The organism is Rhodococcus zopfii NBRC 100606 = JCM 9919 (assembly GCF_001895025.1).
Classification (GTDB): Bacteria; Actinomycetota; Actinomycetes; order Mycobacteriales; family Mycobacteriaceae; genus Rhodococcus; species Rhodococcus zopfii.
In genome coordinates, this window is sequence record NZ_BCXI01000036.1 from 1 (window position 1) to 56,884 (window position 56,884).

Sequence of the window (56,884 nt, forward strand, 5' to 3'; positions counted from 1 at the left end):
GTAGTTACCTGAAGGTGCGTAACTACCGCAAGGACGGAGTGCCCGGATGGCCACCATGACTGCTGCACAGATGCGCGAGCGTGCCAAGCGCGAGTACAACGCGTTCGTCGCCGCGTGCCCGAGCCAGCAACTGCTGAGCCGCATCTCCGACAAGTGAGCGACGCTGGTGCTGGCGGCGCTCGGCGGTGGGCCGGACTGCACGGGCGAGCCGGCCGCGATGCGCTACTCGGAGCTCTCCCGCGTGCTCGCCGGGGTGAGCCCGAAGATGCTGACGCAGACCTTGCGCAACCTCGAGCGTGACGGGCTGATCTCACGCACGGTCACCGCCACCGTGCCGGTGACCGTCTCGTACGAACTGACGGCTCTCTGCCTGTCGCTTTACGAGACCGTGCGACAGCTGAAACTCTGGGCGGAAGACCATATGGGAGAGGTGCTCGCGCACCGAGCCGCCAGCGAGGAGGCGACCAGCGGGCCTCTGTGAGCTGGCGCGACACAAGGAGAACTGGCGTTCTCGGACGTGCGTACAGTGTTGTGCGTGAACGACGAGATCCGCACCCGCGTCGTCGCGGCCGCCGATGCACTCTTCTACACCCGCGGCTCGGTCGGGTCGGCATTGACGCTGTGCGCGAATGCCGCCGGGGTGTCGCAGCGCGTCCTCTACAGGGGGATCCCCGTTGAAGGACGAAAGAGTCACCGCGGTCCTCGCCTGCCGCCACGAGATGTGGACGAAAGGGCGTCCACGGGCGGACGCCGTCCTCCGCTATAGCAGTTTCGCCACGTACACGACAGTCTGTTCACTCCCAATTGCGTCGACGACGACAAGGCGGTCCGGATCGCTTACGCATGGAATGCGTCTGGCGACAGCCCGTGAAGCGACTGGATGTACCGTTCGCTCGGTCAGGGGGGCTATCTCGTCCGGTCTCGGGCAGGATCGTAGAGGTGTGAGCACGCGACGTCCGGCTGTGCGCGGATTCCGAGCGCCCGCCCGACGAGAATGACCGCGGTGTGTTTCAGTTCCGCCGCCTCGACCTTGTCCGCGATGTCGGCGAGGGTACCGCGCAGCACCACCTGGTTCGGCCGGGACGCGAACGCCACGACCGCGGCCGGGCAGTCCGCTCCGTATTCCACGCTCAACTCCTCGGCCAGCGGGCGGATTCGCGTGATCGCCAGGTGCAGAACGAGACTCGCGCGCAGACCCGCGACCTTCGCGAGCGCCTCGGTCGCGGGCATCGCGGTGGACCGCGCCTGGGTGCGGGTGAGCACGACGGTCTGCGCGAGTTCGGGCACCGTCAGTTCGGCACCGAGGGTCGCGGCGGCCGCGGCATACGCGGGCACACCCGGCGTGACGTCCCACGACACCCCCGCGGCGTCGAGCCGACGGGTCTGTTCGGTCAGGGCCGAATACAGCGACGGGTCCCCGGAACACAGCCGTACGGCGTCGAGACCGCGCCGATGCGCATCGACGAGATGTGCGGTGATCTCGTCCAGGTTGAGGTGCTGGGTGTCGATCAGTTCGGTGCCGGCCGCGCAGTGCGACAGCACCTCCTCGTCGAGGTAGGTGCCGGCGTACAGCACGACCTGAGCTTGGCGCAGCAGCGTCACCGCCCGCAACGTCAGCAGGTCCGCCGCACCCGGACCGGATCCCACGAAATGTACTGTCATTTTTCACCTTTCACGACACTCCACTGCACCACCGGTCGCAGCGCCTGCCATCCGGTGAACGTCCCGATCGCGGCGGCATGTTCGATCGCCAACCGCGTGAGCTCTCCACCATGGCGCTTCCACCACTCGACGAGCATCGCCTCGGTCTCCAACGTCACCGCGTGCGCGACGAGGCGACCACCGGGACGCAGCGCATCCCAACAGGTCTCGAGCACCCCGGGCCGGCTGCCCCCGCCGCCGACGAAGATCGCGTCGGGCGTGTCGAGTCCGGCCAGCGCGTCCGGGGCGGCACCGCGCACGACCCGCACCGCGGTCGGGACGCCGAGCCGGGCGGCGTTGCGTTCGATCGCGTCGGCACGGGCGGAGTGCTGCTCGAGCGCCAGGGTGCGGCAGCGCGGGTCGGTGCGCGCCCATTCGATCCCGACCGAGCCGGCGCCCGCCCCGACGTCCCACAACAGCTGACCCGGCTTCGGGGACAGCGCACACACCGCCGCCACGCGGATCGGGCGCTTACTGAGCTGCCCGTCGTGGTCGAAGCAGTCGTCGGGCAGGCCCGGAGCGGTCGAAAGCCCTTCGGCTCCAGCACATTCGATACACAGCAGGTTCAGGTCCGCGGCGGACGCATCGACGAGATCGGCGGCCCGGTCGTCGCGGCGCGTTTCGTCCGCCGGGTGTCCGAGGTTCTCGAACACGGTCACGCGGGCGTCCGCGAAGCCGGCGTCGACGAGGAGCCGCGCGACCTCCGCCGGGCCGGCGGCGTCGGACGTCAGCACGACGAGCCGACGGTCACGGGTCAGATAGCGCCGCAACGCGCCGACGTGGCGACCCACCAGGGTGACGGTTTCGCAATCGTCGGCTGCCCAGCCCATCCGGGCGCGGGCGAGTGCAACGGAGGACACCGACGGGATCACCCGCACCGCGTCCGGCCCGAGCCGGCGGACGAGGGTCGAGCCGATGCCCGACACCATCGGATCGCCCGACGCGACCACGACGACGCTGCGCCCCGCGTGCAGCGCCAGCAGCTCGTCGAGACCGGCGAGCAGCGGCGACGGCCACGGCTCGCGTACGGCGGGCGTGTCGGGCAGCAGCGCCAGGTGCCGGCGGCCCCCGAGAAGCACGTCGGCCTGCAGCACCTGCGCCTGCCCGGCGGGAGAGATGCTGTCCCAGCCGTCCGCACCCATGCCGACGACGGTGATCGAGGAACCCATGGCGGTGAACCCTAACCGAGACCCTCCGGCTACACTCGGGCGCGGCAGTGACAATCGAGGTGCCCCTCACGGGGATAATCGGGAAGCCGGTGTGAATCCGGCACAGGCCCGCTGCGGTGACCCGGGAGTCGTCGATCATGCGCGCACGCGCAGCCACTGGACCGACGGTCCGGGAAGGCGATCGCACGACGTTCGACCGGGGAGTCCGAATACCGGCCTCGGTTCGGCTGCCGACAGAACATCCCAGCGGGAGCCTGTGGAGGATCTTGTGCACGTGTATCCGTTCAGCGCGGTCGTCGGCTCCGACGACCTCGCGCTGGCCCTGACGCTGTGTGCCGTTTCGCCCGCCATCGGCGGTGTGTTGGTGCGCGGCGAGAAGGGCACCGCCAAATCGACGATGGTGCGGGCGCAGGCAGCCCTGTTGCCGCAGGTCACCGTGGTTGCGGACTGCCGCTTCGGGTGCGATCCGGAAGCCCCGGATCCGGCGTGCCCCGACGGGCCGCACCCCGTCGGCTCGCCGGTACGCATCCGCCCGGCGCGGCTCGTGGAACTTCCGGTCGGAGCCACCGAGGACCGTGTCACCGGGTCGCTGCACCTGGGCAAGGCCCTGGCCGAGGGGGCCGCCGAGTACGAGCCCGGTCTGCTCGCGCTCGCGCACCGCGGGGTGCTGTACGTCGACGAGGTGAATCTGCTGCACGATCACCTCGTCGATCTGCTGCTCGACGCCGCCGCGATGGGCCGCTCGACCGTCGAGCGCGACGGCGTCTCGGTCACCCATGCGGCACGGTTCGTGCTGGTCGGCACCATGAACCCCGAGGAAGGTGAGCTGCGGCCGCAACTGCTGGACCGGTTCGGTCTCACCGTCGAGGTCGCGGCGCCCCGCGACCCGCACCAACGCGCGGAGATCGTCCGGCGCCGGCTGGCGTTCGACGCGGATCCCGCGGGCTTCGTCGCACGGTGGTCCGACGCGGAGGCCGAGCTGTCCCGCCGGATCGCCGATGCCCGCACCCGTCTGCCGCATGTCCGGTTGCCGGATGCCGCGCTCGTCGCGATCGCCGAGGTGTGCGCGGCGTTCGACGTCGACGGGATGCGCGCCGACCTGGTCACCGCGAAGACCGCGGTCGCGCACGCCGCGTGGTGCGGGCGCGACGAGGTCACCCGCGAGGACATCGCGGTCGCGGCGAAACTCGCGCTGCCGCATCGACGTCGCCGCAATCCGTTCGACTCCCCCGGCATGGACGAGGATCTCCTCGACGACCTCCTGCGCGACGACGGGGACGAACCCGAGGACCCCGACGACGATCCGGACGGCGGCCCGGACGGCGGCCCGGAGCCCGGCGACGAGGCGCCCGGTGCGGAGTCGGCGGCTTCGCCCGCGCCGGCGACCGTGACCGCCCCCGGCGAGCCCTATCGTGCCCGGCTGCTGGCCGCGGACCGCACCGGCCGCGGCGCGGCGGGCCGCAGATCGCGGGCGCGCACCACGATCGGTCGCACGGTCGGCGAGCACAGCGGCGATGCCGGTCCGATCCACCTGCCCGCGACCATCCGCGCCACCGCCGCCTCCCGCCCGTGCGCGGTTTCGGTAGCGGGCGCTACCGAAACCGCGCACGGGTGGGAGCTGCGGCGCAAGGTGATCGAAGGCAAGGAGGCCAACCTGGTGTTACTGTGCGTCGACGCGTCCGGATCGATGGCCGCGAAGGCACGGATGACGCAGGTGAAGACCGCGATCCTGTCGTTGCTGCTCGACGCCTACCGCCGACGCGACACCGTCGGCCTCGTGACCTTCCGCGGCGACCGCGCTCAGCTGCTGCTGCCGCCGACCAACTCCGTCGACGTCGCCGCGGCCCGGTTGCGGGAACTGCCCGCCGGGGGCCGCACGCCGCTGGCCGAGGGACTGACCGAGGCCGCCGAGACGATCCGTCGACACCGCCTGCGCGACCCCGATCGGCGGGCACTGCTCGTCGTCGTCACCGATGGTCGCGCCACCGCCGGCGCCGATGCCGTGAACCGCTCGCTCGACGCCGCGGACCACGTTGCCGCCCAGGGCATCCCGTCGGTCGTGCTGGACTCGGAGACCGGCCGGTTCCGGATGGGACTCGCACGACAACTCGCCGAACGCCTCGGCGCCGAGTACGTCCCGGTCGGGGACGTGCAGGCCGACGCCATCACCACAGCCGTACGAGGAAGGGCCGCCTGATGCCCCAGGGACAACCGACCGTGGTACCGGACGACGGGCTCACCACGCGGCAGCGCCGGAACCGGCCGCTGCTCATGGTCAACACCGGTGACGGCAAGGGAAAGTCGACGGCGGCATTCGGTCTCGCGCTGCGAGGCTGGAATCAGGGCTGGTCGGTCGCGGTGTTCCAGTTCGTGAAGTCCGCGAAGTGGCGACTCGGCGAGCAGACCGCATTCGAGACGCTCGGCGCGCTGCACGACGAGCGCGGCACCGGCGGCGCCATCGAATGGCACAAGATGGGTTCGGGTTGGTCGTGGTCGCGCAAGGAGGGCACCGAGGAGGACCACGCCGCCGACGCCCTCGCCGGATGGCGCGAGATCCAGCGCCGGCTCGCGGCCGAACAGCACGGGCTGTATGTGCTCGACGAGTTCACCTACCCGATCAACTGGGGCTGGGTGGACGTCGACGAGGTCGTCGACACGCTCGTGAACCGCACCGGTCGTCAGCACGTGATGATCACCGGTCGCCGTGCCCATCCCAAGCTCGTCGATGCTGCCGACCTGGTCACCGAGATGACGAAGATCAAGCACCCGATGGACGCCGGACAGAAGGGCCAGAGGGGCATCGAGTGGTAGGGACAGCATGGTAGCCATTCCGCGGTTGGTGATCGCCGCGCCCGCATCCGGGCACGGAAAGACCACCGTCGCCTCGGGTCTCATGGCAGCACTCGGCGCGAAGGGACACGTCGTGTCCGGCCACAAGGTCGGCCCCGACTACATCGATCCCGGCTATCACGCGCTCGCCACCGGCAGGCCGGGCCGCAACCTCGACCCGCACCTCGCCGGCACGGAACTGATCGCACCGCTGTTCGCCCACGGTGCGGCGGGCGCCGATCTGGCGGTCGTCGAAGGCGTCATGGGCCTGCACGACGGCATGCTGGGCACCGACGGGTTCGCCTCCACCGCCCACGTCGCCGCCCTCCTGCAGGCTCCGGTCGTGCTCGTCGTCGACGTCTCGCACGCGTCGCGGTCGATCGCCGCGGTCGTGCACGGCATGGCGTCGTACGACCGCGGAGTCCGCATCGCCGGGGTGATCCTCAACAAAGCGGGCTCGAGGCGGCATTCCGACGAGGTGACCGCCGCCCTCGAACCGACCGGTATCCCGGTGCTCGGGGTGCTGCACCGCGACGACGGGATCAGCGCGCCGTCACGGCATCTGGGCCTGGTGCCGGTCCAGGAACGCGCCGAGGCCGCCGGTCAACTCGACCGGCTCGCCGCCCGTATCGCCGCGCACGTCGATCTCGCCGAGATCGTGCGGATCGCCCGCAGCGCCCCGGACCTGCCGACGGTTCCGTGGTCGCCCGGCGGCGGCTCCGGAGGCGACGGCCCAGTCGTCGCGGTCGCCGGCGGGCGCGCATTCACGTTCCGCTACAGCGAAACCGAGGAGATGCTGCGGGCCGCGGGATGCCGGACCGTCGTCTTCGACCCCCTGCGCGACGAGCGACTGCCCGACGACACCGCGGGGATCTATCTCGGTGGCGGTTTCCCCGAGGTGCATGCCGCGGACCTGTCCGCGAATACCCCTCTGCGCGAACATCTTCGGATCGCAATCACGGGCGGCGTCCCGACGGTCGCCGAGTGCGCGGGGCTGCTGTACCTGTGCCGCGACGTCGACGGCGCCGACATGGTCGGCGTACTCGATGCACCCGGCCGGATGACGCCGCGCCTGACCCTCGGCTACCGCACCGCGATCGCCCCCGCCGACAACCTTCTCGCCGTCGCCGGCACCCGCGTAACCGGCCACGAATTCCACCGCACCGCAGTCGATCCCGGCGGCGAACCGGGGTGGCTGCTCGGCGGGCGACCGGACGGGTACGCGACCGCGACGCTGCACGCGTCGTACCTGCACACGCACTGGGCCGGGCACCCGTCGATGGTGCAGCGGTTCGTCGCCGCCGTGCGCGGCGCGTCGCCGGTACCTGCACCGCCACGCCGACGCCGTGCCCCCACCCCCGATCTGCGTCACCACGGCGACCGGGAAGCCACCCCGGGCCTGGTGGACCTGGCGGTGAACGTATCGCGGCGACCGCGTCCCGCCTGGCTCGACGCGGCCTTGCGCGCCTCCCTCGACGACGTCGCACGCTACCCGGACCCGGCCGCGGCACGGGCAGCGCTGGCCGCCCGGCACGGTCGCGACGCCGCCGAGGTGCTGCCCACCGCCGGGGGCGCCGAGGCATTCACCCTGATCGCGCGGGCGCGGCCCTGGCGTAGGCCGGTGGTGGTGCACCCCCAGTTCACCGAGCCCGAGGCCGCGCTGATCGCCGCCGGGCACACCGTGCACCGGGTTCTGCTGCGGCCGGAGGACGGTTTCGTGCTCGACCCTGCCCTCGTTCCCGAGGATGCGGATCTGGTGATGGTCGGCAATCCCACCAATCCCACGTCGGTGCTGCATCCGGCCGGGGCGTTGCGGTCGCTGACGCGGCCGGGACGGGTGGTCGTCGTCGACGAGGCGTTCATGGATGCGGTGCCGGACGAACCGGAAACACTGTCCGGCCGGTCCGTTCCGGGGCTCGTCGTGGTGCGGTCGCTGACCAAGACGTGGGCGATCCCCGGGATCCGCGCCGGCTACGTCGTGGGTGATGCGGCGGTGCTCGCCGATCTCGCGGTGCACCAGCCGCCGTGGTCGGTGTCGACGCCCGCCGCGGCGGCGATGATCGCGTGCGCGTCACCGCAGGCATCCGCCGAAGCCACTGCGCTTGCCCTCGAAATCGCCGCGGACCGAGAGGTTCTCACCACCGAGCTGGCCGCACTGGGAATTCCCGTCGCCGGCACCCCGACCGGCCCGTTCGTGCTGGTACGGGTCGCCGGGGGAACTCGGGAGAAGCTGCGCGGCACCGGATTCGCGGTGCGCCGCGGCGACACCTTTCCCGGTCTGGGCGACGACTGGGTGCGCATCGCCGTGCGCGACCCGCAGACGACCGCGGCGCTGCTCGACGCGTGGCGGTCGATCCGGTGAGGGCGGCCGGACTGGCCCTCGGATACGTGGCCGACCAGATGTTCGGTGATCCGCGGCGCGGGCATCCGGTGAGTGGGTTCGGGGCGATCGCCCGCGCAGCCGAACGCACACTGTATGCCGATACCCGCCGTGCCGGAGTGCTGTTCACGACGGTGCTCGTCGGCGGCGCCGCGACACTCGGCTACGCCGCCGAGCGCGCCACACGCCGGCACGCCGTGCTGAACACGATCGTCACCGCGGCAGCGACCTGGACGGTGCTCGGCGGACGGTCGCTCGGTCACGAGGCCCGCACCCTCGACGACCAGCTGCGCCGCGGCGACCTCGACGCGGCCCGCATCCAGGTGACGCACCTCGTCGGGCGCGACCCGTCGCAACTCGACGCCGACGGAATCGCCCGCGCCACCATCGAATCCGTCGCGGAGAACACCTCCGATGCGGTCGTCGCGCCGCTCGTGTGGGGAGCGTTGCTCGGGCCCGCCGGGCTGCTCGGCTACCGGGCCGCGAACACCCTCGACGCGCGGGTCGGTCACCACACCCCGCGGTTCGAGCGATTCGGTTGGGCTTCGGCCCGTTTCGACGACGTGCTCAATCTCGCGCCGGCACGGCTCACCGCACTGCTGGCCGCCAGGCTCGGGGACGATTCCCGTGCCGCGCTGCGGATCTGGCGGCGCGATGCGCACAAACACCCGAGTCCCAACGCGGGGCCGGTGGAGTCGGCGTTCGCGGGGGCGCTCGGCGTCACGCTCGGAGGCATCAACGTCTATCACGGACGTGTCGAGGACCGCGGCACCCTGGGCGACGGCCCGCATCCGGTGCCCGTCGACATCGGCCGCACCGCCCGGCTGGCAGCGAGGGTCGGGGCGGGAGCGCTCGCCGTGGCCGTCGTCGTGGCGCTCGCCACCGGCTGACACCGCCGATGGACGCCTGCTACGGGCGGTGCTCCACCGTGGTCATGTGTGCGTACCCGACGCGGACGCGTCCGGCCGGAACGCCGAGGTCGACGTCGGCGAGCGTCGTGGTGTACGTCGTGGTGTACAGGTACGCCGCTCCGGGCTTGTGCCTGCCGACGGTTGCCGCGGCCTCCGGCGCGATCGTCAGTCCGTAGAGGAGCACCACGCGGCCGGCACGACCCTGTGCGCGCGGGCGCCGACCGTAATTCTGCGAAAAGGCGTAACGTTGTAATCAGTGCAACACGCACCCGCCGATCGGTCCCTGGGAGGACCACCATGAACACTTACAGGCGATTCGGCCGCCCGGGCGGCTGGCAGCAAGCCGACATTCCCGACGCTTCCGACGCAGCCGACTGGTTCGCCGGACGACTCCCCGACGACTGGTTCACCGGTCCCGCCGACGTCGAGGTGGACCGGGAGGAGATCGTCGTCGTGGGCGCGCTTCCCCCGCCCGACGAGAGCACCGACGCGACCGCCGACGGGCGCATCGCCCGGTTCCGGGAAACCACCCGCGGCGAGCGCATGCGCATCGCCGACGAGGCCGAGGCCCGCTACGGGCGGAAGGTCGCGTGGGGTGTCACCCTCGGCGATCGTCGAGTTCTGTTCACCCACTTGGCTGTTCCGGTGATGACCCGACTGCGTCAGCCGGAGCGCAAGGTCCTCGACACGCTGGTCGACGCCGGCGTGGCCCGCTCCCGCGCCGACGCCCTGAGCTGGGCCGTCAAGCTGGCCGGGCAGCACAGTGAACAGTGGCTCGCCGAACTGCGGGAGGCGATGCGCAAGGTCGACGACCTGCGCGCCGAAGGGCCGCAACTCTGACGGTTCAGCGCCGCTGCGACCACTCTGCCGCGGCGGTGACGGACCCGACCGTGTCGGTCCCGGTCGGCGCGACGGGCCGGCGCACCACGATCACCCGCACTCCGAGCTCGGCGGCCGCGTCGAGCTTGGCGCGGGTGTAGGAGCCGCCCGAATCCTTCGTGACCAGGGTGTCGATGCCGTGCTCCCGCATCAGGTCCCGCTCGCCGTCGAGCGTGTAGGGGCCGCGGGCGTGCAGCACCGTCCACCGCTCGGGTATCTCGATGTCCAGCGGCTCGACGACCCGTACCAGGGTCGCGTGCCGGGCGAGCGGACCGACGAAACGGTCCAGGGTCTGGCGGCCCGTGCTCAGGAAGATGCGGCGGCCGGTCGCCGCGGCCGTTGCCGCCTCGTCGTGCCCGTCCACCCAGGTCCACGCGCCGGACCCGGCTGTGCCGTGCCAGCCCGGGCGCGCGAGGCGCAACAGCGGTACACCCGTCGCCGCGCACGCCGCGGCCGCATTCGCGCTGATTCCGGCGGCGAAGGGATGGGTGGCGTCGACCACCGCGCGGATCCGGTGGTCGCGCAGGAATTTCGCCAATCCGTCGGCGCCGCCGAAGCCCCCGACGCGGACCTCCCCCACCGGCAGGCGTGGGTTTCGGACCCGCCCGGCGAGCGAGGACACGAACTCGGTGCCGCCGGACTGCAGGCGTTCAGCGAGTGCGCGGGCCTCCCCGGTGCCGCCCAGGATCAGGACCGTCATGTCAGGATCCCGGTCAATGTCGGCAATTCCGGCCGGTCGGTGAGCATGCCCAAGAGGCGATCGACGTCGAGATGCTCCTCGACCAGATCCGCCAGCAACTCGAGTCTGGTCTCCCGCTCGGCAGGGAAACTCACTGCGCCCGTGCGCACCTCACGGCCGGTCGACCCGGCGACCTCCCGCAGCCACGCCGCGCGCAGGGCGTCCCCTTCGAGGCTGCCGTGCCACATCGTGCCGAACACCGATCCTGCGCGGGCGCCGCCGAGGAACTCCTCCCCGCTGCCGACGGTGATCCGGCCGTGGTGGATCTCGTAACCGGACGCGGGCACACCGAGCGCCGAACCGGTGGGCAATCGCAACGCCTTCTCACGCGCGAAAACCGTGCGCACATCGAGCAGTCCGAGCCCCGGAGCGGACGCCCCGGCGACGCCCTCCACACCGTCGGGGTCGTCGATCACCGCGCCGAGCATCTGGAACCCTCCACAGATCCCCAGAATCGCGCCGCCGCGGCGGGCGTGGTCGAGCAGCGCGACGTCGAGCCCCCGCGACCGCAGCCACGCCAGGTCCGCGAGGGTCGCGCGGGTGCCGGGCAAGATCACCGCGTCGGCGCCGGCGAGGGCACGCGGGTCGTCGACGAACCGCACCCGCACGTCGGGTTCGAGGCACAGCGCGTCGACGTCGGTGAAATTGCTGATGCGCGGCAGCATCACGACCGCCACCGTCAGCACCCCGGCCCCGTCGTGCGCCGGTCGCGACGTCAGCGCCAGCGAATCCTCCGAATCGAGCCACAGGTCGCGCTGCCACGGCAGCACCCCCAGCACCGGCCGGCCGGTGAGTCCCGCGAGGGCGTCCAGGCCCGGCCGGAGCAGTCCGACGTCGCCACGGAACTTGTTGATCACGAAACCGCGGATCAGCGCCTGATCGGCGGCATCGAGCAAGGCCAGCGTGCCGTACATGGAGGCGAACACGCCGCCGCGGTCGATGTCACCGACCAGAATCGTCGGCATGTCCCCGTGCCGGGCGAGCCCCATGTTCACGTAGTCGTGTGCGCGCAGGTTGATCTCGGCGGCGCTGCCCGCTCCCTCACAGACCACGACGTCGAACCGGGACTGCAGGTCGTCCAGCGCCGCGAACGCCGCGTCAGCGAGATGCTTTCTGCCACCGGCGAATTCACCGGCCTCGAGCCGGCCCGCCGGGGCGCCCATGACGACGACGTGGCTGGTGCGGTCGCTGCCCGGTTTGAGCAGCACCGGATTCATCGCAGGTTCGGGGGTCGCGCGGGCGGCGACCGCCTGGATCCACTGCGCCCGGCCGATTTCGGATCCGAGCCCGGTGACCGGATCAACGGTGACCATGGAGTTGTTGGACATGTTCTGCGCCTTGAACGGCGCGACCGTGAGTCCGCGGCGGGACAGGGCCCGGCAGATCCCGGTGGTCACCACGGACTTTCCGGCGTCCGAGGTGGTCCCGGCTACGAGCAGGCCCTGTCCCATGCGGTCAGGCGGCCACTGTGCGTCGATCGGCGCGTTCGGTCAGGAACGCGAAGGCGGCGCCCAGCCCGCTCCACAGCGTGGCCTGCACGGTGAAGGACGAGATCCGGAACTCCCACAGCAGCGTCGCCGGGAAATCGTCGGACACCTCGTCGATCGCCGGGAGCACCAGATAGCCGAGAATCACGACGGCCAGGAAGGCGAGCACGGGCGCGACAAGGCGGACCGTGCGAAGTTCCTGTCCGGCAAGGGCCCTCCGGACGACGACCGCGACCGCGACCGCCACGAGCCCGAGGACCACCGTCGCCAGCCACAACCAGGTGCGCTGGTCGACCGTCTCCGGATCGCCGACGGCGGGTGGATTGGCCGGGTACTTGAAGAACGGAACCGCCTCGATCACGACCCAGGCAAGCCCCGCGGTCGCCAACGCCAACGACCACCCGGACCGGGCGGAGTGCCGGCGGGCGAAATGCAGCACCGACGCGTAGATCGCGCCGAATGCGAGGCCGGCGAGGGTCGTCGCGAGGAACAGGCCTGCCTTCTGCCCGGATCGGCTGACGAGAGCGTCTTCACCGTGGCTGTGGCCCTCGGTCTCGGCAGCGCCGTGCGTGTGCCCGTGGTCTCCGGCGGCTTCCTCGAGCGCGATGGCCGCTTCGACGTGCGGCTCGCCGATGACGAACGCGACGGTTCCGGCGAGCACACCCGCGATCAGGCCGGCCAGCAGGCCGCGCAGCAGAAGCTGCAGGAACCCGCCGGCCAGCGGAACAGACGGTGCTTCAGTTGTGTCGGGATACATAGGCGTGCCCGTGCTCAGTGGCACGGAAGGCCCAGCAGGTGCCGGCCGTCGTGCATCAGTTCGTGCATGAACATGCCGCTGCGGGAGATCGCCCCCTGGTCGAACCCGACCAGGTAGAGCACCACGAATGCGAGCAGAACCGTCGCGGCGATTGCTACGGCCAGCGCAGCATTGCCCAGCGACTCGTCGGGAAGATGAACAACAGCCATGAGGAGCCTCCTCGGGATTGACGCGTCCCATCGAAAAGGTCACGCGCCGAGGGAGTTTTCTGACTCCCGGACCAACGGCCCGGTCACAGTGGCGCGACCGCTCCGGTTTCCCACCGGATTGCCTGCACCTCGACGCATGCGTACGCCGAACAATCGCACTGCGTCACCACACATGTCAAGCGACGGGCCGTTGTGGTCGAATGTCGCTCGTGTTGCGCCTGCTGCTGTTTGCCCACGCGTCCACCGACGCGCTCGCGGTCGCGCGCTTCCCCAGCGACGACCCGCTGTCGGACCGGGGCCGGCGCGAACTCCGGCGCGTGCACCCGCCCGTCGTCGACCACGCGCTGACCGCACCGGAGCGCCGGGCCGTCGAAACCGCGGCAGCGCTGGGGGCGCGCGCCGAACCCGACACGGCGCTGCGGGAGGTCGACTACGGCAACTGGACGGGCCGGTCGATGTCGGAGGTGCCCGAGGCCGACCTCGCGGCGTGGCTGACCGATCCGCACGCGGCACCGCACGGCGGCGAATCGATCGCGGCGCTGCTCGACCGAACCCGGTGCTGGCTCGACACGATGGCGGACCGGTCGGGCCGGTGGCTGGCGGTGACGCATCCGTCGGTGGTGCGGGCCGCGACGGTGTGTGCGCTGGGGGCTCCGGCGTCGGCGTTCTGGCGTGTCGACGTGCGGCCGGTGAGCGCCACGCGGCTGCACGCCCGTGACGGCAGGTGGACGCTGCGGCTGACGTGACCGGCTACCAGGTGACGTCCTGCTCACACCGTCGTCCGTCGACGGTGGATTCGATCTGCACGGTCGCGTGGTCGAGCCCGTGGGTGGACAGAACGGTACGGGCGGCATCGAGGACCCAACGCGAGTCGTGGTCGCTGACCAGATGCACGGTCGCGACGTCCATGCCGGTCGTCAGTGTCCAGACGTGCAGGTCGTGGACGCCGGTGACGCCGGGCAGCGCGGCGAGGTCGGCGCGGACCGCGTCGACGTCGAGGTGTGCCGGTGACGCCTGCGTGAGGATGCGCAGCGAGGCTGCCGCAAGGCGCACTGCGCGTGGCACGACCCACAGGGAGATGAGCACACCGACGACGACGTCCGCGAAGTTCCACCCGAAGCCGAGGATCAACGCGCCGGCGACGAGGACCCCGACACTGCCGACCGCGTCGGCGAGCACTTCGAGATAGGCACCGCGGACGGCGAGGCTGCCCTTCGCGTCGGCGCGCAGCATCGACATCACGACGAGGTTCGCGACGAGTCCGGCGGCCGCGGTGAGGATCATCGCCAGGCCGGGCAGTTCCGGGGTGTCGCCGATGCGCGCGATCGCCTCGTAGAACACCCAGGCCGCGACGCCGAGCAGCAGTACGGCGTTGGCCATCGCGGTGAGCACTTCGGCGCGGTGCCAGCCGAAGGTGCGCGCAGCGGCGCTGCTGCCGCGGCGGGCCAGCAGCAGCGCGATCAGCCCCATCGACATGCCGACGACGTCGGTGAGCATGTGCCCGGCGTCGGCGAGCAGCGACAGCGACCCGATCCACAGGCCGACGGTGGCCTCGAGGACCAGGAAGGCGACGAGGATTCCGAGCGACACCGCCATCCGGCGGATCGTCGCCGTGGACGGGCCGGCACCATCGCCCTGCCCGTGCCCCACTCCGTGTGAATGTCCGTGACCGGCCCCCATGGCCCTCCCTCCGAATCCCGGCCATCATATGCACACATGCGCATGTATTCAACACTCACCGCGGGCGCTGGAACCTGCACCCGGTCAGGCCCAACATCGGTTCCCGTCACGGCCGGGGCAGGCCGGTGTCGCTGTCGGTGTCGTGATCGCTGTGGAGATCGGGGCGGTAGGCGGGGGTGTCCGTGGTCGGCGGCAGGGTCGCAATTGCCGAGACCCGCGCCAGGCCCGCGGCCTGCATGAGGTCGACGATCAGCGAACGCAGCTGCGCGAACACCACCGTCGCCGACAGGCCGGCACCCTCCACCAGTTCCGGCGTCATTCTGCGGGCAACGCTGCGCAGCACCCGCGCGGCCTCGGCCTGATCGGGCTGGTCCCCCGGCTCGGCGAGGATCATCTCGCGCAGCACATCGACGGCATCCGCGAGTTCCTCGATGCGTTGGACGAGCCGCGGGTCGAGAATCTCGTCGTCGCGCACCAGCGTCAGCGAACGCCGCGCGAGAACCCGGATGTTGCGCATCGCGTTGTCGATCGGATCGGCCGCGGCGGTCAGCCGTTCCAGACGGGGTTTGGTGTTCCAGTACAACGGGGAGAGCCTGCTGACCTCCCGCCCACCCTTGAGGTGGGTGCGCATTCCGTCGATCGCCGGCTGCGTCGCGCGAGCCTGTTGCAGCGCCGTGTCGATGGGCTTCGGATTGTTCTCCACCAGTCCGGCCTCGACCTTCCGCAAGACATCCGCTGCGGTCGCGAGGATGCCCGCCGCGTCGCGGCGCGCGCGTCGCACCGGATGGGTCGGCACCATCGCGACGACCGCGATCCCGACGAGACCACCGATCAGTGCGTCGACCATGCGGTCGGTACCCCCGGTGCCCCCGGGCGGGATCAGGGTCGCCACCAGCACCGCCGAGTTGCCGGCCTGCATCGAGAAGACGGGGCCGCTGTTGATCAGAACGGCCGTGGACATGGCCATCGCGACGACCAGCGCGATCTGCCACGGACCGCTGCCGATCATCGAGATGATCAGGTCGCCGACACCGATGCCGATCGTGACGCCACAGACGAGCTCCACCGACCGCCGCAGCCGCGCGCCCAGCGACAGGCCGAGGGACACCACGGCGGCGATCGGAGCGAAGAACGGACCCACGTGCCCGACCGGACCGCTCGCCACCCACCAGGCCAGTCCGGCGGCGAGCGCGCACTGGACGATCGGCAGCGCCGACCCGCGCAGTCTCGTCGCCGGCCCCCGCAGTCGCCGGCGAATCTCGGTCCGGTCGAGCAGGTGCCTACTCGACGCCGAGTTCACGAGCGGCGCGCGGATCGCAGTCCTCGAGCAGGTCGAGGCAGCGGGCGTGCTCGTCGGTCTCGCCGATCGTCTTCGCGGCCTGGGCGAGGGCGGCGACGCACCGCAGGAATCCGCGGTTCGGTTCGTGCTCGAACGGGACCGGACCGAAGCCCTTCCAGCCGTTGCGGCGCAACTGGTCGAGGCCGCGGTGGTACCCGGTGCGGGCGTAGGCGTAGGCGGTGATCGTCTCGCCGCGTTCGAGTGCGGCCTCCGCCAGGTACGCCCACGCGATGGACGCCGTCGGATGGTCCGCCGCGACCTTTGCGGGGTCCTCGTGGTTGAGCAGTGCCGATTCCGCGTCGTCGTCGCCGGGAAGCAGGGTGGGCTGGGGTCCGAGGAGATCACCGAAGGAGGTCATGGCGACCATTCTGCCCGCCCCCGCTCGACGCTGGATAGGCTGCCCGGGAAACCGTAGGCCGTCGAACGAGGTGTATTCGTGCCGGATCCGAAGAAGGAAGACGCTTCCACTCCCCCGGATGCCGGGACACCCGCGCCGCAGCAGGACGCACCGGTGGACGAGCCCGCGACCGCAGCTGCAGGCACCACAGGCGACGGACCCGCGCAGGACGACGAGAAGCCGGCCGCCGGAACCGGGTCCGAGGCCACCGGCGAGTCCCCCGCGTCGACCGACTCGGACGGCAGCACCGACGAGACCGCCGAGGTACCCGCGGCAAGCGATACGCCGGACGGCGCCGACGTCGACGCGGACGCTGCGACCGTCGCGATCGCACGGTCGAAGCCGGACGCCGATGCCGATGCGGGGACCGATTCCGCTGCCGACGCCCGAACCGTGGCGATTCCCGTCGTCGGTGCCGGCGCATCCGAGACCTCTGCGCCGGCAACCCCCGAGCCCGAGACCAAGTCCGCTTCCGCGTCCGACGAGAAGACCGCGTCCGACGAGAAGACCGATTCCCCCGAAGCCGGAGATACCGACGACACCGGGACCCCGACCGCGGTGGGAAGCCCGGCGGACAACTCGCCGACCGTCGCCATCGCTGCCGCCGATGCCGAAACCGTGGCGATCCCCGTCGCCCGAGTTCGCGCATCCGGGTCTCCCGGGCCCGAAGCTACCGGGCCCGAAACATCCGAGCCCGAGGAGTCAGCCCGGAAGCCCGACGGGCCATCCCCGAATCCTGCCGATGCTGCGACCGTGCAGATCCCGGTGCGGGCGCATGTGCCCCACAATCGGCAGCCGCAGCGCATCGAACCGCGCGCAGCCGAACCCGCGCGTCCCCAGCCGCAGCGCTTCCAACCGCAGCCGACGCCGCAGCGCATCGAAGCGGGGTCTCCCGGCCGCGGCGGCAAGCGCTGGGCGCTCGCGGCGACCGTTGCGGGATTGCTGGTGGTTGTCGCGATTGTCGTCGCGGCGCTGCTGGTGTTTCTCGATCATCGGTCCGAGAACTCTCCCGAGACGCGGATCCGCGCGAGTGTCGACACGTTTGTGAATGCGCTCGCGGCCGGCGACCTCGCGACGTTGCGGACGTCGACGTGCGGGGGCCTGGCCGATTTCTACGCGACGGTGGATCCGGCGAAGTTCACGGAGATCCACAACCTGGCGGAGCAGCAGGGTTCGGTGCCGGTGGTAACGAGCATCGACAAGGTTCAGATCACCGAAAACCAGGCGATCGTGCAGGTCACCGCACATCCGTCGGGAACACCGACCGATGTCACCGAGCGGACGTTCGACCTGTCCGACGTGGGCGGGGAATGGAAGGTCTGCGGCGAATAAGAGGCGAATAAGAGTCGTGCGTGTTTCCGGTAGTCGGAACTACCGGAAACACGCACGGGGGTGATCAGCCTGCGGACACCGAGCGTCCGGCCGACTTCAGGTCGTTGCAGGCCTCGATAACGCGGGCGGTCATCGACGCCTCGGCCTTCTTGAGGTAGCTGCGCGGATCGTAGGCCTTCTTGTTGCCGACCTCGCCGTCCACCTTGAGCACACCGTCGTAGTTCTCGAACATGTGGCCCGCGACGGGACGGGTGAACGCGTACTGGGTGTCGGTGTCGACGTTCATCTTCACGACGCCGTAGCTCAGCGACTCCTCGATCTCGGACTTCAGCGAGCCGGAGCCGCCGTGGAAGACCAGGTCGAACGGCTTCGAACCGGCCGGAAGACCCAGCTTCTTCGACGCGGCGGCCTGGCCGTCGGCGAGGACGGACGGCTTGAGCTTGACGTTGCCCGGCTTGTAGACACCGTGGACGTTGCCGAAGGTCGCGGCGAGCAGGTACTGGCCCTTGTCACCGGCGCCGAGCGCATCGACGGTCTTCTCGAAGTCCTCGACCGTGGTGTAGAGCTTGTCGTTGATGGCGTTCTCGACGCCGTCCTCTTCACCGCCGACGACGCCGATCTCGATCTCGAGGATGATCTTCGCGGCCTGCGCGGCGGCGAGGAGTTCCTGGGCGATCTCGAGGTTCTCGTCGATCGGAACGGCCGAGCCGTCCCACATGTGGGACTGGAACAAAGGGTTGCGGCCGGCGTTCACGCGCTCCTGGGAGATCGCGATGAGCGGGCGCACGAAGGTGTCGAGCTTGTCCTTCGGGCAGTGGTCGGTGTGCAGGGCGATGGTGACGTCGTACTTCTCGGCGACGACGTGCGCGAACTCGGCGAGGGCGACCGCGCCCGTCACCATGTCCTTCACGCCCAGACCGGAGCCGAACTCGGCGCCACCGGTCGAGAACTGGATGATGCCGTCGCTACCGGCGTCCGCGAAGCCCTTGATGGCGGCATTGATGGTTTCGGACGAGGTGCAGTTGATCGCGGGGAACGCGAAGGAGTGCTCCTTCGCGCGAGCGATCATCTCGGCGTAGACCTCGGGAGTCGCGATAGGCACAGCGGCTGTCCTCCAGATGAGATGTCGTCGCCTACCTGGGGTAGCGGTAGGCGCAAGGGTTGTCCCTGCAGTATGTCAACAGTCCCGCGAACTGCACAGTTGGGTCCGGTTGCACACCCTCGCGCAACCCGACGGCGAGGCACCGGGCCTCGTCCGCAGGTACACCGCCGGTACTCTGGTGGCCGTGACTTTCGTGGAAGCCTCGGAATCTGTGACCAATCTGGCTCTGTTACCGGGATTCCTGGATCCGGTCAATCTGCTCAATTCGTTCGGCACCTGGGTGCTGGTCGGCCTGCTGCTGGTCGTGTTCATCGAGTCGGGTCTGCTGTTTCCGCTGCTGCCGGGCGACTCGCTGTTGTTCACCGCCGGTCTCGTCGTCGCAGGCAAGTCCGCGGAGGTCGAGGCGTTCGCCCCGCTGTGGGTGCTGCTGGTGACGATTCCGATCGCCGCGATCCTCGGCGACCAGGTCGGGTTCTTGATCGGCACGAAGGGCGGCACCGCCCTGTTCAAGAGCAACGACGCGAGGTTCTTCAAGAAGAAGTACATCGACGAGTCGCACGCGTTCTTCCTGCGGCACGGGCCGGTCACGATCGTGCTGGCCCGGTTCGTCCCGATCGTCCGTACGTTCGCGCCGCTCGTGGCCGGCGCCGCGAAGATGCCCTACCGCGTGTTCATCGCCTACAACATCGTCGGTGGCGTCCTGTGGGGTGCGGGCATCACATTGCTCGGCTATCTGCTCGGGCAGATCGGTTTCATCCGCGACAACGTCGACCTGATCTTCCTGCTCATCGTGTTCGTCTCCGTCGTGCCGATCCTCATCGAGGTCGGCAAGCGTTTCCTCGCGTCCCGTAACGGCGCCGCGCACGCCGACGGCGCCGCATCCGAGGGCACCCCGGCGTCGATGGACTCGGCGGCCGCAATCTCCGACAACGAGAAGACCCTGGTCATCGACTCCTCGGCGTTCGCCGACGAGCGCCGGCGCACCGACGACGCGACCGCCGACACCACTCCGATCCCGACTCCGGGCCACCCGACGAACTGACTCGGAAACGCACGAGGCCCCTTCCGCTGTGGAAGGGGCCTCGTGCGTTTCCAGGCTCCGTCTCTATATCGAGACGGTCGCGAACTGGCTGACCGGTCGCGGCAACCCGAAGTGGTCGCGCAGCGTGCGCCCGGTGTACTCGGTGCGGAACAGGCCGCGTTGCTGCAGGATCGGCACGACCTGTGCGGTGAACGCCTCGAGTCCCTGCGGGTATTGCGGCGGCATCACGTTGAAGCCGTCCGCACCGCCCTTCGTGAACCATTCCTCGATGGTGTCGGCGACCTGTTCGGCGGTGCCGGCGAACACGCGGTGTCCACGCGCGCCGGCGAGCCGGTGCAGCAGGCCGCGCAGCGTCGGCCGGTCCCGTTCGACGATGTTCGCGACGACCTGTTTGCGGCTGGCGGTGTTGTCGGTGACGGTGCCGGCGTCGCCGAACACGTCGAGCGGCACCGGCTCGTCCAGCCGCAGGTGGCGCAGCGACACCTGTGTGATGTTCTCGAGCTGGGTGAGCCCGTACTCGACGACCGTCAGCTCGTTGAATTCGCGTTCGAGGGCGTGCGCCTCGGCCTCGGTGTCGCCGATGAACGGGCTGATGCCCGGCAGGACCTTCACGTGATCGGGGTTGCGGCCGAACTCTGCCGCCCGCTTCTTGATGTCCGCGTAGAACGCCTGCGCATCGGACAACCGCTGGTGGGCGGTGAAGATCGCCTCCGCGTACCGGCCCGCGAAGTCACGGCCGTCGTTGGACGACCCGGCCTGCACGAGCACCGGATGCCCCTGCGGCGAGCGTGCCGCGCCGAACGGACCGGCGACCTTCAGGTGTTTGCCTTCGAAGTTGATCGGGTGGATCTTCCGGGTGTCCGCGTAGATTCCGCGCTCCTTGTCGATGACGAGCGCGTCGTCCTCCCAGCTGTCCCACAGTTTGACGACGGCGTCGACGAACTCGCGGGCCCGCTCGTACCGGGTGGCGTGGTCGGGGTGCACGTCGAGACCGAAGTTGCCGGCGGCCTTGTCGGGGCCGGTGGTGACGATGTTCCAGCCGGCGCGGCCCCCGGAGATGTGGTCGAGCGAGGAGAACAGGCGAGCCAGGTTGTAGGGCTCGTAGTAGGTGGTCGACGCGGTCGCGATCAGACCCAGGTGGGTGGTGACCGACGCGATCGCGGTGAGCAGCGTGATGGGCTCGAAGCTGTAGGTGGCGTTGTGGCGCACGTCGGTGCGCAGCGCCGGGCCGTCGGCGAGAAACACCGCGTCGAGCTTCGCGGCCTCCGCGGTCCGCCCGATGTCCTGGTAGTACGTGACGTCGTAGAGCCGCTCCGGGGTGCTGCCCGGATGCCGCCACGATGCCTCGTGGTGGCCGGTCGGATAGATGAAGGCGTTGAGAGTGAGCTGACGTGGTTGTTCGGTCATGTTCCTACAACTAGACCGGCACCTGCGTCGCAACCAGGGTTAGGGTTGCGACGATCGTAAAGCCCGCTCGGCCGCGACCGCGTGCGCCGCTTCCATGAGCATCCATCCGCCGAGTTGCACCGACAGATCCCGTTCGGCGACCTCGGATTCGTGGACGGTGCCGCCCGAGAACCGGGCGATGGCATGACCGGTCCCGGGCAACCGCGCCTGCACCGACCAGTCCCGGCCGAACAACGGCAGTTCCTCGATCTGCAGGCGGTTGTCCCATGCCGCGTCCGCCGACATCAGCACCAGGCGGGCGGCGGTGTTGCGGGCACGTTCGTCGTCGACGTCGTGGACCGGCAGGCTCGTCGCGACCGTCGCGAGATACCGGGCCAGGATGCCGTTGAACAGTCCACCGTCACCCCCACCGCCGCCGGTGATGACGCTGGCGTCGGCCAGTTCGAGGTCGACGGCGTCGACGAGCGCGTGCACCCGCTTGCGGTGCCGGTCGTCGCCGATGCGGATGGCCAGGTCGGTTTCGAGTCCGAGCACCACGCCCTGGCAGTAGCTGTAGATCGCGCGTTCGATCTCCCCGTTCCGGATGCCGTCGAAGATCAGTCCGGTGTCGGGGTCCTTGAGGGTCTCGTCGATCCAGTCCGCGATCTCCTGCGCGCGCCACATCTTGCCCGTGCGGGCCAGCAGGATCCCGGCGGGGCCGTTGGCGGGGGTGTTGAAGAAGTTGTCACGTCGGCGCCACGGCAGCCCGCCGCCGCGGTCGGGTTGCCACGCCGCGAACAGCGCGGCCTCGAGATCCGCGATGCCGCCGCGGTGATCGACGAACAGGTGCCGTTGCGCGCGTTCGAGCGCGAGACCGAGCCACGCCATGTCGTCGTAGTAGTTGTTCGTCCACCCGCTGAGGTTGCGGATGCGGTGGGTGCGGGTCAGCCGGACCACGCGGCGCCGGCGTCGCGGCGTCGCTTCCCGTTCGGCGGCGTCGACCGCGAGATCGATCAGATGCGCCTGCCACCAGTAGTGCCATGTGAAGAACATCCGTTCGCGGCGGACCGCGGGCCATCCGACGACACCCATCGCCGTGCCGGGCAGCGCCCACAATCGGCGTATGTGCCGGGAGTCGACGGCAGCTTCGGCGGCATCGGCCCGCTCGGTCCACAGTTCCGACATGACGTCGATCATCCTCACTTCACGATGGGTGTGCTACCGGTAGCAGCACCACCACGAGACTGTGCGTGCGTCACCACGCGCGTGTCGGGTCCGCATGCTGACGTATCCAGGCGTGCATCGCGATTCCCGCGGCGACACCGGCGTTGATGCTGCGGGTCGAACCGAACTGGGCGATGGACACCGTCGTCGACGCGACCTGCCGGGCCCGCTCGGTGACACCGGGGCCCTCCTGCCCGAACAGCAGCAGGCAGTGGTACGGCAGCCTGGTGGTTTCCAGCGGCACCGAACCCGGTGTGTTGTCGACCGCGACGATCTCGAGATTCCGGTCGGCCGCCCAATCGATCAACGCATCCACATCCGGATGGTGCATCAGATGCTGGTAGCGGTCGGTTACCATGGCGCCCCGCCGATTCCAGCGCCGACGGCCGACGATGTGCACGGTGGCCGCGGCGAACGCGTTGGCGGTCCGCACGACCGTGCCGATGTTCGCGTCGTGCCCGAAGTTCTCGATGGCCACGTGCAGCGGATGCCGCCGCGTGTCGATGTCCGCGACGATCGCCTCCCGCGTCCAGTAGCGGTAGGCGTCGACCACGTTGCGGCGGTCGCCGTGCGCGAGCAGTTCCGGGTCGTAACGCGGATCCTGTGGGGGCTCGGTGCCGAATTCGTCGACCCACGGGCCGACGCCGTTCGGGTGCTCGCCCCACTCGGTCGGGCCGGCACCCTCGTCGTTGCCGGTCACGGTCAGAACGTCTCGTTCGAACCGGCCGCGACCGTGAAGCCGTGTCCGGTGTCGTCGTTGACGCAGGTGACGTCCGTGCCGGTGGTGGAGCACGAGAAGCCGAGCTTCGACAGCGTCGAACCGGCGGGCAGCGCGGCGGTGTCGTCGCCGGACAGATAGACCGGTCCGCCGGAGCACATGAACGCCCCTTCACCCTCGTTCGCGACCCGAATGCCGTTGCCCCAGTTCACGACACAATCGTCCGGTCGCGGCGGCACCGGGTCGGTGGTGCCCTCACATCCGGCTTCGCTGCGGGTGGGCAGCTTGATGATGCCGCAGTGGAACTGCCCGTCCGGGCTGGTGAAGTAGTACGACTCGTTGCGCTCGTAGGGCACGTCGACGAGCGAGGTCGGCGCTTCCGGCTCGATCGTCGTCGTGGTGGCCGGTTCGGTCGTCGTGGTGGTCGTCGGGGCGACCGTCGTCGTGGTCGGCGCCGGGGCACTCGTGGTGGTGGTCGGTGCCGCCGCAACGGATTCCGTCTGCGCCCCCTCGTCGCCTGCGCCACATCCGGCGAGCAGCAGAGCCGCCGCCGTCACCACACCGATCGACGCCACCCGACGCACGTTCACGCAACTCCCTTTCGAAGATCCGGGTGCCACTCTATCGGCCGGTCATCGGTGGCCGGTGAGCCACCGGTTCATCAGCCGGTTGAGCACTGCCGGCGACACCTGGGCGGTCGCAGCGAACAGCTTCGCCTGCCATCCCACCGGACGGTGCACCTTCCAGCGCGGCTGCCCGGGCCGGGTCGCCTCGTACAGGGCGTGTGCCACGTCGTCGGCGGTGAGCCGGATCCCGAGGGACCGGGTCGCGCCGGTGTCCATGCCGGTGGTCATCGCGGTGTCGACGAACATCGGCCATATCGCCAGCACCCGGATGTCGTGCTCGGCCCATTCGATCTCGAGCGCCTCGGTCAGGCCGCGCACCGCGAACTTGGTGGCGCTGTAGGTCGCGAGTTCGGGCTGGCCGTAGATCGCCGACGCCGAGCACAGGTTCACCACATGCGAGCCCGGGGTGCGGCGCAGATACTCGAACGCCGCGTGGCAGCCGTTGACGGTGCCGGTCACGTTGACGTCGACGATCCGGCGGTGTCGCTCGAGGGGCGTGTCCGCGAACGGCCCCGACGCGAGGATGCCCGCATTGTTGACGAGGATGTCGAGGCGGCCATCCGGGCAGAACTTCTCCAGCGCCCGTGCCCACTGCTGCGGGTCGGTGACGTCCAGAATCTCGGTGACGATGCCGGGCTGTTCCGCCGCGAGAATGTCGAGCCCCTCGGCGTCGACGTCGAACGCGCCGACGCGGTAGCCGCGGCGCGCGAAGAGCAGGGCGGTGGCACGGCCGATACCGGCGGCGGCACCGGTGACGAACACGCTGGTGACAGGCATGACCGCCAGCCTAGCGATCCCGATGCCACCGCGGGTGCGGGTTATCCTGGGTGTCGGAGGGAGCAATGAACCACCAGCGCGTCGCGCGCGCCGTCGTCGCCGTCACCGGCGGGTACGTCCTCGTACTCGCACTCTGGCTGACGTACTTCGTGGACGGTTCACCCGAGGGCACCATCGGATTCCAGGTGATGTTCCTCGTCTGTGTCTACGGCTCCGCGCTGGGCTTGGCCATGATCGTCGCCGGACGCCCGTCCCGCAGCGACCGCCGACTCGAACGGCACGGCCTCGAGGGGTGGGCGACGATCCGGTCGGCGACACCGATCGCACACACCGTCGACAACGGGGAGATCACCGAACTCGACCTCGACCTGACCGTGCCCGGGTCCGAGTCGTACCGCGGACGCGTGGTCTACGAGGTGCCCCCGGAATACGCCCGGGCCTTCGAGCCGGGTCGGGTCGTCACCATCCGGGTCGATCCGAAGAACCGCGACCGGATCGTGCTGTGCCCGTGAGCGTTCTGTGTGGATTCACGCTCGCATAGCGGGCACAAATCCACACAGAGTACGTCGGTCAACCCCGGCGAGCCGCGACCATGCCTTCCACCAGCAGCAACTGCGCCGCCGCGTAGGTCGCGAGGATGGGACCCTCGGCCACGGCCCGCGTCTTCTTGCCCTTCAGCAGCACGCGACGCACCACGATCGTGCCGTCGGAGACCGTGAACACGAAACCGCCGAGACCGAGCCAGCTGCGCCGGTCCGCGGACGGCCGCGGCATCCCCGCCAGCTGCGCCGAACCGGGTGCCAGCACCGGGTCGGCCGCGAGGGTCGCGGTGGTGGCGAGCAGCGCCCCGTACCCGGTCAGCGGGGCGGCGACGTTGCGGGACTTCGCCGCCAGCAGGCCCGCCGCACCGAGCGCGGCCGCCGCGCGCGGCACCGCGGCGATCGCGTGGGGGCGGGCGCCGTGCCGCGCGAGCAGCGTCGAATAGCTCGTCTGCATCACCGCGAACGACGTCGCGCCGCGCACCAGCCGCCGGTCGTCGTCCGGATCGATCATGAACACATCGCCGACGGTCGCGGCGGCGAGTCCGGCCAGGAGCAGCGCGGTGTCGACGCGGTCGGTGTCGCGACTGCGGCGCAGCACCCGGACCGCGAGCGCCGGGGCCATCAGTGGTTTGGCGACCTGCTGCAGTTTCTCGTTGCCGAGCACCCCACCGAGCACCGTGGCCGCGGTCGCGGCGGCGAAGACCGCATGTTCGGCGCCCCAGTTCTTCCGGCTGAACCACGTTGTGCTGAATCCACCCATGATCGGCACAGTACCGGCACACGGTTCACGGACGAGCGCAGCGGCGCGCCCCCGCGGCGGGTGCCACCTTCCAGAACCTCGGCTGCGGCAGGCCGCGACGCCCGGCCGCGACCCGAACCGCATGCGAGATCTTCTCGACCGCGGCGGCCTCGCACAGGGCGAGCGCCGAACCGCCGAAGCCTCCCCCGACCATCCGTGCGCCGAGCGCGCCGGCGTCACGGGCGGCGTCGACGGCCGAATCCAGTTCGACCGAGCTGACCTCGAAGTCGTCGCGGAGGGAGCGGTGCGACGCGTCGAGCAGTGGGCCGAGCGCCCGCACGTCACCGGCGTCGAGCGCGGACACCGCGGCGCGGACCCGGCCGATCTCGGTGACGACATGACGCGCCCGACGCGAGAGAATCGTGTCTCGCAGTGCGGCAACACTATCGGTGTCACGAAGGCTGTCGACACCCAGCTGCCGTGCCGCGTCCTCCACGGCGCGGCGCCGCTGCGCGTACTGCCCGTCGACGAGGCGGTGCGGGGCGGCGGTGTCGACGACAAGCAACGCCAGGCCGTCGGCGGCCGGGTCGAACGGGACGTGTCTTACCGTCCCCGTGCGACAGTCCAGCAGCATCGCGTGCCCGGCCCGTCCGCGCAGCGAGATCTGCTGATCCATCCCGCCGGTGGGGACGCCGACGAAATCGTTCTCGGCGCGCATGCACGCGGACGCGAGCGCCGCCCGGCCGGTGTCGTCGGTGGCACGTCCGAACAATTCGGCCAGCGCCAGCGCGACCGCGCATTCGAGCGCCGCGGAACTCGACAGGCCCGCCCCGACCGGGACGTCCGACGCCACCGCGATGTCGGCTCCCCCGAAACCGGCCGGCCCGACTGCCCACACGACCCCGGCGACATACGCAGCCCAGCCGGGTACCGCGTGGGAAACGATGTCGGTGACGGTGATGTCGGTACCGGGGAAACCGGCGCTGCGCAGCCGCAGTATTCCGTCCGCGCGCCGGCGCACCGCGACGGCCGTGCAGTGTTCGAGCGCCATCGGCAGGCACAGCCCGTCCGCGTAGTCGACGTGTTCACCGATCAGGTTGACCCGCCCCGGCGCACACCACACCCCGTCCGGGCTTCCGCCGAGTTCGTGCGCGAACAGCGTGCGGGCGTCGGTGCACGCGCTCATCCCGCGACCTCCCGCAGCCGCGCCGCGATGCGCTCGGGTGTGGTGTCGCTGATCCACGCACCCATCGCCGATTCCGATCCGGCGAGGTACTTGAGCTTGTCGACGGCCCGACGCACCGAGAAGACCTGCGCGAACAGCCGCCCGTGTTCGCGACCGTCCCCCACCGGGGCCTGATGCCACGCCGCGATGTACGGCACCCGGTCCCGCTCGTCGAAGAACCGGTCGACGCGACCGAGCACGTCGCGGTACACCAGCGCCAGTTCGTCGCGTTCGGCGTCGGTGAGCGCCGCCAGATCCGGAACGTCGCGGTGCGGGGCCACATGCACCTCGACGGGCCAGCGTGCCGCCTCCGGAACATACGCGGTCCAGTGCGCGCCTGTCGCGACGACGCGGACACCCGCGCGTCGTTCGGCGTCGAGCACATCGCGTTGCAGCGAACGCCCGGTCGCCGCACGGTGCGCGCGGGACCGGTCCAGCAGCACCTGCGACCGCGGCGGCAGGAACGGGTAGGCGTAGATCTGCCCGTGCGGATGCTGGAGTGTCACACCGATTTCCGTGCCGCGGTTCTCGAAGCAGAACACCTGGCGCACACCGGGCAGCGCGGACAGTTCGACGGTACGGTCGGCGAGAACGTCGACGACGGTGCGTGCCCGCGACGCGGTCAGGTCCGCGAAGCGTGCGTCGTGGTCGGACGTGAACGCCACCACCTCGCAGCGACCTCCGGCGGGTCGCCGGGGCCACAACGATTCGTCCCCGACGGTCGGGTCGACGACACCACCGGGAGCCAGCGACGGGAAGCGGTTCTCGAACACGACCACGTCGTAGTCGGCGGCCGGGATCTCCGTCGGCGGACCGCCCGGACGGGTCGGGCACAGCGGGCAGTCCGCGACCGGAGGCAGGAACGTGCGGTCCATCCGGTGCGCCGCGAACGTCACCCATTCCCCGGTGAGCGGATCGAAACGCAGTTCCGATGCCGCGGTCACCGGCGGAAGGTCGCGGGTGTCGTGCAGATCGCGCGCGGCACCACCGTCGACGTACGGTTCGGTGTCGTCGTAACAGATCAGTTCGCGACCGTCCGCAAGGTGCGAGAGGGTGCGGCGCACGCGCGCGGTCACCCGCAGCTACTCGGCCAGGCCCAGGTCGGCCAGGCCCAGCAGCGAGCGGTACTCGAGACCCTCGGCGGCGATGACGGCGTCGGCCCCGGTGGCCCGGTCCACGACGGTCGCGACACCGACGACGATCGCGCCGGCTTCGCGCAGCGCCCTGACCGCGGTGAGCGGCGAGTTGCCGGTGGTGGTGGTGTCCTCGACGACCAGCACCCGCTTGCCGACGACGTCGGGCCCCTCGATCTGACGCTGCATGCCGTGGGCCTTCGCGGCCTTGCGGACGACGAACGCGTCGATGGGCCGGCCCGCGGCGTGCATCACGGCCAGCGCCACCGGGTCGGCGCCCATGGTGAGGCCGCCGACGGAGTCGAAGTCCCAGTCGGCGACGAGTTCGCGCAGCAGGCTGCCGATCAGCGGGCCTGCCCGGTGATGCAGGGTCGCGCGGCGCAGGTCCACGTAGTAATCGGCTTCCTTGCCGGACGACAACGTCACCTTGCCGTGCACCACTGCCAGCTCGCGCACCAGCGCAGCCAGCTCTTCGCGATCACTCATCGCTCGTCCTCACCGTCGATTGTTCGTGCCGCCGGCCCGCGGGACCGGCGGCAAGAAGCCTAGTCGGTTGTGGTGGACGATCAGGCCGCGACGGTGCCGGACGCTTCGCCGCCCTCGCCCGCGGCAGCCTGCCCCGCGTCGACCGGGACGACACCCTCCGGCATCGGGGCGACCTCGAACAGCGGGACCGCACCGACCCCGGCGAGCTTCGCGAACACCGACGACGGGAAGCGGCTCACGGTCGTGTTGAGGTCGCGGGCGAGGTCGTTGTGGACACGCGCCGCCCCGGCGATCCGCACCTCCCGGTTCTGCAACTCGCGGGCGACGCGGATGAACGGCCAGTGGGTGCCCTCTTCCGGGTCTCCGATGAGTTCGTGCAGCGTCGCGGACAGCGTGTTCTCGGCGGCCGCGCGCTCCCCGAGGCTCAGTCGCTGGTCGCGCATCGCGATGGCGAGGGTGCGGGCACCGACGACCGGGCTGATGCGGCTGCGTTCGACACCGGCACCGGCCGACGCCGCGATCAAGGCCGGCACGAGGTCGTAGCGGTCGTCGAGCTCGTTGGCGAGCAGTCGGAGGCTGTCGCGGTGCTGCGTTCTGAGCTTTTGCGCGCGGCGCATCGCCGTGCGCGTCGACAGCACGAACAGCACAATCACACCGATCACAACAGCCACAACGGTCACGCGCAGAAATGTACCGACGCGGTCCGCCCGCGCGCATCACCGGCCCGGGCGTGTCCGCACGGTGTGTCCTGACCGTGACCTGTCACACACCGTCAGGTGCGGCCGCGGCCCCGTCCGAGGACGTTCGTCAGCCGCCGCACGAGGTTGACCGGCACGAGCCTGCCCATGGTCGTGAGGGCCTTGTACTGCAGACCGGGAATGCTACGGACCTTCCCCGCGTCGAGATCGGCGAGCGAGGTTCGCACGACGGTGTCCACGTCCAGCCACATCCACTCGGGAATCGAGTCCATCTCGATGCCCGCGCGGCGATGGAACTCGGTGTGCACGAAACCCGGGCACAGCGCCTGCACCTGGACACCGGTCCCCGCGAGACCGCCGGCCAGGCCCTCGGTGAAGGAGATGACGTACGCCTTGCTGCCCGAGTAGGTCGAGCCCCGGCCGGGCAGCAGTCCGGCCACGCTCGCGACGTTGACGATGCGGCCGGAACCGGCCGCGATCATCGACGGCAATGCCGCACGCGTCAGCTGCATCACCGCGGTGACATTCACGTCCAGCTGCGACTGCAGCAGTTCGGGTGCGGCGGTCCAGAATTCGCCGGTCGTGCCGAAGCCCGCGTTGTTGACGAGCATGTCGACACCGCGGCCGAGCCGATCGGCGACGCGGGCACGACCCGACGCGGTCGCGAGATCGGCGGACAGGATCTCGGACTCGGCGCCGAACCGGCCCTTCAGGTCGGCGGCGAGGTCGGCGAGTTTCGTCTCGTTCCGGGCCACCAGCACCAGGTCGTAGCCCTGGGCGGCGAGGGCGCGGGCGTAACCGGCGCCGATGCCGGAGGTGGGACCGGTGACGAGAGCGACGGGTCGAGCAGCACCATCCGATGTCATGCGGGTCACACTAGCGGGTTCTTACCCGCGGGTAATGCCCGGTCCGGAAGGCCGGGCCGGCACGGCACAGTCAGTAGTGCGCCGACGGACGTCCGGGGTCGTGCACGCCGCGGTCCGTCTCGGCCGGTTCCACGACCGGCGGCAGCACGTGCAGAATCCCCGACAGCCGCGCGACGGTGTCGATCGCTGCGTCCCACTCGCGTCCGTTGCTGTTCAGCGGGATCGACCCGAGCGTCCAGTCGTTCTCGCTCCACAGCATCTGCACGTGCGGCGGGATCGACTCGGTGAACGCGACCATCCGCTGGTCGCAGACACGGCGCGCGATCTCGAGATCCGTCGTGAACACCACCCGCGGTCCGATGGACCCGAGCAGGTTCATGTCGGGGTCCTTCGGCGGCGGCGTCGACTTCAGGCGCAGGTCGATGTCGACGTCGGAACCCACCTTGCGGCGCACCGCGACGATGGTGGCGGTCTCCTCGATGTCGAAGAGCAGGAACTCGTCGCCCCGGCGCACACCGTGCACGACGTCGATCGCGCCCAGGTACTCCTGCTTCGCGAGAGCCGCCCGATGCCAGTTCGACGGCAGCGACCCGTCCGACGCGGTGTACTTGTAGCCCTGCGCGCGCGCCCAGATCTCCCGCACCCGCCCGGACTGCTCCCGGCGTGTGCGGTCGATGTAGAGCAGCACGAGCGCGCCGAGGAGCGCGACCGCTGCGAGACCGAACCACATAACCGTCACCGGGCCCAGCCTAGCGTGTTCAGTTGCCGGAACGGCTGAAGCCGGGCACTGTCGCGCTGACCACCGTGTCCGCGGTCATCTCCCCGTCCCGGACGGGTGTGCCCTGCGCGAGAACCGTATCGCCCACCCGCAACGCCGACGGCGACGAACCCGCGAGGGCGATGATCTGGGTCCCCGGCGTCAACTTCACGGTGACGACCGCGCCGCCGATCCCGCTGATCGTGATGCTTGATCCGTCGTTCGCTGTCACGGTGCCGACGGTCGTGCCGCTGGAGCCGATCGCGTCCCCGAGTCCGCCGGGGAGCCGATCGAGTGGAAGGGTCGGAGGCAGCGACGGCTCGGTGGCCGGCGGCTGCGTCCTCGTCGTTGCGGAGGGCGGCGCGACCCTGGTCGTGGGAGCCGACGCCGTCGTCGAGTCGGTGCCGCTGCCCCCGCTGAGCAGGTAGCCGAAGACACCGGCCAGCGCGATCACGACGAGCGCGCCGAGCGCCGGCAGAAGCCAGCGGCGGCGCGGTTCCCGGGATTCAGGAGCGGGCGGTTGCCCCGGCGGTACCCCCGGCCCACCCGGCCCGTATCCGTACTGCTGGGTCGGCTGGTACTGCTGGGTCGGCTGGTACTGCTGGGTCGGCTGGTACTCCTGTGGAGCGTCGTGTTGCCGGAACTGCTCGGTGGGCGAGAACTGCTGGGTCGGCTGGTAGCCCTGACCGGGCACCTGACCATAGGGCGGCAATGCCTGTGTGGGCTCCGCGCGGCCGTACGCCTCGGTCGGATCGGACGTGTGCAGCACTCGCGTCTCGTGCGACTCGTCGAGCGAGTACGCGCGCTCCTGCGGGGTGCGCGGATCCTGCGGATTCGTCATGGTCCCTCCCAAGATACTCGTGCGCGTTTCCGGTAGCGGCTGCTACCGGAAACGCGCACGAGCCTCCGTCAGACGCCCAGTTCCAGGCGATCGCCGTCGTCGGTGACACCCACGTGCACGGTGTCGCCGTCGCGGATTTCGCCGGCGAGCAGCTTCTTGGCGAGCTGGTCGCCGATGGCCTGCTGGACGAGCCGGCGCAGCGGGCGGGCACCGTACTGCGGGTCGTATCCGCGCACGGCGAGCCACATCCGGGCCGCGCCGTTCACATCCAGCGTGAGCCGGCGCGCCGCGAGCCGCTCGGCGAGCTGGCCGAGCTGGATCTCCACGATCCGCTCGAGCAGTTCCTCCGACAGCGGGTCGAAGATGACGACGTCGTCGAGCCGGTTGATGAACTCCGGCTTGAACGCGGCCCGCACCGCCGCCATCACCTGATCCTTGTCACCACCCGAACCGAGGTTCGAGGTGAGGATCAGGATGGTGTTGCGGAAGTCCACCGTGCGGCCCTGACCGTCGGTGAGCCGGCCGTCGTCGAGCACCTGCAGCAGCGTGTCGAACACGTCCGGGTGGGCCTTCTCCACCTCGTCGAACAGCACCACCGAGTAGGGGCGGCGACGCACCGCCTCGGTGAGCTGGCCACCTGCCTCGTACCCGACGTACCCGGGAGGCGCACCGACGAGCCGCGCCACCGAGTGCTTCTCGCTGTACTCGGACATGTCGATCCGCACCATGGCACGCTCGTCGTCGAACAGGAACTCCGCGAGCGCCTTGGCGAGTTCGGTCTTGCCGACACCGGTCGGGCCGAGGAACAGGAACGAGCCGGTCGGCCGGTTCGGGTCCGCGACGCCGGCGCGGGCGCGGCGCACCGCATCCGAGACGGCCTGCACGGCGTCGGCCTGCCCGACGACACGCTTGCCGAGTTCGTCCTCCATGCGCAGCAGCTTGGCGGTCTCGCCCTCGAGCATGCGGCCCGCGGGGATGCCGGTCCAGGCGGCGACCACGTCCGCGACGTCGTCCGGTCCGACCTCCTCCTTGAGCATCACGTCACCGTCGGAGGCGGCACCGGATGCGTCCGCGGCGGCCTGGAGTTCCTTCTCCAGCTGAGGGATACGCCCGTACCGCAGCTCCGCGACCTTGCCGAGGTCGCCGTCGCGTTCGGCGCGTTCCTCCTCACCGCGCAGGGCTTCGAGCTGTTCCTTGATTCCGCGGACGGAATCGATCGCGGTCTTCTCGTTCTGCCAGCGGGTGGTGAGCTGGCTGAGCCGTTCGCGTTCGTCGGCGAGTTCACCGCGCAGCTTCTCGAGCCGCTCCTTCGAGGCCTCGTCGGTTTCCTTCTGCAACGCCATCTCCTCGATCTCGAGGCGACGGACGATACGTTCGACGGTGTCGATCTCCTCGGGCCGCGAGTCGATCTCCATCCGCAGCCGCGATGCGGCCTCGTCGACGAGGTCGATGGCCTTGTCCGGCAGGAACCGGGAGGTGATGTAACGGTCCGAGAGGGTCGCGGCGGCGACGAGCGCGGAGTCGGTGATGCGTACACCGTGGTGCACCTCGTACCGCTCCTTGAGCCCGCGCAGAATCCCGACGGTGTCCTCCACGCTCGGCTCGCCGACCAGCACCTGCTGGAATCGACGCTCGAGCGCGGCGTCCTTCTCGATGTACTTGCGGTATTCGTCGAGGGTCGTCGCGCCGACGAGCCGCAGTTCGCCGCGGGCCAGCATGGGTTTGATCATGTTGCCGGCGTCCATCGCGGACTCACCGGTGGCACCGGCGCCGACGATGGTGTGCAGTTCGTCGATGAAGGTGATGATCTCGCCGGCGGACTGCTTGATCTCGTCGAGGACGGCCTTGAGTCGTTCCTCGAACTCGCCGCGGTACTTGGCACCGGCGACCATCGACCCCAGGTCCAGGGAGATGACGGTCTTGCCGCGCAGCGACTCGGGAACGTCGCCGGCGACGATGCGCTGTGCGAGCCCTTCGACGATGGCGGTCTTGCCGACGCCGGGCTCACCGATGAGCACCGGGTTGTTCTTCGTGCGGCGCGAGAGCACCTGCACGACACGGCGGATCTCGTTGTCACGGCCGATGACGGGGTCGAGCTTGCCTTCGCGGGCGCGGGCGGTCAGGTCCGTCGAGTACTTCTCCAGCGCCTGGAACGTCGCCTCCGGGTCGGCGGTAGTGACGCGCCCGCTGCCGCGCACGGCGGTGAACGCCTCGCGCAGCGCGGACGGGGTGGCGCCGTGGCCGGCGAGGAGCTTGGCTACGTCCGAGTCACCGCTCGCGAGACCGACGAGGACGTGTTCGGTGGAGACGTACTCGTCGGTGAGCTCGGTCGCGAGGTGCTGGGCAGCGGTCATCGCCGCGACGGCCTCGCGGCCGAGTTGCGGTGTGGTGGTGGCGCCGCTGGCCTTGGGCAGCCGGTCGACGAGGTTCTCGGCCTCGCGTCGCACGACCAGGGGGTCGACGCCGACCGCCTTGAGCAGCGGCGCGGCGATGCCGTCGGCCTGGTCGAGCAGCGCCACCAGCAGGTGGGCGGGCCGGATCTCCGGATTGCCCGCAGCGGACGCCGACTGGAGTGCGGCGGTCAGTGCAGCCTGAGTCTTCGTGGTCGGATTGAACGAGTCCACTGCGGGCCCCTTCCATTCTCGAGTGTGTTCGTATCAATTCTTACGCCCCGCAGGTACTGTCCACGGGAACTCGAAATGATCAACTAACCTCAAGTTGAGTTTGTTCCACTCAAGTTTAAGACCATTGGTGACATGCATCACTCACGACATGCCTCCAGTGTGCGATATCCGCCGCGTTCGGACGCCCCTCTTGGTGGCCGATTGATCGGCGAGCGGATACAGTGGCGGCCGACCAGCAGGAACAGCACGTGGGAGGGTGGCGTGGAGGCCTTCGCCATCGCCCGTGTCCAGCTCAGTTTCGCTTCGATCGTCGCCACCCCGACCGGCCATGAACGGTTCGCGGCGGCGTTCTACACCGCACTCTGGGCCGACAATCCGGCGCTGCGCGAGCTGTTCCCGGCGGGCATGGAATCGATGCGGCAGCGGTTCGCGACCGCGGTCGGATGGGCCGTCAACCGGCTCGGCGACTTCCCGGCCGTCGAGGCCTTCCTCGGGCAGCTCGCCCGCGACCACCGCAAGTACGGCGTCAAACCCGAACACTTCCGGGCGGCCGGGGCGGCGATGCTCATCGCGGTCCGCGAATGCACGCCGCTGATCCTGTGGACGGCCGCGCTCGAACACACCTGGCGCGAGATCATCACCCGGCTGGTCGCCGCCATGGCGATTGCGTCCGCCGAGGACGACCTGCCCGCCGTGTGGGGCGCGACCGTCGTCGGCCACGAACGGGTGATGCCGGACCTGGCGATCATCCGGCTCGAAACCGACTCGCCCATTCCGTTCCACGCGGGCCAATACATGAGCGTGCAGACCCCGCACCGCCCGCACATGTGGCGGTACCTGTCCGCGGCGATTCCTCCGAACCCGCAGGGGCAGATCGAGTTCCACGTCCGCCGCGTGTCCAGCGGCTGGGTGAGCCCGGCACTCGTCGGCGAGACCGCAGTCGGCGACCGCTGGGTCATCGGTCCCCCGCTCGGCGGCCTGCACGTCGATCGGTCCCGCGGCGACGTGCTGATGATCGCCTCCGGCACCGGCCTGGCGCCGCTGCGCGCGCAAATCATGGAAATGGCGATGCGCGGCGACAATCCGCGCGTCCACCTGTTCTTCGGCGGCAAGTATCCGTGCGACCTGTACGACATCGAGACGCTGTGGCACCTGGCGATGACCAACCCGTGGCTCACCGTCGTCCCCGTCGTCGAGGAGAAGGAAAACCCTTGGTGGCACCCGGTTCCCGTACGGGAACCGCCGAGCGGCCTGCACCGCACGATGTACGGCAAGCTCGGTAAGGTCGTGGCCCAGTTCGGGTCGTGGGCGGATCGTCAGATCCAGATCGCCGGCTCCCCGTCGATGATCAAGACGACGCTGTACGCGCTGTCCGCCGCGGGAACACCAAGGCAGAACATCAGTTTCGATCCTTTGTGACACACGCATCTCGGGATCGCCTTGACGGGGATACCCCGTAGGCGTGCTGCGGCGCCCGGGTGGGACCGTACTGCCACCGAGACGTATTGCCCGGGCGGGCAACGTGCGGCCTCGCAGGACCCCGACGACTGCCTCGAACAGGTGTTTGCGCACGATGCCGTACCGGACGGCGAGAATCCCGAGCGAGGCGTGGTTGTTCGCGATTCGCGACAGCACTCGCCGGCTGACCAGCCCGGGTCGTACATGCGGGTGCCGGCGACCCTGCGGTTGAATACGTGTTGTGCCGAAATAGGAACAACGGGTTTTCGAGGAAGGGCAGGACGTGGAAGCGGAGACAGTCGAGTCGGCAACCGAGAAGGCGTACCGCAGCATCCGCGACAGCATTCTCAATGGGGAGTTGCCCAGCGGATCCATGCTGGGGGAAGCGTCCCTCGCCGCTCGGATCGGGGTGAGCCGCACCCCGGTCCGGACCGCCCTGGCCCGCCTGCAGGACGAGGGGTGGGTCACCATATATCCCAAGCGCGGCGCCCTTGTCCAAGGCCTTACCGTTCAGACCATCGAAGATTTGGCCGACACCCGCCTCATCTTCGAATCCATCTCGGTCCAGCGCTCGTCGAGCCGGGCTCGGCAGGCATTGGCGGATCGTCTCGACGATGCCGTTACCGAGCAGCAGGCGGCGATCGGTGCACATGATCTACGTCGATTCGTCGAATCGACGATTGCCTTTCACCGTTCCTTCGTCGAATGCGGAGGCAACGAGGTGTTGTTGGAACTCAACGATCGTCTCGCCGACCGGCAGCGCTTCCTGCTTTTCAGTCACGGAGACCGCCTATTCGAGCGGGGCGAAGCCATCATCACCGAACATCGGGAACTGGTCGGGGCGTTGCGGACCGGTGACGTCGCCGGATTCGCCGACACCCTCCGTTCGCATCTGAGCCACAACTACGGTAGACGCCTCGATCCGGTGCGCCTGGAGGTGCGCGACGAGCAGCGATCGGATACCTGATCGCAACCGGCCGATCTCCGGATTGCCGGTGACGCAGTCACCATCTTGCATCCAAGTTGGATGCTACATTGTCCCCGGTCGCTCTACATGCCACACGGGCCGCGAATCGGGGCCCACCCGGCGAACCCGACGTAACCCCTGACGGCCGGAGCGTCCAGGACTGCAGTTCCGCACTGCCCAACCCGGGCCACGGGACTGTCGAGATGGAGTTCGGAATACCCGAAATGGCGAGAGGAATCGCTGTCATGACCACGACCGCAGTGCCCGAGACGGGCATTCGGCGCTCTCTGGCACCGATCGTTCTCGTGCTCTTCACCACGGGCTGGGCAGCTAATCACTTTGCGGCGATGATTCCGCTGCTGGCCTCACATGAAGGATTGAGCACTTCTGTCCTCAACGGCGCCTTCGGGATCTACGCGATCGGATTGCTACCCGGCCTCCTCTTCGGCGGAGCCATCTCGGATCGCATCGGCCGCCGACCGGTAGTCCTTCCCGGGGCAGCACTCGCCGGTGTCGGCAACCTCCTCATGATGCTCGACCATCACGAACTCGGAATCTGCACGGGACGGCTGGTCGTCGGCATCGGAGCCGGACTGACGTTCGGTGCGGGAACGGCGTGGGCAGCCGATCGCGCGGGTAGAGCCGGCGCCGCCGTGGCCGGTGTGGCCCTCTCCACCGGCTTCGCCTCGGGACCGCTGATCACCGCGCTCGTTTCCACAGTCGGGCATCCCCTGGCGGCACCGTTCGCGGCGACCGGATTGTGCTCGTTGCTCGTTGTGCTGATTGCATCGAGGACGTCCTCGACGTCTGAAACACCGAACACAACCGCCGCCCCCTCCCCCGGGCCGAGCGACTCGCTCCCGACGGGAACGGTACGGACGACACTGCGGTTCGCGTTGCCCATGGCGCTCTGGGTATTTGCCTCGATCACGGTCCCCATGGTGACGTTGGTCCAGCAACTCGATCGCTATCAGGGACCGTTCGTTCCGGCGGTGGCGGCCTTGGTCGCACTCGGCTCCGGCGTGATCATCCAGTTGGTCGCCCGCAGGAGCGGGTGGGGCCCCCGTGCCGGAGGCATAGGCGCCCTGCTTGCAGCGGTCGGGTTCGGACTTGCCGTTGCGGCCGACGCGAACCACTCGTTGGTGGCGTTCGTTGCGACCGCCATAGTGCTCGGAACCGCGTACGGGCTCTGCCTGCGTAACGGACTGGTCGACGTGGAGACCATGGCACCGGCCCCGGCCCGGGGGCTGCTGACAGGAGTGTTCTACCTTGTCGCCTATCTCGGATTCGGGCTCCCCACCCTCCTCACATCCGTCGAGAGCATTACGGGAATCGTGTTCCCGCTGACGGTGTTGGCCGCCTGCGCCGCCGCAGCCGGTGTGCACCGCATGCTTCGACACCCGAACCGATGACCGCCCGCGATGCGGGACAGGTGTGAGCGCAATTCCCGAAACACGGATGTCTGCTCGCGCCGATCGCTGAGACGGGGCATGCAGGTCACCCGGCTCACTTCCCGCTTCTTGTCCGCCGTTCCGAAGGCGACCGAACTCGAAAGGATGGTGCCGTGCCGATGGCGTCACCGGTATTCACGCAGGGCAAGCTGATCGCTGCGCAGCTGTTCTCCGGCGCCGGAATCGCGTCCGGGTACGCCGTAGGCGGGCTGCTGGCCGAGCAGATCACGGGTCGGACCGCGATGGCCGGCTTCGCGCAGATGAGCGTGATCTTCGGCGCCGGACTTGTCGCCTATCCGCTCGCGGCGCTGGCGGCACGCGCCGGGCGGCGCAGGGCGCTCACCCTGGGGTTCGGTGTAGGCGCGCTCGGTGCCCTGGTGGTCCTCTCGGCCGTGGCGGTGCAGTTCCTCCCGTTGTTCATGCTCGGGATGATGATGTGCGGTTCTTCGACGGCCGCGGGTTTGCAGGCCCGCTATGCCGCGGTCGACGTAGCCGGGCCAACAGCGACCGGGCGGGCGATGTCGCTGGTGGTGGGGGCGACGACGATCGGCTCGGTTCTGGGTCCCAATTTCACCGAACCCGGTGCGCACCTGGGTGAGGCACTCGGGATGCATCCGTTGGCAGGCCCCTACCTGATCTCGATGGCCGCCTTCGCCCTGGCGGCTCTGACAGCATCGACACTTCCGAGCGGGAACGGTCCGAGTGCAGGCACGGACAAGGTCGCGACCGGCACTTCCACCGACGCACCGGCACCGCTCGGCCTCAGAGCAGCGATGCGTTTCGTGGCCGCACGTCCGGTTCCGTTGTTCGCGATCGTCACCATCGTCACCGGACAGATGATGATGACGAACGTCATGGTGATGACACCGGTGCACATGCATCATCAGCAGTTCGACCTCGGAGCCATCGGCATCGTGGTGAGCATCCACATCGCCGGGATGTACGCGCTCTCTCCGGTGTTCGGCTGGATGTCCGACCGTTGGGGCCCGGGAACGGTGATCGCCTCCGGTGTCGTCGTTTTCGTCGCCGCCATCACCCTCGGCGTTGTGGACGCGGTGGCAGCGACGTCGTCGATGACACTGCTGAGTACCGCTCTGCTGCTCCTCGGGGTGGGCTGGTCGATGTTCCTCATCGGTGGTTCGGCGTTGCTGACGGCCTCGGTACCGCAGCATGCGAAGGTCACTCTGCAAGGCGCGTCGGACTCGGCCATGAACCTGGGCGGGGCGGTGATGGCCGCGACTGCCGGCACCGTGTTGCAGGCGGGCGGTTTCCTGTGGATCAACATGATGGCTACCGTCCTCCTCTTGGTCATGCTGGTGTTCTCGATGAAGGCGGTGCCGTTGATGAAGTGGCCTGGGAGGGCGATGCCCTCTCCGGACGAGGAGCACGATCTCGCACGAATGCAGTCGCCGTGAGTCGAATCGACGACGGGTGAGCGTGCGCGCACGACACGTGGAGGTTCGCGTTCCACACCGTCACGCACAAATGCCCCCGAACCGGACGGCCTCGACGGCCGTGGTTCGGGGGCATCCGACATCGCAACCCACACGCTGCGCAACCTGTTTCGGTTACACGACGACTACCGATAGGACGCGCGCAACGTCTTCTTGTCCAGCTTGCCCAGTGGGGTGAGCGGCAGCGCGTCGAGGAAATCGATCGACTTCGGCGCGTGCACCGAACCCTTTGCCGCGCGGACTTTCTCGATCAGTTCGTCGGCGGGGACCGTCTGGCCGTCGCGCAGCACGACGCACGCCTTCACGGCCTCGCCCCACTTGACGTCCGGAACCCCGACCACCGCGACCGACGCGACCGACGGATGGGAGGAGATGACGTCCTCGATTTCGCGGGGGAAGACGTTGAACCCACCGGTGACGATCATGTCCTTCTTGCGGTCGACGATGGTGAGGAAGCCGTCCTTGTCGGCGCGGGCCACGTCGCCGGTGTGCAGCCAGCCGCCGCGCAGCGCCTCGGCGGTCTCCGCGGGCTTGTTCAGGTAGCCCTTCATCACGAGCGGGCCGCGCACGCAGATCTCGCCGAGCTCGCCGCGGGGCACCTCGTTCAGGTCGTCGTCGAGCAGGCGCACGTCGAGCCACGGCACGGGCCGCCCGCACGTGGCGAGGCGCTCGGGGTCGTCGGCGACGTGTTCGCTCTTGCGGAGCACCGAGATGGTCATGCCGCATTCGGACTGCCCGTAGAACTGGAAGAACACCTGGCCGAGACGCTCGATGCCCTCCCGCAGCCGCGCCGGTGACATCGCGGAGGCGCCGTAGAACAGCGTCTGCAGGCTCGACAGGTCGCGCTCGTCGAAGTCCGGGTGGTCGAGCAGCATGTAGATCATCGTCGGCACCAGCATCGTGGCGTTGATGCGGTGCTTCTCGATGGTTTCCAGCACGAGAGCCGGATCGAAATATGGCAGGACGTAGAGCGATCCGCCGCGCAGCAGGGTGGGGACGAAGAACGCGGCACCGGCGTGCGAGAGCGGCGTGCAGATCAGGAACCGGGGTTCCTCGGGCCATTCCCACTCGGCCATCTGGATCTGGGTCAGCGCGACACCGGACCGGAACGCCCCCATGACGCCCTTCGGCTTGCCGGTGGTGCCGCCGGTGTAGACGATGCTCGAGGTGTCCTCGGCGTCCACCGGCGCCGCGACGAGTCGCTGCGGTGTGAACGTGGCGGCCAGCGCCAGGATGTCGGTGCCGACCTCCGACGGGCCGAGCGAGAACACGTTCTTCAACGATGGGATCTGCGCCTTCAGCTCGGCGGCGCGTTCCTCGAAGTGGTTCGGATCGAAGACGAGGGTCTCGATCTCGGCGTCGCCGGCAATGTAGAGGTGATCACTCAGCGAGCCCATGGGGTTCAGGGCGCTGTTGCGGCAACCCGCGATCATCGTCGCGCCCATCGAGATGAGCACCTCCGGGCGGTTCTTCGACAGCATCGCGACCGACGATCCCTGCCCGACGCCGACGGACGCGAGCGCCTGCCCGAATCGGCTGATCTCGTCGCGCATCTCGCCGCCGGTGAGCACCACGTCCCCGAGGTACAGGGCGGGCTTGTCGGCGCTGCGATCGAGTGCGGTGATGAGCAGATCCGCGGTGAACACGGGGCGGTGCAGGTCGGCGTACTCCTCGGTCATGGCCATCCTTGTCGTCGATGTCACGGTCGTTGATGTGACGGTCGGTGATGCGACTGCCGCGCGTCCGGTGTGGCAGGGGTCACCCGCGACCTTCCGTCACGATAACCGCAGAATCGCAAAAACTGAAACATGTTGCATTTCGGTGCCGCGCGGACACCGCAGCCAGGCAGTGTTCCGGCCTGCACTCCCGGTAATCGTTGGTTGCCAGGATGGGCGAACTCCGAATCCGGTAGCGGGTCCGGGGCGATCCGGCCGTGCACGGCGCGTCGGGAATGAGCGCGCGTACGACACCCACCGGAACAACGTGCGGGCGGGCTACTACAGTCGGGGCGACACCGCGCACCCCGGGGGACACACACATGCAGCCTGCCTCGACCTCACCTGCCGAAACGGGCACGGCGGTGACAGCAACCGTCGTCGAGCACCATCGCCTGCGCAACAACCTCTCCGTCATCCGTCTCCAGTGCGACAGCGACGTCGTGCCGTTCCGCGCCGGCCAGTACGTCGACGTCACCGTCCCGCAGCGGCCCGGCCTGCCGCGACGCCTGTCGCCCGCGCTGCCGCCGTCGCTGGACGGCAAGCTCGAATTCCACGTGCGGTCCGTCCCCGGCGGCTGGGTCAGCGGCAGCATCGTCGCGGACACCCGGCCGGGCGACGTGTGGACGATCGGCGAACCGAGGGGCGGCGACCTGCACGTCGACGACAGCGGCCGCATCGTCATCATGATCGCCGGCGGGACCGGTCTGGCTCCGCTGCGAGCACTACTGCTCGACATGGCACGCCGGCACGAACCGCCGCGCACGTTTCTGTTCGTCGGCGGCAACTCTCCCCGCGACCTCTACGCATCGGACATGCTGTCGCTGCTCGGCGAGGCACTGCCGTGGTTGACGGTGGTGCCGGTCGTCGAATCCGTCGAGGAACCGGACTTCCCGGACCCCTGGTACAACCGCATCGCCGCTCAACTCGGCGACATCGACGCCGACCCCGACGACCTGATCGAGGGCAGCCTCGGAGACGTCGTCACCTCCTACGGCGCGTTCGGCGATCATCAGGTCCTGTTGTGCGGATCCGCGGCGATGGTCCGGTCGACGCTGCACAAGCTGATCGAGACGGGTACGCCCGCGGAGAACATCCGCTACGACCCGTACTGACCGACAATCGACACCGCCGCACCGATCGACACTGCGGGGGTTGCCTGCCTTCCGCTCCGGCAGGACGATGGATGGGCAAACATTCTCGTCCACCGAGGAGGGGCGTCATGACGACCGCCCGAGACATCATGCATGCCGGCGCCACGTGCGTCGGCGAACACGAAACCCTGGAGTGCGCAGCGCAGCAGATGCGTGAGCTCGACGTCGGCTCGCTGCCGATCTGCGGCGACGACGATCGGCTGCACGGCATCATCACCGACCGCGACATCGTCTTGAAATGCGTTGCCCGCGGGTTGGATCCGACGATGATGACCGCCGGCGATCTCGCGCAGGGAGCGCCGTGCACCGTCGACGCCGAGACCGACATCGACGACGTGCTCACGCTCATGGAGGAACGCCGGATCCGGCGGATGCCGGTGATCGGCGACCACCGGCTGATCGGAATGATCAGCGAAGCGGATCTGGCCACACACCTCTCCGAGGAGAAGGTCGGCCGGTTCGTCGAATCCATCTGTGCGCCCGCCACGAGATGAACCGACCGTGAAACGAGGTGGGCACCGATGGGCGGGCTGACCGGCAGTACCGTTCTGGTTTCCGGAGCGGCCCGCGGCATCGGTGCCGCGACCGCGCGTGCCCTGGCGGCCGAGGGTGCCCGGCTGGTCCTGTTCGACGTGGACGCGCAGCCGCTGCAGGAGCTGGTCGCGGAGATCGGCGAGGACCGGGCGGTGGGGACCGTCGCCGACGTGCGGGATCTCGCCGCGGTGCAGGCCGCCGTCGATGCGGGCATCGGCCGATTCGGCGGCCTGGACTTCGCGGTGGCGAACGCCGGCGTCGGCTCGTACGGTTCGGTGCTGCAGGTGGACCCGGAAGCCTTCCGCGCGGTGATCGAGATCGATCTCGTCGGCGTCTTCCACACCGTGCGCGCGTCGTTGCCGGCACTCGTCGAGCGCCACGGTTATCTTCTGCTCGTGTCGTCGATGGCGGCGTATCTGCCCGTACCGGGGCAGGCCCCGTATAACGCGGCGAAAGCCGGTGTCGAGCAATTCGCCAACACCGTGCGCCTCGAGGTCGCGCGGCACGGCGTCGCGGTCGGGTCGGCACACATGGCGTGGATCGACACCCCACTCATTCGCGACGCCCGCGCCGATCTGCCCGCGTTCGACCGGATGCTCGCGACCCTGCCCGGACCGCTCGGCCGGGTCCATGCGGTCAACGAGTGCGCCGCCGCATTCGTCCGCGCCCTCGAGAATCGGTCCCGGCGCGTCTACGTGCCCGGTTCGATGAGGATCCTGGCGTGGGCGCAGCCGCTGATCACGTCGGCGACCGCGGAGCGGTTCATGCTGCGGATGATGTCGCGTGCGCCGAACGTCGACGATCGGGTCGCCGCGCTGGGGCGTTCGATGAGCGCCCGCATCCTGGCCGCGCTTCCCGCGCGGCAACCGTCGCCGTAAGGCATTGCGGATCAACACTTCTGACGGTTGCCACGCGAGAGAATGTCAGACGGACACGGTCGCGTCCGCGGCATCGTGTGCCGCGATGTACCCGAAGACGAGACCCTGCCCGATGGTCGCGCCGGCGCCCGGGTACCGGTTGCCGAACGCGTTGGCGGCGGTGTTGCCGATCGCGTAGAGACCGTCGATGACACTGCCGTCCTCGCGCAGCACGCGGGCACGTTCGTCGGCGCGCAGACCACCGCACGTGCCGAGATCGGAGAGCGTCATCTTCACCGCGAAGTACGGGCCGTGGTCGAGCGGGCGCAGGTTCGGGTTGGGCTCCACCGTCGGATCGCCGTAGTACCGGTCGTATGCGCTTGCGCCGCGTGCGAATTCGGAGTCGGTTCCCGCCGCCGCATCGTCGTTGAATCGGCGGAAGGTCTCGGCGAAGGTCTCCACCGGAATCCCCATCGACGCGGCGAGTTCCTCGGGGCCGGCGCCGCTGTGCGCGATGCCCGCCTTGAACCAGGAGCCCGGGATCGGCTGGCGCGGAAACAGTCCCGCAGCGAAGACGTAGCTGTTGCGGTACTTCTGGTCGAACACGATCCACATCGACTCGATCGGATCGCCCGTGCGTTCACGCTCGAGCACGGTCTGGCCGAACGACATGTAGTCGCAGGACTCGTTGACGAACCTGGAACCCTTCTGGTCCACGATGAACGAACCGGGCAGGGACCGCTCGGCGAGCATCACCAGCGGCGGCTTGCCTTCGCGCGTCGGCGCGACCGCGGGGAACCACCACGCCTGGTCCATCAGGTCCACATCGGCCCCGATCTCCTGCGCGATCCGGATGGCGTCGCCGGTGTTGCCTTCCGCACCCAGGCTCTCGCCGTCGACCAGAGATTCCGACTGGAACTTGTGCCGCCACTGCATGTCGTGGTCGAAACCGCCTGCGGCGAGGACGACACCGCGGCGTGCGGTGACGGTCACCTCCCGGCCGTTCTGCTCGACGACAGCACCGGTGACGCGGTCTCCGTCGGTGACCAGACGCACCAGCGAGGTCTCCGTCCACACCGGGATCCCGGCGCGCAGCACACCCGCGAACAGCCCTGCGGCGATCGCCTGGCCACCGGCGACGTATTCGCGCTTGATCGCCTTCCCCGCCACACCCTGAGCGAGTCGGCGGAAGATCCGCGAGAATCCCTTGACAGGCATCCGTGCCATGAGGTTCATCCACTTGTAGTCGGCGCCCGTGGTGGGCATCGGCAGACCGGCCTCCATCAGCCCCGGACGCAACCGGCCGCGCTCGTTCCCGAGCTGTGACAGGTCGAACGGGCGGCACTCGCAGGTGCGGCCGATCGCGGCGCCGCCGGGACGTTCCGGGTGGTAGTCGGAATAGCCCTTGGCCCAGAAGAACTTCATCGGCGTGGTTCGGCTGAGCATCGCCACCGTCTCGGCACCGTTGTCGACGAACGCGTCACCGCGCTCGACAGGCGCGGTGCCGTCGACCACCGCGCGGACATAGGTGCGGCCGCGTTCGCGGGTGTCCCCGGAACGCGCTTCCTGCAGAACGGGATTGGCCGGCATCCAGAAGGCGCCACCCGACCGCGCCGTCGACCCGCCGACGTACTGTGTCTTCTCGACGACGAGCGCCGACAGCCCCAGCTCGTGTGCCGCGAGCGCGGCAGCCAAGCCGGTGCCCGAGCCGATCACGAGCAGGTCCACGGTGGTGTCCTGCGCCTGAGCCGGGGCCGGTACGGTCCTCTTCGCCATGCCAATCTCCTTCGCCTGGTTCTTCCGCAACGGTGGACGACGGTAGACCGGCATCACCGTCGACGACACCGGCGTTCCCTGCCACCGGGACGGGTGACTACGACGTGGAGGAGTCACTGCGTTCCGGAAAGGAGAAGAAGCCGGGCGTGTGGTCGACCCGCAGTCGCGTGAGGTTGCGGTACGCGATCAGCCACACGCCGTCGACCCGGCGGTACTCCTCGTGATAATGACCCCAGCCGTGCAGGTGTTCCTCCACGTCGCCGTTCGTCCACCACAGCAGATCTTCCATCGCCCAGATCCCGGTGGCGGTGGTGTCCGAGGTGAGCGTGATCTCCGGCTGGTGACCGTGGTGAACGCTGGTGACCCGGACCGGTCCGTCGAGGAACGTCCGGATCGCGGCGGTCAGCGCAGCGCGTCCCACGACCGCGCCGGGGCGCCGCGCTCCCGGACGGGCCGCTGCCCGCGGGGACCGGTGCGGGGCGCGTCATCGGATGCGCCGCATGTCGGCGGGCGACCAGTAGGCCCACATCCCGGTGATGCGCGCCTGCTCGTCGAACGTCATGACATCGATCGGTTCGATCTCGTACTCGGCGTCGCCGACGCGGGTGGTGACCCGGAAGTGGAACGCCGCGCTCTGCCCGCTCACGCGCAGCGACAGCAGTTCGGTGTGCTGCGGCGAGCCGTCGACCGCGCGGTAGAACCGGGCGATGGCGTCGCGCCCGACCCGCGGTTCGCTGCCGGCCGGGTCCTCGAGGGTCGCGTCGTCGGCGTACAGCGCGACGATCGCCGCCGCCGACCCCGACTCGAGTGCGGACAGGTAGGCGCGGACGGTCGCGCGGATCGCCTCGACGGTGCTGCCGCTGGTGGACTGCGACATGGCGGTGGGATGCGTCATGGCAAGTGGGAACCCTTCGGAGTCGATCGGCTGGTCGGGTTCCGCGCGACACTACGGACCCCGACCACCGCGACCGGCCGGAATTCCCGGTCACCGGGAGGCCACGCTGCGCGGGTGCCGAAGCCCCACGTCCTCACAGACGTGGGGCCGTCAGCGCACCGGTGGGGCGACCGGGCGGCGTTGGGGAAGGAGAGTCCGACTCATCTCCGGGTGATGTCGAGATCACCTTCCTGGAACTGCGACCGCAGCCGCTTCTTGTCGAACTTGCCGACGCTCGTCTTCGGGACCTCGCTGATCACGGTCCAGTTCTCGGGCAGCTGCCACTTGGCGACCTTGTCCGACAAGAACTCCCGCAGGGCATCGACGTCGGTGGTGCTGCCTTCGCGCAGCACGACGGCGACGAGCGGCCGCTCGTCCCACTTGTCGTCCGGCACCCCGATGACGGCGGCCTCGATCACGTCCGGATGTCCCATCACGGCGTTCTCGAGGTCCACCGAGGAAATCCACTCGCCGCCGGACTTGATGATGTCCTTGGTGCGGTCGGTGAGAGTGAGGTACCCGTCCGGGGTGATCGACCCGACATCACCGGTGCGCAGCCATCCGTCGTCGAACTTCTCCGGAGCATCGACGCCGTAGTAGGAACCGGTGATCCACGGTCCCCGCACTTCCAGCTCACCGATGCTGTGGCCGTCGTTCGGCACGACGTCCCCGGCGTCGTCGACGAGCCGGGCCTGTACCGATGCCGAGAACCTGCCCTGCGTGTAGCGGTAGCGCCACAGGTCGTCGCCTTCGGCACCCGCCGGCGGTCGGGCAACCGAGCCGAGGGGCGAGGTTTCCGTCATGCCCCAGGCGTGCAGCACCTGCACGCCGTGGTCCTTGTCGAAGGCGTGCATCAGCGCCGGTGGCACCGCGGAGCCGCCGATGAGGACCTCGTTCATGAAGGAGATGTCCTGCGGGTGCTCCTCGAGGTACAGGTGCAATCCCTGCCAGATGGTGGGAACGGCGGCCGCGAAGGTCGGACGCTCGGCGGCGATCAGCTCAGCCAGCGGCGCCGGCTGCAGGAAGCGGTCCGGCATGATCAGCGACGCACCGATCATGAACGCCGCGTAGGGAAGTCCCCATGACATGGCGTGGAACTGCGGCACCACCGCCAGGGTGCGGTCACCCTGTTTGATGCCGGGGCCGTCGGTCATGCACACCTGCATCGAGTGCAGATAGATCGAGCGGTGCGAGTACGCGACGCCCTTCGGGTCTCCGGTGGTGCCGGACGTGTAACACATCGCGGCCGCGGAGCGCTCGTCGAGCTCGGGCCAGTCGAAGGTGGTGGGCTGGTCGGCGATCAGCGCCTCGTACGTGTGGACCTGCACGCCGTCCGGTACGTCGAGCCCGTCCGCGGAGTCGCCCGTCACGATGACGTGCTTGACGGTGGTCAGCGCAGGAAGGTGCGGCGCGAACAGCGGGATCAGTGACGGGTCGACGATGACCACCTGGTCCTCGGCGTGGTTGGCCACGTGGATCAGCTGCTCCGGGAACAGCCGGATGTTGAGGGTGTGCAGGACCGCACCCATCGACGGGACCGCCAGGTATGCCTCGAGATGCTCGGCGTTGTTCCACATGAAGGTCGCCACTCGCTGATCCCCGGTGATCCCGAGGCCGCGCAACGCGTGTGCCAGCGCGGCACAGCGCCTGCCCACCTCGGCGTAGCTCCGTCGACGCGGACCGGAATCGGTCCACGTCACGACCTCGGCGTCGCCGTGGACGGTGCTGCCGTGTCGCAGCAGCTGCGCGATCGACAACGGCGCGTCCTGCATCGTGCTCAACATGAGAACTGCTCCTCGAGTCGGATGGTCGGGCTCAACGAGTTGAGATTCCCACACACTGTGACAGGTGACTACAGGGAGTGGGTACAGAACGTGCGCGCCCAGACGACCGGCCCGCACGCCCGCTGTCCGGGAGCACCCTCGCCGTCCGGGTGGGCGATGGCGGACACTGGTCCCGAACCCGACAGCCGATTGGAGCATGATGACCGCAGAACACGCAGTGCTGGATCCGCGCCGGATGCGCGACGTGATGGGCAACTTCTGCACGGGAGTCACCGTCATCACCGCCTTGGACGGTGACGAACCGCTCGGCTTCGCGTGCCAGTCCTTCACGTCCGTGTCGCTGGAGCCTCCGCTGGTGTCGTTCTGCCCGGCCCGCACGTCGACGACCTGGCCGAAGATCCGCGAGATCGGCACGTTCTCGATCAACGTGCTGGCCGCGAGCCAGCGCACCCTGTGCGCGGCGTTCGCCGTCAGCGGCGGCAACAAGTTCCGCGGCGTGGACTGGACTCCCGGCGACAACGGCGCCCCGGCCATCGAGGGGGCGATCGCACGCGTCGAGGCGACGCTCGAGGCCGAGCACGACGCCGGTGACCACACGATCGTGGTGGCGCGGGTGACCGGCCTGACGGCGCTGCACAGCGGCGGCCCGCTGCTCTTCTACCGCGGCAGCTACGGTCACTTCGACGAGATGTGAACGGTGCCGGTGAACGGCCGGCAGGAATACCTGCCGCCTGTGTCCGGTTGTGCATCAGAGGTGTGCCCGGCGTCCGATCCCGGGCCGTGACGCGAAGGATTCCCGGTGACCGTTCCCCTCTCCATCCTCGACCTGGCACACATCGGCAAGGGTGAGACCGCGCGGGACAGCTTCGCCGCGAGCGTGCGAATGGCGCAGCTCGCCGAGGAATGGGGTTACCGGCGCATCTGGTACGCCGAGCACCACAACATGCCGTCGATCGCGTCGTCGGCGACGAGTGTGCTGATCGCGCACATCGCCGCGCATACGTCGTCGATCCGGCTCGGTGCCGGTGGGATCATGCTGCCGAACCATTCGCCGCTGACGATCGCCGAGCAGTTCGGCACGCTCGCGTCGCTGCATCCGGGGCGGATCGATCTGGGACTCGGCCGAGCGCCGGGCAGCGATCAGAACACGCTGCGTGCGCTGCGGCGTGATCCGTCGTCGGCGGACAGTTTCCCGCAGGACGTGCTGGAACTGCAGGCGTACCTGCGGGGACAGAGCCGCATCCCGGGCGTCGACGCGATCCCCGGCAAGGGCACCGATGTGCCGCTCTATATTCTCGGATCGTCCCTGTTCGGCGCGAAACTCGCTGCGCTGCTGGGCCTTCCGTACGGCTTCGCGTCCCATTTCGCGCCGCAGGCCCTCGAGGACGCGGTCGCGCTGTACCGGCGTGAGTTCCAGCCGTCCGAGCAACTCGCCGAGCCGTACGTCATCGCGGGTGTCGGGGTGATCGCCGCCGACACCACCGAAGAGGCCCAGGATCTGTTCGAGGCCACCAAACGCAACCGCGTCGTGCAGATGGTCGGGCGTGGTCGCAGCTTCACCGACGAGGAGGTCGAGTTGCTGCTCGACTCCCCCGCCGGCCGTCAGGTGATGCAGATGCTGCACTACACCGCCGTCGGCAACCCCACCGAGGTCCGTGAATACCTGGACGCGTTCACCGAGCGTGCCCAGGCCGACGAACTGATCGTGGTCTCGTCGGCACCGGGCCGCACCGCGTGGCTCCGTTCGCTCGAGTTGCTCGCTGAGGTCAGCGGCCTCGTCCCCGCCTGACTCCCCCGCGGGTGCTGTGCTGAACGAGGGTCGCGGCCAGGTGGGTGCGCCAGGAGCCGGCGGCGGTGATGTCGCGGGCGGCGGATGCGGCGTCGTCGCCGCACACGAACCCGGTCTCCCAGGTGCCGTCGTCCAGCTGCACCGAGCCCAGACCCATCGGGGAGGGCAGCGCGGCCAGGAAGCGGCCGAGCGCGGCGGGTGAGCAGACCCACCGCTCTCCTTCCAACGACGCGCCGCCGTCCGCGCAGCGCACCACCGCGGGCTTGGGCGGCTGCGTCGGCAACGCGGTCATCCGGTACTCCGGTGCCGTCGAGACCGGTCCGGCCCAGCGGGCACCGAGCGCGGTGAGCTGACCGGCGAGCGGCTGGTCGTGCAGGTGCGCACCGAACACGATCAGCGGAAACGACTGCGCCCCGGCACGTTCCGGCCACGACGGCGTCGACAGATCGCGCGGCGCTCCGGCCAGGCGCGACGCCACGTCCGCCGCGACCGCGTCGTGTCCGGCCGGCGCGAGCACCGTCACCCCGAACTGCGCTGTGCTGCCGTCGCTCTCGCGGACCTCACCGGCCGGCACCGCGACCGCGCACAGGTCGAACAGATTGCAGAAGTTCGTGTACGTGCCCAGCCGCGAGTTGACCCCGACGGGATCGGCCTCGACCTGCGCGATCGTCGGGTGGAACGGGGCGGTCGGCACCAGCAGCGCCGCGCAGTCACCCCAGGCGGTCATCGCCCGGTCGCGGAGTTCGGCGAGGGTCGCGCGGTCGCGCAGCAGGTCGACGGCGGAGAACCGGGCCGCGCCGCGCACGATCCCCGCGACCACCGGATCCAGCCCCGCTCCCCGTGCGGCGGCGTCGACGAACTCGCCGACGGCGGCCCACCGTTCGGCGACCAAGGCCCCGTCGTACAGCAGCCGGGCGGCGGCGAGGAAGTCGTCCAGGTCGATCTCGACGATCCGGAACCCGGCCGCCCGTGCCCGCACCGCGGCGGCGGCGAAGGCGGCGCGCCACCGCTCGTCGAGTTCGGGAAGGTCGCGGGGCACCGCGACCGCGGCACCGGGCGCCGCAGCCAACGGCACGTCCGCGGCCCACGGCCGGCCACCGGGGGCGGTCGCCATGATCGCGACCGCTCGTTCGGCGGACGGGAGGTCGCGGGCGAAGATCGTCACGCAGTCGTAGCTCGCGCAGGCCGGTACGATGCCCTCGGTCGCGACCGTCCCGACCGTCGGTTTGATGCCGACGATCCCCTGGAACGCGGCCGGGACCCGGCCGGATCCGGCGGTGTCGGTGCCGATCGCGATGTCCACGACCCCGAGCGCGACCGCGACGGCGGACCCCGACGACGACCCGCCGGACACGTACTCGGGTCGCCGCGCGTCGCGGACCGCGCCGTACGGGCTGCGGGTGCCGACGAGCCCGGTGGCGAATTGGTCGAGGTTGGTCTTGCCGACGACGACCGCGCCGGCCGCGCGCAGCGCCGCGACGGCGGCGGCATCGGTGTCGGGGACGTAGCTGTAGCCGGGGCACGCGGCGGTCGTGGGCAGCCCCGCGACGTCGACGTTGTCCTTCACCGCCAGCAGAACACCGGCGAGTTCCCCACCGCGACGGACCGATTCGGCGTACTCGACGGCGACCTCGGTTTCGTCACGCAGGTGCACGAACACCTCGGGCCGGTCCGCCTCGCGCAGTCGAGCATAGGCCTGTGCCACACGGTCGGTCATGCCGCCGCCGTCCCGAGCCGGGTGCCGCGGGAGAGTTCGCCGTCGGCTTCCCAGCGGGCGCGTTCCTCGTCGCGGGCCGCTTCCATCTTCGCGCGGACCACGCCGATCGAGTCGGCCTCGCGGTCGAGGAAGGCGAGGTGCTCGGCGAGGGAGAATTCCCCCTCGGTGATGTCGACGAGGCCGCGGCCGGCGGCGGTGTCGGCGCGCAGGTCGAGCAGTTCCTCGGCGGAGACCGGGTACCAGGAGATGCGATCGAAGAACCGCAGCAACCACGGATGTTCGGGTTCGAATCCGCCTGCCCCTTCGGGGAATCGGTGATTCCACACCTGGGTGGTGCGGCCGACAAACTGATAGCCGCCGGGCCCTTCCATGCCGTAGACACACAGGTACGCGCCGCCGATCCCGACCGCGTTCTCCGGGGTCCAGGTCCGGGCCGGGTTGTACTTGGTGGTGACGAGCCGGTGCCGGGGATCGAGCGGAGTCGCCACGGGCGCACCGAGATACACATCGCCGAGGCCGAGCACGAGATAGGACGCGTCGTACACGGTCTTGTACACGTCGTCGACCGAATCCAGGCCGTTCATGCGGCGGATGAATTCGATGTTCCACGGGCACCACGGGGCGTCGGCGCGCACGCCGTGCATGTAGCGTTCGGTGGCGAGCCGCGTGGCGGGGTCGTCCCAGCTCAGCGGCAGCCGCACGGTGCGGCTGGGGACGACGAGCCGGTCCGCGGCGGGCAGCGCCGCCTCCGTCTCGAGGACCGCGCCGAGCACCGATCCGGTACTCGTCACCGTCGGATCGAATTTCACTTGCAGGGAACGGATTCCGGGGGTGAGGTCGACGAGCCCGCGCAGCCCCGTCCGTTCGAGGGCGGTCTGCAGCGCGTGGACGCGGGCCCGCAGCACCAGGTCCAGCGACATGGTGCCGTACTCGACGAGGATGTTGTCGTCGCCGCTGCGGCGCACCGTCACCGACGTGGTGCCGTCGGCGGTCGCGCCGCGGTGCAGCACGCCGTCGTCGCCGTCGCCGATACCGCCGACGACGGGCACCGCCGCGCGCCGGGCCGGGCCGAACACGTTGGGCGAGGCCACTGTTGCGGCACGTACCGGGACCAGCCGCAGGCGGTCGCCGGGGGCGAGCTGCCCCATCTTCCAGCGATCGGCGGTGACGACGGTGACCGGGCAGACGAAACCGCCGAGGCTGGGTCCGTCGGGGCCGAGCAGGATCGGGGTGTCGCCGGTGAAGTCGAGGGTGCCGACCGTGTAGGGGGTGTCGTGGATGTTCGACGGGTGCAGTCCGGCCTCGCCGCCGTCGGGTCGCGCCCACGTCGGCTTGGGTCCGATGAGCCGGATGCCGGTGCGGTCGGAGTTGTGGTGCACGGTGTACGCGGTGCCGTAGAGGGTGTCGATGTCGTTGCGGGTGAAGAACTCCGGTGCGCCGTGCGGTCCTTCGGTGACGGCAACGGTCCAGTCGTGGCCGATCGCGGGGATCTCCTCGGCGGTGAGGCGCCGGGGCGTTCCGGTGGACGTACCGAGCGGCAGTGCGTCACCCTCGGCGAGGACCCGCCCGGAGACGCCCCCGAACTTGCCGAGGGTGAACGTCGCGCCGGACCCGAGGTACGGGTCGACATCGAGGCCGCCGGCGACGGCGATGTAGAGGCGCAGACCCGCACCGGTGACGGCGCCGACGTCCAGGATGCCGCCGGCCGGGACCGTGACGGGCGTCCACTGCGGGACCGGACGGCCGTCGACGGTGACCGCGGCGGCCGCGCCGGTGACCGCGACCGTGGTCTCGGCGTCGAAGCGCAGGCGCGGGCCGGCCATGGTTGCCTCGAGTCCGGCGGCGCCCTCGGCGTTGCCGACCGCGAGGTTCGCGAGCCGGAACGACAGGTCGTCCATCGGGCCGGACGGCGGGACGCCGATCTTCCAGTAGCCGACGCGTCCGGGCCAGTCCTGGACGGTGGTGAGCGGTCCGGGCCGCAGGACGGTGCAGGTCGCGCTCACGGTCGGGCCTCCGGTCGGGTAACGATCATCTGCACGGCGGTGGGGTCGAATCCGTTGCAGGGGTTGTTGATCTGCGGGCAGTTGGACACCAGCACGAGGGTGTCGATCTCGGCGCGCAGCGCGAGCCGGCGACCGGGCGCGGAGAGTCCGTCGACGATGCCGAGGGTGCCGTCCGGGTCGACGGGCACGTTCATGAAGAAGTTGACGTTGCCGACCAGATCGCGTTTACCGAGGCCGTGTTTCGCGCCTTCGGCCAGGAAGTTCTCGACACACGCATGCTGGTGGCGGGTGTGGTGGCCGTAGCGCAGGGTGTTCGATTCCTGCGAGCAGGCGCCGCCGATGGTGTCGTGGTTGCCGACCTCGTCGGCGACGATCGTCATCATCGGGTTGCCCTCCTGGTCGCGGATCACCGATCCGGTGGTCAGGAACAGCGAGCGCTGCGCGGCGATGGTGGCCTGCGCGCTGTACCGGATCGCGGTGTCGGGGGCGCCGTAGAAGAGGGTGTCGACGGCCTGGTTTCCGTACAGGTCGACGATGGTGAGAACGTCCCCGGCGGCGACGAGCGCCGACCACGGTCCGCGGGGCGCGACCGTCTCGTCGAGGATCACGGCGCCGGGGACGAGGGGTGCGGGAGCAGTGGTCATCGTGCGACTCCTTCGGTCGGCAGGGCGGCGGTGTGGACGTCCTCGGTGTTGCGGTGCGCGCGGTCGTATTCGGGGCCGATTCCGGGGGCACGCGCGGCGAGGTCGGCGAGGTCGGCGGGGGCGCGCCAGGCGAGCAGTTCGATAGTGGTGGTGTCGAAGGTGGGCGATTCGTCGAGCGGGTGCGCGGTGTTCGCGACCGCGACGATCAGCGGAAGATGCAGCAGCAGTTCGACACTCGCTCCGGGACCGGCGTTTCCGGTGGCGATCGCACTGCCGTCGTCGGCGATCCGGACGCCGTGGAAGAACGAGACGGTCGGGGCCACGTCGCGGGGACCGAGGCCGTGTTTGAGGGCGGCGAGGGTGAGCAGTTCCCGCCCGGCCGGGGCGCCGGAGTGCACCGAACCGTCGCCGTAGCGGGCGGTGTTGGCGGCGGCGGTGGTGGTGCCGCACAGCGCGTCGTGCCGGCCGGAGGTGTCGGCGACGATCGTCGCGAGCACTCGCCCCTGGTCGTCGAGCAGCGGGTGGTCGACGCCGAGGTACGCCTGCCACGGCACCTTGACGGTGTCGGCGACGTTGAGCCGCTCCCACGGGGCGTCGGCGCGCCACAGCATCAGGTGGGCGCAGCCTCGGCCGTCGAGGTCGGTCAGGCGCAGCCGGGTGCCGCGGGCGAGCACCTTCGAGGTGTAGCGGCCGCCGGGCACGGTCTCGGCCCACACCATGTCCGCGGCGTCGACGGGCGGGTTCGGCCAGGCGGAGGCGGGAACGACGGGCATCGGGACGTCGTGCCGCCCGGCCTGGGAGCGGGCGTGGTCGCGGGCTGCGGTGGTGGTGGCGGTCATGGTGACTCCTCGAAGGATGCGGACGGTCAGAGCGGGCGGACGGGCCGCGGGTGTATCCGGCCGCGGGGGAAGCACAGGATCCCGAGGGCGACGATCGCGACGATGGAGATCGGCCCGGCCCAGCGCAGGATCGGGGTGGTACCCGCCGGGTCGAAGATCTCGGCGCGCGGCCACGACAGGTTCACGACCATGACCAGCCCGTAGAGGACGGCCCCCGCGTTGACGAGGACACCCCAGCGGCCCAGGGAGAACAGGGGCCGGCCCTCGGCGTCGGTGCCGCCGGCGCCGGAGATCCAGCCGCCGGTCAGCCGCCGGTACAGCATCGGCGCGGTCACGAGCAGGTAGGCGAGGTAGATCGCAATGATGCACACGCTCGCCAGCGTCGAGAAGATCGCCGAGTTGCCGACGTTGAGCAGCAGCACCGCGACGCAGGCGAGGCCGACGACGATGGCCGGGACGATGGGGGTGCCGGTGCGGCGGTTGACGGTCGCGAGGGCCTTGGAGAACGGGAGGCGCTCGTCGCGGGCCATCGAGAACATCAGGCGGGACGCGGCGGTCTGGATGGCGAGTGTGCAGATGAGGATCGCGATCGCGACGTCGACGAGCAGCACGGTGCCCCAGGGCGAGGACAGGACGGTGTCGAGCACGTATGGCAGACCCTCGGTGGCGAGGCGGCCGTCGGTGAGGCTGGGCGCGGCCATGAGCGCGCCGAGGATCATGAGGCCGCCACCGAGCGCGGACACGCTCAGCGCCATGCGGATGGTGCGGGGTGCGACGCGGCGGGGATCGCGGGTCTCCTCGGCGAGTTCGCCGGCGGAGCCGAAGCCGACCATGACGTACGCGGCCATCAGGCCGGAGGCGATCCATGCCCAGCCGTATCCGGACTGACCCTCGTGGACGCCCGTGTCGAAGACGACCTGCGGGCCGCGCTGGGCGTGCGTGAAGAACACGCCGATGACGGCGACGACACCGACGATCTCGCAGACGACGCCGACGGTGTTGACCCGCGCCATCCAGCGCACGCCGACGCTGTTGACGGTGGTGGTGACGACGAGAAGGACGGTGCCGAGCAGGACGGCGTTGGCGGCACCGCTGGGCGAGGTGAGCGACGTGTCCTCACCGATGATCTGGAAACCGGACCAGACCGCCGGCAGCACGACCTGCAGGGCGATCGCGGCGGCGGAAGCGGTGACGATCTGCGCGAGAATCATGA

The 56,884-nt window shown here is 69.8% G+C and carries 52 protein-coding genes, 2 pseudogenes and 2 riboswitches (1 of these 56 cut by a window edge); of the genes and pseudogenes, 19 read left to right on the top strand and 35 right to left on the bottom strand.

Annotated features, from left to right (window positions below; all coding sequences use genetic code 11):
• Positions 1–46 precede the first annotated feature (46 nt).
• Positions 47–481: pseudogene (locus tag RZ1_RS20855) on the top strand (winged helix-turn-helix transcriptional regulator).
• Positions 482–906: 425 nt separating this feature from the next.
• On the opposite strand, the gene RZ1_RS20860 reads toward RZ1_RS20855, so the two are convergent.
• Both RZ1_RS20860 and cbiE read right to left on the bottom strand, forming a co-directional pair.
• Entirely contained in the window at positions 907–1,662 is a 756-nt protein-coding gene (locus RZ1_RS20860; RefSeq protein ID WP_072814433.1) for a cobalt-precorrin-4/precorrin-4 C(11)-methyltransferase, read from the bottom strand.
• Positions 1,659–2,870: a precorrin-6y C5,15-methyltransferase (decarboxylating) subunit CbiE gene (cbiE, locus tag RZ1_RS20865; RefSeq protein WP_072814434.1), complete on the bottom strand. Its 1,212-nt coding sequence runs from the start codon at positions 2,868–2,870 to the stop codon at positions 1,659–1,661. Before cbiE ends, RZ1_RS20860 begins: the two co-directional genes overlap by 4 nt.
• Positions 2,871–2,915: 45 nt before the next feature.
• Positions 2,916–3,105: riboswitch (cobalamin riboswitch) on the top strand.
• Positions 3,106–3,138: 33 nt separating this feature from the next.
• Here cbiE and RZ1_RS20870 point away from each other — a divergent pair.
• The 4 genes from RZ1_RS20870 to RZ1_RS20885 are packed head-to-tail and all read left to right on the top strand — an operon-like array spanning position 3,139 to position 8,969.
• The gene (locus RZ1_RS20870; protein ID WP_174565227.1) at positions 3,139–5,067 is read left to right on the top strand and encodes a magnesium chelatase subunit D family protein; all 1,929 of its coding nucleotides are present in this window, start codon (positions 3,139–3,141) and stop codon (positions 5,065–5,067) included.
• Positions 5,067–5,681, top strand: a complete 615-nt coding sequence (gene cobO / locus RZ1_RS20875) for a cob(I)yrinic acid a,c-diamide adenosyltransferase (protein ID WP_072814436.1) — start codon at positions 5,067–5,069, stop codon at positions 5,679–5,681. The genes RZ1_RS20870 and cobO overlap by 1 nt, the downstream gene beginning before the upstream one ends.
• A 7-nt stretch (positions 5,682–5,688) precedes the next feature.
• Positions 5,689–8,061: a bifunctional hydrogenobyrinic acid a,c-diamide synthase/histidinol phosphate aminotransferase CobBC gene (gene cobBC / locus RZ1_RS20880; protein WP_072814437.1), complete on the top strand. Its 2,373-nt coding sequence runs from the start codon at positions 5,689–5,691 to the stop codon at positions 8,059–8,061.
• Positions 8,043–8,969, top strand: coding sequence for a cobalamin biosynthesis protein (locus tag RZ1_RS20885; RefSeq protein ID WP_072814438.1), 927 nt, complete (start codon positions 8,043–8,045; stop codon positions 8,967–8,969). Before cobBC ends, RZ1_RS20885 begins: the two co-directional genes overlap by 19 nt.
• Before the next feature lie 19 nt (positions 8,970–8,988).
• Here RZ1_RS20885 and RZ1_RS20890 read toward each other — a convergent pair whose 3' ends face one another.
• The gene (locus RZ1_RS20890; protein ID WP_072814439.1) at positions 8,989–9,177 is read right to left on the bottom strand and encodes a hypothetical protein; all 189 of its coding nucleotides are present in this window, start codon (positions 9,175–9,177) and stop codon (positions 8,989–8,991) included.
• 110 nt (positions 9,178–9,287) lie between these two features.
• On the opposite strand from RZ1_RS20890, the gene abmR reads away from it, so the two are divergent.
• Positions 9,288–9,830, top strand: a complete 543-nt coding sequence (gene abmR / locus RZ1_RS20895) for an ATP-binding transcription factor AbmR (protein WP_072814440.1) — start codon at positions 9,288–9,290, stop codon at positions 9,828–9,830.
• Positions 9,831–9,834: 4 nt separating this feature from the next.
• Here abmR and RZ1_RS20900 read toward each other — a convergent pair whose 3' ends face one another.
• From RZ1_RS20900 to RZ1_RS20915, 4 genes are read right to left on the bottom strand one after another with little or no spacing between them, the layout of a single operon-like run.
• On the bottom strand, positions 9,835–10,569 hold the full coding sequence (locus RZ1_RS20900) for a cobalt-precorrin-6A reductase (protein WP_072814441.1): 735 nt from the start codon (positions 10,567–10,569) through the stop codon (positions 9,835–9,837).
• On the bottom strand, positions 10,566–12,059 hold the full coding sequence (locus tag RZ1_RS20905; RefSeq protein ID WP_072814442.1) for a cobyric acid synthase: 1,494 nt from the start codon (positions 12,057–12,059) through the stop codon (positions 10,566–10,568). The genes RZ1_RS20900 and RZ1_RS20905 overlap by 4 nt, the downstream gene beginning before the upstream one ends.
• Positions 12,060–12,063: 4 nt before the next feature.
• The gene (locus tag RZ1_RS20910) at positions 12,064–12,852 is read right to left on the bottom strand and encodes a CbtA family protein (RefSeq protein WP_072814443.1); all 789 of its coding nucleotides are present in this window, start codon (positions 12,850–12,852) and stop codon (positions 12,064–12,066) included.
• A gap of 14 nt (positions 12,853–12,866) precedes the next feature.
• The gene (locus tag RZ1_RS20915; protein ID WP_072814444.1) at positions 12,867–13,061 is read right to left on the bottom strand and encodes a CbtB domain-containing protein; all 195 of its coding nucleotides are present in this window, start codon (positions 13,059–13,061) and stop codon (positions 12,867–12,869) included.
• Between the two features lie 33 nt (positions 13,062–13,094).
• A riboswitch (cobalamin riboswitch) is annotated at positions 13,095–13,208 on the bottom strand.
• 53 nt (positions 13,209–13,261) lie between these two features.
• Here RZ1_RS20915 and RZ1_RS20920 point away from each other — a divergent pair.
• On the top strand, positions 13,262–13,807 hold the full coding sequence (locus RZ1_RS20920) for a histidine phosphatase family protein (RefSeq protein ID WP_072814445.1): 546 nt from the start codon (positions 13,262–13,264) through the stop codon (positions 13,805–13,807).
• Between the two features lie 4 nt (positions 13,808–13,811).
• Here RZ1_RS20920 and RZ1_RS20925 read toward each other — a convergent pair whose 3' ends face one another.
• The 3 genes from RZ1_RS20925 to RZ1_RS20935 form a co-directional block, all read right to left on the bottom strand.
• Positions 13,812–14,741 (bottom strand): cation diffusion facilitator family transporter, encoded by a 930-nt coding sequence (locus RZ1_RS20925; protein ID WP_072814446.1) that lies wholly within the window; start codon positions 14,739–14,741, stop codon positions 13,812–13,814.
• Between the two features lie 106 nt (positions 14,742–14,847).
• Positions 14,848–16,017 (bottom strand): FUSC family protein, encoded by a 1,170-nt coding sequence (locus RZ1_RS20930; RefSeq protein ID WP_139281922.1) that lies wholly within the window; start codon positions 16,015–16,017, stop codon positions 14,848–14,850.
• Between the two features lie 4 nt (positions 16,018–16,021).
• On the bottom strand, positions 16,022–16,438 hold the full coding sequence (locus RZ1_RS20935) for a DUF3151 domain-containing protein (RefSeq protein ID WP_072814491.1): 417 nt from the start codon (positions 16,436–16,438) through the stop codon (positions 16,022–16,024).
• A gap of 78 nt (positions 16,439–16,516) precedes the next feature.
• Between RZ1_RS20935 and RZ1_RS20940 the strand changes: the two genes are divergently transcribed.
• Positions 16,517–17,809: an Rv0361 family membrane protein gene (locus tag RZ1_RS20940; protein ID WP_238072067.1), complete on the top strand. Its 1,293-nt coding sequence runs from the start codon at positions 16,517–16,519 to the stop codon at positions 17,807–17,809.
• A 64-nt stretch (positions 17,810–17,873) separates the two neighbouring features.
• Here the strand turns inward: RZ1_RS20940 and fbaA are convergent, their stop codons facing one another.
• Complete coding sequence (fbaA, locus tag RZ1_RS20945) at positions 17,874–18,911, bottom strand: class II fructose-bisphosphate aldolase (RefSeq protein WP_072814448.1); 1,038 nt, start codon at positions 18,909–18,911, stop codon at positions 17,874–17,876.
• Positions 18,912–19,095: 184 nt separating this feature from the next.
• Here fbaA and RZ1_RS20950 point away from each other — a divergent pair, with 184 nt between their 5' ends.
• Positions 19,096–19,953 (top strand): VTT domain-containing protein, encoded by an 858-nt coding sequence (locus tag RZ1_RS20950; RefSeq protein WP_238072068.1) that lies wholly within the window; start codon positions 19,096–19,098, stop codon positions 19,951–19,953.
• A 63-nt stretch (positions 19,954–20,016) separates the two neighbouring features.
• Here the strand turns inward: RZ1_RS20950 and RZ1_RS20955 are convergent, their stop codons facing one another.
• The 5 genes from RZ1_RS20955 to RZ1_RS20975 all read right to left on the bottom strand — a co-directional run bounded on the left by RZ1_RS20955 (position 20,017) and on the right by RZ1_RS20975 (position 24,684).
• The gene (locus RZ1_RS20955; RefSeq protein WP_072814449.1) at positions 20,017–21,360 is read right to left on the bottom strand and encodes an LLM class flavin-dependent oxidoreductase; all 1,344 of its coding nucleotides are present in this window, start codon (positions 21,358–21,360) and stop codon (positions 20,017–20,019) included.
• A 39-nt stretch (positions 21,361–21,399) separates the two neighbouring features.
• Entirely contained in the window at positions 21,400–22,524 is a 1,125-nt protein-coding gene (locus RZ1_RS20960; protein ID WP_072814493.1) for a glycoside hydrolase family 76 protein, read from the bottom strand.
• A 70-nt stretch (positions 22,525–22,594) separates the two neighbouring features.
• Positions 22,595–23,263 carry a TrmH family RNA methyltransferase gene (locus tag RZ1_RS20965; RefSeq protein WP_238072069.1) on the bottom strand — a complete coding sequence of 223 codons (669 nt, stop codon included), beginning with the start codon at positions 23,261–23,263 and terminating at the stop codon, positions 22,595–22,597.
• Between the two features lie 2 nt (positions 23,264–23,265).
• A complete protein-coding gene (locus RZ1_RS20970) occupies positions 23,266–23,871 on the bottom strand; it encodes a hypothetical protein (protein WP_072814450.1) in 606 nt (201 codons plus the stop codon).
• Between the two features lie 42 nt (positions 23,872–23,913).
• Positions 23,914–24,684: an SDR family oxidoreductase gene (locus tag RZ1_RS20975; protein WP_072814451.1), complete on the bottom strand. Its 771-nt coding sequence runs from the start codon at positions 24,682–24,684 to the stop codon at positions 23,914–23,916.
• Between the two features lie 65 nt (positions 24,685–24,749).
• Between RZ1_RS20975 and RZ1_RS20980 the strand changes: the two genes are divergently transcribed.
• Positions 24,750–25,196, top strand: a complete 447-nt coding sequence (locus RZ1_RS20980; protein ID WP_072814452.1) for a hypothetical protein — start codon at positions 24,750–24,752, stop codon at positions 25,194–25,196.
• 58 nt (positions 25,197–25,254) lie between these two features.
• On the opposite strand, the gene RZ1_RS20985 is transcribed toward RZ1_RS20980, so the two are convergent.
• From RZ1_RS20985 to clpB, 9 genes are all read right to left on the bottom strand, one after another.
• A complete protein-coding gene (locus RZ1_RS20985) occupies positions 25,255–25,986 on the bottom strand; it encodes a lysoplasmalogenase family protein (protein WP_072814453.1) in 732 nt (243 codons plus the stop codon).
• Positions 25,987–26,011: 25 nt separating this feature from the next.
• Entirely contained in the window at positions 26,012–27,151 is a 1,140-nt protein-coding gene (gene galK / locus RZ1_RS20990; protein WP_072814454.1) for a galactokinase, read from the bottom strand.
• On the bottom strand, positions 27,148–28,254 hold the full coding sequence (gene galT, locus RZ1_RS20995) for a galactose-1-phosphate uridylyltransferase (protein WP_072814495.1): 1,107 nt from the start codon (positions 28,252–28,254) through the stop codon (positions 27,148–27,150). Before galT ends, galK begins: the two co-directional genes overlap by 4 nt.
• Before the next feature lie 18 nt (positions 28,255–28,272).
• Complete coding sequence (gene pyrE, locus RZ1_RS21000; RefSeq protein WP_072814455.1) at positions 28,273–28,809, bottom strand: orotate phosphoribosyltransferase; 537 nt, start codon at positions 28,807–28,809, stop codon at positions 28,273–28,275.
• Between the two features lie 80 nt (positions 28,810–28,889).
• Positions 28,890–29,489 (bottom strand): LemA family protein, encoded by a 600-nt coding sequence (locus tag RZ1_RS21005; protein ID WP_238071873.1) that lies wholly within the window; start codon positions 29,487–29,489, stop codon positions 28,890–28,892.
• Between the two features lie 92 nt (positions 29,490–29,581).
• Complete coding sequence (locus RZ1_RS21010; RefSeq protein WP_072814497.1) at positions 29,582–30,373, bottom strand: SDR family NAD(P)-dependent oxidoreductase; 792 nt, start codon at positions 30,371–30,373, stop codon at positions 29,582–29,584.
• Between the two features lie 70 nt (positions 30,374–30,443).
• Positions 30,444–31,103 (bottom strand): TtfA family protein, encoded by a 660-nt coding sequence (locus tag RZ1_RS21015; RefSeq protein ID WP_072814456.1) that lies wholly within the window; start codon positions 31,101–31,103, stop codon positions 30,444–30,446.
• 28 nt (positions 31,104–31,131) lie between these two features.
• Positions 31,132–31,971, bottom strand: a complete 840-nt coding sequence (locus tag RZ1_RS21020; protein ID WP_072814457.1) for a DUF5666 domain-containing protein — start codon at positions 31,969–31,971, stop codon at positions 31,132–31,134.
• A 68-nt stretch (positions 31,972–32,039) separates the two neighbouring features.
• Positions 32,040–34,595, bottom strand: a complete 2,556-nt coding sequence (gene clpB / locus RZ1_RS21025; RefSeq protein WP_072814458.1) for an ATP-dependent chaperone ClpB — start codon at positions 34,593–34,595, stop codon at positions 32,040–32,042.
• A 261-nt stretch (positions 34,596–34,856) separates the two neighbouring features.
• On the opposite strand from clpB, the gene RZ1_RS21030 reads away from it, so the two are divergent.
• The 4 genes from RZ1_RS21030 to RZ1_RS21045 all read left to right on the top strand — a co-directional run bounded on the left by RZ1_RS21030 (position 34,857) and on the right by RZ1_RS21045 (position 39,886).
• Complete coding sequence (locus tag RZ1_RS21030) at positions 34,857–36,014, top strand: globin domain-containing protein (RefSeq protein WP_072814459.1); 1,158 nt, start codon at positions 34,857–34,859, stop codon at positions 36,012–36,014.
• Positions 36,015–36,336: 322 nt separating this feature from the next.
• Positions 36,337–37,020, top strand: a complete 684-nt coding sequence (locus tag RZ1_RS21035; RefSeq protein WP_072814460.1) for a GntR family transcriptional regulator — start codon at positions 36,337–36,339, stop codon at positions 37,018–37,020.
• A gap of 245 nt (positions 37,021–37,265) precedes the next feature.
• Positions 37,266–38,432: an MFS transporter gene (locus RZ1_RS21040; protein WP_072814461.1), complete on the top strand. Its 1,167-nt coding sequence runs from the start codon at positions 37,266–37,268 to the stop codon at positions 38,430–38,432.
• A 158-nt stretch (positions 38,433–38,590) separates the two neighbouring features.
• The gene (locus tag RZ1_RS21045) at positions 38,591–39,886 is read left to right on the top strand and encodes an MFS transporter (protein WP_072814462.1); all 1,296 of its coding nucleotides are present in this window, start codon (positions 38,591–38,593) and stop codon (positions 39,884–39,886) included.
• A 164-nt stretch (positions 39,887–40,050) separates the two neighbouring features.
• On the opposite strand, the gene RZ1_RS21050 is transcribed toward RZ1_RS21045, so the two are convergent.
• A complete protein-coding gene (locus RZ1_RS21050; RefSeq protein ID WP_072814498.1) occupies positions 40,051–41,604 on the bottom strand; it encodes an AMP-binding protein in 1,554 nt (517 codons plus the stop codon).
• Positions 41,605–41,963: 359 nt separating this feature from the next.
• Here RZ1_RS21050 and RZ1_RS21055 point away from each other — a divergent pair, with 359 nt between their 5' ends.
• The 3 genes from RZ1_RS21055 to RZ1_RS21065 all read left to right on the top strand — a co-directional run bounded on the left by RZ1_RS21055 (position 41,964) and on the right by RZ1_RS21065 (position 44,206).
• Entirely contained in the window at positions 41,964–42,755 is a 792-nt protein-coding gene (locus RZ1_RS21055; protein WP_072814463.1) for an FAD-binding oxidoreductase, read from the top strand.
• Positions 42,756–42,862: 107 nt separating this feature from the next.
• Entirely contained in the window at positions 42,863–43,288 is a 426-nt protein-coding gene (locus RZ1_RS21060; RefSeq protein ID WP_072814464.1) for a CBS domain-containing protein, read from the top strand.
• A 27-nt stretch (positions 43,289–43,315) separates the two neighbouring features.
• A complete protein-coding gene (locus tag RZ1_RS21065) occupies positions 43,316–44,206 on the top strand; it encodes an SDR family oxidoreductase (protein WP_072814465.1) in 891 nt (296 codons plus the stop codon).
• 45 nt (positions 44,207–44,251) lie between these two features.
• On the opposite strand, the gene RZ1_RS21070 is transcribed toward RZ1_RS21065, so the two are convergent.
• The 4 genes and pseudogenes from RZ1_RS21070 to RZ1_RS21085 all read right to left on the bottom strand — a co-directional run bounded on the left by RZ1_RS21070 (position 44,252) and on the right by RZ1_RS21085 (position 48,679).
• Positions 44,252–45,961 carry a 3-ketosteroid-delta-1-dehydrogenase gene (locus RZ1_RS21070; protein ID WP_072814499.1) on the bottom strand — a complete coding sequence of 570 codons (1,710 nt, stop codon included), beginning with the start codon at positions 45,959–45,961 and terminating at the stop codon, positions 44,252–44,254.
• Between the two features lie 97 nt (positions 45,962–46,058).
• Positions 46,059–46,397, bottom strand: a pseudogene (locus tag RZ1_RS21075) (nuclear transport factor 2 family protein); the annotation flags it as partial.
• Positions 46,398–46,445: 48 nt separating this feature from the next.
• Positions 46,446–46,838 (bottom strand): nuclear transport factor 2 family protein, encoded by a 393-nt coding sequence (locus RZ1_RS21080; RefSeq protein WP_072814500.1) that lies wholly within the window; start codon positions 46,836–46,838, stop codon positions 46,446–46,448.
• A gap of 218 nt (positions 46,839–47,056) precedes the next feature.
• Positions 47,057–48,679, bottom strand: a complete 1,623-nt coding sequence (locus tag RZ1_RS21085) for a long-chain fatty acid--CoA ligase (RefSeq protein ID WP_072814466.1) — start codon at positions 48,677–48,679, stop codon at positions 47,057–47,059.
• Positions 48,680–48,878: 199 nt separating this feature from the next.
• Here RZ1_RS21085 and RZ1_RS21090 point away from each other — a divergent pair, with 199 nt between their 5' ends.
• Together RZ1_RS21090 and RZ1_RS21095 are read left to right on the top strand one after the other, a co-directional pair.
• Positions 48,879–49,373 carry a flavin reductase family protein gene (locus RZ1_RS21090; RefSeq protein WP_072814501.1) on the top strand — a complete coding sequence of 165 codons (495 nt, stop codon included), beginning with the start codon at positions 48,879–48,881 and terminating at the stop codon, positions 49,371–49,373.
• Between the two features lie 105 nt (positions 49,374–49,478).
• Positions 49,479–50,468: an LLM class flavin-dependent oxidoreductase gene (locus tag RZ1_RS21095; protein WP_072814467.1), complete on the top strand. Its 990-nt coding sequence runs from the start codon at positions 49,479–49,481 to the stop codon at positions 50,466–50,468.
• Here the strand turns inward: RZ1_RS21095 and atzF are convergent.
• The 5 genes in view from atzF to RZ1_RS21120 are tightly spaced (at most 26 nt apart) and all read right to left on the bottom strand, a layout consistent with a single transcriptional unit that may run on beyond the window.
• On the bottom strand, positions 50,446–52,185 hold the full coding sequence (atzF, locus tag RZ1_RS21100) for an allophanate hydrolase (RefSeq protein ID WP_072814468.1): 1,740 nt from the start codon (positions 52,183–52,185) through the stop codon (positions 50,446–50,448). The two genes, RZ1_RS21095 and atzF, sit on opposite strands and share 23 nt — an antisense overlap.
• On the bottom strand, positions 52,182–54,188 hold the full coding sequence (locus tag RZ1_RS21105) for a 5-oxoprolinase/urea amidolyase family protein (RefSeq protein ID WP_072814469.1): 2,007 nt from the start codon (positions 54,186–54,188) through the stop codon (positions 52,182–52,184). Before RZ1_RS21105 ends, atzF begins: the two co-directional genes overlap by 4 nt.
• Positions 54,185–54,832 (bottom strand): urea amidolyase associated protein UAAP2, encoded by a 648-nt coding sequence (locus tag RZ1_RS21110; RefSeq protein ID WP_072814470.1) that lies wholly within the window; start codon positions 54,830–54,832, stop codon positions 54,185–54,187. The genes RZ1_RS21105 and RZ1_RS21110 overlap by 4 nt, the downstream gene beginning before the upstream one ends.
• On the bottom strand, positions 54,829–55,671 hold the full coding sequence (locus tag RZ1_RS21115; protein ID WP_072814471.1) for an urea amidolyase associated protein UAAP1: 843 nt from the start codon (positions 55,669–55,671) through the stop codon (positions 54,829–54,831). Before RZ1_RS21115 ends, RZ1_RS21110 begins: the two co-directional genes overlap by 4 nt.
• Before the next feature lie 26 nt (positions 55,672–55,697).
• Positions 55,698–56,884, bottom strand: the 3' portion of a protein-coding gene (locus tag RZ1_RS21120; RefSeq protein WP_072814472.1) for an amino acid permease. 349 nt of this gene lie beyond the right edge of the window; 1,187 of the gene's 1,536 nt are visible here — the last part of the coding sequence; the start codon falls outside the window, past its right edge; its stop codon occupies positions 55,698–55,700.

Bases quoted from the DNA above. Each gene is read 5' to 3' on its own strand.
- RZ1_RS20860 (WP_072814433.1), bottom strand. From the start codon at position 1,662: ATGACAGTACATTTCGTGGGATCCGGTCCGGGTGCGGCGGACCTGCTG.
- cbiE (WP_072814434.1), bottom strand. From the start codon at position 2,870: ATGGGTTCCTCGATCACCGTCGTCGGCATGGGTGCGGACGGCTGGGAC.
- cobO (WP_072814436.1), top strand. From the start codon at position 5,067: ATGCCCCAGGGACAACCGACCGTGGTACCGGACGACGGGCTCACCACG.
- cobBC (WP_072814437.1), top strand. From the start codon at position 5,689: ATGGTAGCCATTCCGCGGTTGGTGATCGCCGCGCCCGCATCCGGGCAC.
- abmR (WP_072814440.1), top strand. From the start codon at position 9,288: ATGAACACTTACAGGCGATTCGGCCGCCCGGGCGGCTGGCAGCAAGCC.
- RZ1_RS20900 (WP_072814441.1), bottom strand. From the start codon at position 10,569: ATGACGGTCCTGATCCTGGGCGGCACCGGGGAGGCCCGCGCACTCGCT.
- RZ1_RS20905 (WP_072814442.1), bottom strand. From the start codon at position 12,059: ATGGGACAGGGCCTGCTCGTAGCCGGGACCACCTCGGACGCCGGAAAG.
- RZ1_RS20910 (WP_072814443.1), bottom strand. From the start codon at position 12,852: ATGTATCCCGACACAACTGAAGCACCGTCTGTTCCGCTGGCCGGCGGG.
- RZ1_RS20915 (WP_072814444.1), bottom strand. From the start codon at position 13,061: ATGGCTGTTGTTCATCTTCCCGACGAGTCGCTGGGCAATGCTGCGCTG.
- RZ1_RS20920 (WP_072814445.1), top strand. From the start codon at position 13,262: ATGTCGCTCGTGTTGCGCCTGCTGCTGTTTGCCCACGCGTCCACCGAC.
- RZ1_RS20925 (WP_072814446.1), bottom strand. From the start codon at position 14,741: ATGGGGGCCGGTCACGGACATTCACACGGAGTGGGGCACGGGCAGGGC.
- RZ1_RS20935 (WP_072814491.1), bottom strand. From the start codon at position 16,438: ATGACCTCCTTCGGTGATCTCCTCGGACCCCAGCCCACCCTGCTTCCC.
- RZ1_RS20955 (WP_072814449.1), bottom strand. From the start codon at position 21,360: ATGACCGAACAACCACGTCAGCTCACTCTCAACGCCTTCATCTATCCG.
- RZ1_RS20960 (WP_072814493.1), bottom strand. From the start codon at position 22,524: ATGTCGGAACTGTGGACCGAGCGGGCCGATGCCGCCGAAGCTGCCGTC.
- RZ1_RS20975 (WP_072814451.1), bottom strand. From the start codon at position 24,684: ATGCCTGTCACCAGCGTGTTCGTCACCGGTGCCGCCGCCGGTATCGGC.
- RZ1_RS20980 (WP_072814452.1), top strand. From the start codon at position 24,750: ATGAACCACCAGCGCGTCGCGCGCGCCGTCGTCGCCGTCACCGGCGGG.
- RZ1_RS20985 (WP_072814453.1), bottom strand. From the start codon at position 25,986: ATGGGTGGATTCAGCACAACGTGGTTCAGCCGGAAGAACTGGGGCGCC.
- galK (WP_072814454.1), bottom strand. From the start codon at position 27,151: ATGAGCGCGTGCACCGACGCCCGCACGCTGTTCGCGCACGAACTCGGC.
- pyrE (WP_072814455.1), bottom strand. From the start codon at position 28,809: ATGAGTGATCGCGAAGAGCTGGCTGCGCTGGTGCGCGAGCTGGCAGTG.
- RZ1_RS21010 (WP_072814497.1), bottom strand. From the start codon at position 30,373: ATGACATCGGATGGTGCTGCTCGACCCGTCGCTCTCGTCACCGGTCCC.
- RZ1_RS21015 (WP_072814456.1), bottom strand. From the start codon at position 31,103: ATGTGGTTCGGTCTCGCAGCGGTCGCGCTCCTCGGCGCGCTCGTGCTG.
- RZ1_RS21020 (WP_072814457.1), bottom strand. From the start codon at position 31,971: ATGACGAATCCGCAGGATCCGCGCACCCCGCAGGAGCGCGCGTACTCG.
- RZ1_RS21040 (WP_072814461.1), top strand. From the start codon at position 37,266: ATGACCACGACCGCAGTGCCCGAGACGGGCATTCGGCGCTCTCTGGCA.
- RZ1_RS21045 (WP_072814462.1), top strand. From the start codon at position 38,591: ATGGCGTCACCGGTATTCACGCAGGGCAAGCTGATCGCTGCGCAGCTG.
- RZ1_RS21050 (WP_072814498.1), bottom strand. From the start codon at position 41,604: ATGACCGAGGAGTACGCCGACCTGCACCGCCCCGTGTTCACCGCGGAT.
- RZ1_RS21055 (WP_072814463.1), top strand. From the start codon at position 41,964: ATGCAGCCTGCCTCGACCTCACCTGCCGAAACGGGCACGGCGGTGACA.
- RZ1_RS21060 (WP_072814464.1), top strand. From the start codon at position 42,863: ATGACGACCGCCCGAGACATCATGCATGCCGGCGCCACGTGCGTCGGC.
- RZ1_RS21065 (WP_072814465.1), top strand. From the start codon at position 43,316: ATGGGCGGGCTGACCGGCAGTACCGTTCTGGTTTCCGGAGCGGCCCGC.
- RZ1_RS21070 (WP_072814499.1), bottom strand. From the start codon at position 45,961: ATGGCGAAGAGGACCGTACCGGCCCCGGCTCAGGCGCAGGACACCACC.
- RZ1_RS21080 (WP_072814500.1), bottom strand. From the start codon at position 46,838: ATGTCGCAGTCCACCAGCGGCAGCACCGTCGAGGCGATCCGCGCGACC.
- RZ1_RS21085 (WP_072814466.1), bottom strand. From the start codon at position 48,679: ATGTTGAGCACGATGCAGGACGCGCCGTTGTCGATCGCGCAGCTGCTG.
- RZ1_RS21090 (WP_072814501.1), top strand. From the start codon at position 48,879: ATGACCGCAGAACACGCAGTGCTGGATCCGCGCCGGATGCGCGACGTG.
- atzF (WP_072814468.1), bottom strand. From the start codon at position 52,185: ATGACCGACCGTGTGGCACAGGCCTATGCTCGACTGCGCGAGGCGGAC.
- RZ1_RS21110 (WP_072814470.1), bottom strand. From the start codon at position 54,832: ATGACCACTGCTCCCGCACCCCTCGTCCCCGGCGCCGTGATCCTCGAC.
- RZ1_RS21115 (WP_072814471.1), bottom strand. From the start codon at position 55,671: ATGACCGCCACCACCACCGCAGCCCGCGACCACGCCCGCTCCCAGGCC.